The sequence below is a fragment of the Sphingobium xanthum genome (assembly GCF_019737615.1).
GTDB lineage: Bacteria > Pseudomonadota > Alphaproteobacteria > Sphingomonadales > Sphingomonadaceae > Sphingobium > Sphingobium xanthum.
The window spans coordinates 57,359-110,883 of the sequence record NZ_JAHKKS010000001.1 but is presented as its reverse complement, the minus strand read 5'-3'; the positions used below and the strand labels follow the sequence as shown (position 1 = coordinate 110,883).

The following is a 53,525-nucleotide window of genomic DNA, read 5'->3' as shown; positions in this document are numbered from 1 at the left end:
CGATGAGCGACACCGCGCCCGCCGCCGGCGCGATCAGGACGCGCCCGCCGCCGCCATAACGCTGAGCATTACTCACCAGATTGCCGATCAGCCGCTGCAGCGCGAGCCGGTCGCCCGCTACCCAGATTTCCGCCGGATCGCCCGCGATCGTCACCGGCGCCTCCGCCCGGTCCGCCCGCTGCACGACGTCGCGCGCAAGGGTGACCAGCGCGACCGGCTTACGGTCCAGCCCCTGCTGGCCCTTGGCGTAACCGAGAATGCTGGCGATCAGCGCGGAGAGCTCCTCCAGGTCCGCCTCGGCCTGCGCGCGCACGCTGGCGGGCAGCTTGGCGACGTGGAATTGCAGCCGCGCGAGCGGCGTCGCCATGTCGTGCGAGATGGCGGCGAGCATCATCGTGCGGTTCTCGACCATCGCGGCGAAGCGGTCGCGCATCGCGGCGATCGTGCCGGCCAGATGCGCGATCTCCGGCGGGCCGCTGACGGTGATCGCCCCCGCCGGCCCTTCCAGATAGGCCTGGTCGGCTTCCTGCGCGAGGCGGCGGATCGGCCGGGTGATTCCCATGGTGATGCGCGCCGCGATGAAGCCCAGCAGCAAGGTGAGGCCGAGCGTCACGGCGATGGTCGTCCAATGCCACTGCGTCAGCAGCGGCTGCGGTGCGCTGCGCACGATCCGCCAGCCGCCGGCCCCGTCCGCCAGGCCGAGCGAGAAGCCCCCGGCCAGCGCATCGGGGATGCGGCCGAAGAGCGGCTGCGCGGTCGTCAGCCGCACCTGCCCGGGCGCGACCGCCAGCAATTGCGCGAGCCGGGCCTCGCCGTCCGGCCGTCGCCGCTCGCCCGATCGCGCGGCGAAGGTCGCGGCCGCCTCGACCGTCAGCCGCTCGCCCGGCGGGCGCCGCTCCGGCGCGTGCCCCTGGAGAACGGGCACGAGTTGCGTGAACTGCACCGGCGGCTCGCGCGGCGGCGGCCCGGCAAAGGTCACCGCGAAGTTGGCCGCCGTCAGCAGGATCAGCGCCGCGAAGATCAAGACCCCGATCTGCCGCGCGATGCTCCAGCCTCTTGCCCCCCGCGCGCCGGTCATGGTCGCTTCGTGAACAGATAGCCCTCGCCGCGCACGGTGCGGATGAGGTCGCCGCCGCCATGCTGGTCGAGCTTGGTGCGCAGCCGCGAGATGCCGACGTCGACCGCGCGGTCATAAAATTCCGCGTCCTGCCCGTGCACTTCGCTCATCAGGGTTTCGCGGCTCGTCACCCGGCCCGCCCGCCGCACCAGCGCGAGCAGCAGGCGGAATTCGTTGGTGGTGAGGCTCAGCGCCTCCCCGCCCGGCGCGCGCACCGTCAGCCCGCCCGTATCCACTTCCCAGCCATCGAAGCGCAACACGGCATCGCCGCCCGCCGGCGCCGCACCGGCCGGCCCGCTCCGCCGCAGCACCGCGCGCACGCGGGCCAGAAGCTCGCGCGGATTGACCGGCTTGGCGAGATAATCGTCCGCGCCCAGCTCCAGCCCGACGATCCGGTCGACATCGCTTGCCATGGCGGATAGCATCAGGATCGCCGGCGCATCACCCTTCTGCGCGAGCCGCTTCAAGACGCTGATCCCGTCCTCGACCGGCATCATGACGTCGAGGATCAGCGCATCGACCCGCTCGCGCTCCAGCAGCCGGGTCAGCTCCGCTCCGCTGGCGACGGCAGTGACGCGCAGGTCGTGCGCTTCCAGATATTCGCGGATGAGCGCGCGCAGCTTGGCATCGTCGTCGAGCACGACGACATGCCGGCGCACGCCCCCATCCCCGACGACGCCGGAACCGTCGCCAACCACGCCCGTCACCGCGTCCTCGCCATCGCTTTCATCGGAGCATAGTGGGCCGCTCATCGCTCAGGTTGCAATGCCTATCGTGCTGGTCGCCGTATAGCCGTTGGTCGTGTCGCCGCTCATGGTGAGCGTCATCACGGTCATCTGCGCCGTGCTGTTGTCGCCGAAGACATTGTCGTTGGCGATCGTGGTGCGGCTGTAGTTGGTCAGGCTCGTCGCATAGCCCGAGGTCGCATAGACCTGCGCGCATTGCGTCGCCGGCATCGCGAATTGCGAGATCAGCACCGCGAACCGCCCGCCCGTCGCATTGGTGAGCGAGGAGAACACCTCGAAGTGGATGTGCGGATAGCGCCCCGAATAGCAGCCGGGGAAGATCGTGCGGAACGTCACCTGGCCATTGGCGTCGGAGATCTGCACACCGCGCAGATAGCTCTCGTTCGGCAGGTCGTAGAGCGAATATTTGCCGTCCCGGTCGCAATGCCAGATGTAGACCGCATAGCCCGCCAGCGCCGCGCAGCTGTTGTTCGCGTCGACCAGGGTGATGGTGATGTCGACCACGATGCCCGCCGCCGTCGCGGTCGAGGAGCCGGCGAAGCTGGAGCGGATGTCCGATCGCACGACGCCGGTATAGGTCAGCGCATTGGAGGTGACGCCCGGCGCGGTGTTGGTCCCGTCCGCCGGATAGGGGCCGTTGGTCTCGGTCGCCGGCACGGTGCAGGTGCCGGATGAGGGCGTCGGCGTCGGCGTCGCGGTCGAGCTTGGCGTGGGCGTCGGCGTCGCGGTGCTTGTCGGCGTCGGGGTCGGCGTGGCGATCGTGGCCGTGCCGGTCGATCCGCTCTCGCCGCCGCAGCCGACGAGCAGCGCCGCACTGCCCGCGCCGCCAAGCCAGGAAAGCGCCCGCCGCCGGCCGACGGCCAGCTTCTCGATGGCGATCAGATCATGTTCGAGGCCGCGGTCATGCTCATGATCGTCATGAGCGTCCGGAGTGAGAATGGGCTGTGTCATGAGGGGAAGCTCCTTGTGGGGAGCTTCGGGATAAGCGGGCGATGATGCGCGGGAATTGCGGAATGTTACGGTTTGTTGCGGGGGTGGAGATCAACCCTGCGCAAAAGATGGCTAGAACGTCCAATCCTCGTCTTCGATAAGCGTGAGCAGATTGATGATACGTAAGCCTTCTTGCTGACAGACATATGGGATTTTTGGCGGCTTGAGGGATCCTCCCGCTTCCTCAGACACAATGGTGAGCCGAGGAGAGGCGGCGAGCGCCTGGGCTATTACGAACGGATCACCACCCGATTTTCCTGTCTTGGTATCGACGAGCCGGGGATAGGTCGCCATGAGGCGCACGACCTCCGCCTGCACTTCATCGTCTATCTCGCGAAACAAAGCTTCCTTACGATCCTTCGCCCAAGCGTGAACGTCATCGTCCTTTTTCTTCAGCTCGTGAAACACCTCGATCGAGGCGAGCATGCGCCCCTCATCGATAAGTGCATCGAACGCAGTCCAGACTGATGCGAAGCGATGAGGTGGATAGGCGCGGCGCCATGCATGAATGAGCGAGCTGGTGTCGAAGCTGTAGAACGGACCAGCTTGAGGCATCAGGCTAAGCCTAAGTTTTGTTCAATACCGGCAATATGCTTAGCTTTAACCCCCAGATAACCGGAAACCTCCGAGAGACTGATACGAGCAGAATGATATTGCTCAAGTACCTTTCTTACGAAAGGTTGTCCGAAATTGGCGATTGTTTCGCGAGGCATGTTACGCGCTATCGTCTTATCGGCATTCTTCTCCTTGTCGCGCAGCTTCTGCGCTCGATATTCATTCAAATATTGAGCATGCTTGCGCTTGTAGAACGCTTCCGTTGCACGATTGAACGTGAAGAGACGACGAGCAACCGCATCACGCGACGCCCCGAACGTCACGGACAGAGCGCGAATATCCTCATCACTCCACTCATGCTGTCCAGCACCACGCGCGGCGACGATTGGCTCCGCCAGAAACAGGTCACGCGGCATGAGGGCGGCCGCTGCGACTTGGTTGCAGAATATCTCGACCCTCTGATCACTGGGCGGGCGAGGAGCATCAGGATCGCCATCCGACACACCACTTTGGTGGAGCATCAGGTGGGCCAACTCGTGCAGTAAACTAAACGTGCGGCGGGGATAGGCGTCCTTACTGTTCACCACGATGAACGGCAGCACCTCCGCCCAGTAGGCGAAACCGGACGCCTCGCTTTCTTCAAGACGCGAAGCTTGAAACACCAGCACGCCTAGATCTTCGATCCTTGAACGCCACGCGCGAAATGCAGTGAGGTGATCCCTAAACCCGCTCTGGAGCTTATAGTCGATGCCGAGCGCCTCGCGCATCGCAGCACCGGCCACCTCCGCTTTAGTGTTGGGTGTCGTCTTTAGGGCAAACGCTTGCGGCTCTTCGCCATCCTCATCGAACAGCTCAAGTGCAAGCGTGCGCCGCTGATGGGCAGCTCGTATTTCAAGCGTTAGACCGGGCGAAAAACGACGGGCGCCATGCTCAGGCAGGCGACGGAAATCGTGCATAGGCTGAAATGCTAGAGGGGGCTCGGGCAAATAGAGGACTGCAAGCGGCCTTTTGTAAAGTTCAGCAATCTTTCGAAGTTGCGGGATCGAAGGTGCTTCCTCATCGCCGTCGGTTTCCCATGCCATGAGTCGATCCGGATCGAGGTTAAGCTTGGCAGCTGCTTCCTCGATGTCGTAGCCGGCTGACTTCCTCGCCCAAACGAGGAGCGCTGGGTTGACCGTTGCTTTGAGCCGCTTGGTTGTCATGCTGGTGAAGCGTTGACGCCAAACGCGCGATCGAGGGTAGATATTGCTATGCCGGTTGCTTGGTTCTCAACAAGGCGCACGTCTTCCAGTCGCGCTAGCGCACCGCGTTGCACGCCAAAGATTTGCTCTTTGAAGATATGGCGCTTTCCCAATTTCACACTTGATTCTGACACAACCCTTTTGCGACACGCAAGTAATTGTTCGCTGTCCTACATCCCCCAATCCATCATATCTGGCGAGTCCCCCTTTTTCACGGAGGACGTCCCATGACCAAACACACCCCCATCACCCCCGCGCACCCCGCTCCCGATCCGTACGCCACCCTCCCCGACGAAGCCCTCGTCCCCGTCGCCGAGCGGCATGACGGCTGGACGCCGGCCCGCCAGCGCGAGTTTCTGGAGATCCTCGCCGATACCGGCAATGTGACCCATGCGGCCGTCGCCGTCGGGATGACGGCCCAGTCCGCCTGGCGCCTGCGCCGCCGCGCGGATGCGCGCGCCTTCGATGCCGCGTGGGAGGCCGCGCTGGAGCGCGCCATGCAGCAGCTTCTGCCCACCGCGATCGATCGCGCGCTGAACGGCACCATCCGCGAGCGCTGGTATGGCGGGGAGGTCGTCGCGACCGAGCGGGTCTATCACGATCATCTGCTCAAATATCTGCTGGAGCGCGGCGAGCGCATGCTGGGCGCGTCCCGCGCACGGCAGGCGCTGCGCGAGGCGTGGGACAGGAATATGGACGCGCTGGAGAGCGGCGAGACCGCGCCCGCCGAGCCCAGCCCGCGCCCTGCCGGCTATCTGGAGCGCCCCGAGTTCGAGTGGGATCTTTACGAGGACGAATGGGTGACGGACGCGCCCCTGCCCGAGGGCGCCGATGAAGAGGAGTTCGCGCTCGATCCGGATGAGGCCTTCCCGGAAATGGCCGGCTGGCGCTATGCCTCGGAAGAGGAAGCCGAGACGTTCGCGCGCTGGTGTACCCGGCAGGATGACGATCAGGAGGAAGCCCGCCGCCGCTTCTTCGCCGCCGCCCGCGCGCCCACCCCGCCCGGCGGCCTCGGCCGCCTCGGCGCACTGGCGAGCGACCTGTGCCGGCAGTGATGGGAGCTCGGGCGATGCGCGGGACATGCGCCGGGCGATCCGCAGGGAGATTCAGGCGGACCCCATAACCTTCATAACCTTCGCAAGATTGTTGCGCGGCGATGATGCGACTGAGAGCTTATCATGATCCAGCAGCACCAGTGCTCCTGCGGAGCCGAAGGCGGGCGGAGCCCAACCAGGAGCCCATGGCCCAACAAACGTGCCTTGCCGCCCTGGGCAGGAGCACAAGGGAAAGGGCTCAGCGCCCTTGGTTGCGCCAGCGGTTGACCGTGCGTTCGAGGATCTCCTCCTCGCCGCCGGACTGCCGCCACAAGGCCGAGAACACGGGGTCCGCCGAAGCCGGGCGCCGCTCCGCCTCGAGATCGTCGAACGCCACACGGATCGGCACGGAGACGCCTTCGCCGCAGACCACGCATTCGCGGTTGCGCAGGGCCGGGATCGCATCGAGGAAGCCGCGCGAGCCTTCGGGCATGGCCGCCTTCACGAAATGCTGGTCGCGCTCGTTGTTGAGGCGCATGGCGATGATCGTGCCGCACTGGGAGAGCACGCCTTCGGCAAGGTCGCTCGGGCGCTGGGTGATGAGGCCCAGCGAGACGCCGTATTTACGGCCTTCCTTGGCGATGCGCTCCAGGATCTTGCGGACGCTCTGGCCCTCGCCCGCGTTGCTCGCGGGGATGTATCGATGGGCTTCCTCGCAGACGAGCAGGATCGGCTTCTGCTCCTCGTCGCGCGCCCAGATGGCGAAGTCGAAGATGAGGCGCGAGAGCACCGAGACGACGACATGCGTGATCTCGCTCGGCATGGCGGACGTGTCGATGATCGAGATCGGCTTGCCCTGCGCGGGCAGGCGGAAGATCTTGCTGAGGAAAGCCTGCATCGAATCCGCCACGAGCATGCCCGAGAACATGAAGCTGAAGCGCGGATCGGCCTTGATCTCGTCGAGCCGGGTGCGCAGGCGCAGATAGGGCAGCGTATTGGTGCTCTTGTCGAGCTTGCCCATCTCGTTCTGCAGGATCGTCGTGAGGTCGCTGAGCAGATATGGGATCGGCGAGTCCACCGTCAGGCGGCCAATGCCTTCCGCGGCGCGGTTGCGGGCGCGGGCGGCGAGCAGGCATTTGGCGAGGATGTCGCAGTCCATGGCGCGCTCCGGCCCCTTGGACGTGACGATGACTTCGCAATGCTCCTCGAAGTTCATGAGCCAATATGGCAGCTCGAGATTGGCGGCATTGTACACCGCGCCATTGGTCGCGAAGGCCGCGCCATATTCGCCGTGCGGGTCGATCATGACCACATGCCCCTGCGGCGCCATGTCGCAGATGCGGTGGAGGATGAGCGCGGCGCTGGTCGACTTGCCGGTGCCGGTGGAGCCGAGCAGCGCGAAATGCTTGCCGAGCAACGCATCGACCAGCAGCGAGGCGCGGGTCGTGGCGGTCGGGTACACGGTGCCGATCTCGATGCGCGCCTGATCGTGCGCGGAGTAGATCTCGATCATGTCGGCGTTGGAGACCGGGAAGATGTGCGTACCCGGCAGCGGGAAGCGCGTGACGCCGCGGCGGAAGCGGAAGATGCGGCCGGTGAGCTGCTCCTGGTCGCCTTCACCGATGAAGTCGATCTCGGCGACGACATGGGTGCCCTTGGGCGCCAGCGCGAGGGTGCGGACGGTCGCGACGAGCCAGGCCTGGCCCATGCGCATCTTCACCTGGCTGCCGACCTGCCCGGCCATCGCCACGCTGGGGTCGGCATGGCCGGCGAGCGATTCCATCGCGGCGATGTCGAGCATGATCGTCGCCGATCCGCCCGAAATGCCCGAGACGACGCCGATGACGAGGTCGGACAGGCGGCGGCGAGGCGTGGCGGGGTCGGCTGCGGCCGGGTCGCCATGCGGAAGCTTGCCTGTCATGAAGTTCACGCGCGTCTGCTCCCACGGTCCCGGACAGCTCAAGGCGCTATCAGCAAGGCGTAAACAAAACCCTTCGGAGATGTAAAATCTCCCGGAAAACTGCGGTAAACGATGCGTTAGGCGACGGCGATCCGCCCCGCCACGAAGCCCGCGAACAACCCCATCGAGAGGGCGAGCGCGATCGCGACGAGGCCATAGGCAACGTCATGGTCCTGTGCGAACTGGCCGATCAGCCGCTCGAAGCCGGTCTTGCGCACCTCGATCTCGCGCGTGGCGGCGGCGAGCACCCGGCCGTTCTGCACGAGGAAGGTTTCGGCGGTATAGGTGCCGGTGACGACGCGGGCGGAGAGCGGGAGGCGGGCGCGGTAGAGCACGCCGTCGGTGATCTCGACCGCGCCCGGCTCCTCCAGATAGAGGCCGTTGCGCCCCTTGAGGTCGCCGAGGCCGCGGGCGAACCGGTCGATCTCGGTCGTGTCGCTGACCGAGGAAGGCGAGAGCTGGAGCTTGGAGAGGCCGAGCTCGTAGATCGCCGCGGTCCGCTCGTCGACGAGCTTGTCGATCGGCCTGGACGAGGCGACCGCGTAGAAGGAGGGCGCGGAGCGGAAGTCGAGGCTGTCGGCATTGACCCAGATGCCCGCGATCTTCTGCTTCTCGCGCATGGTGATCGCCTGGCTCGGCCCCTTGAGCACGACGATGATGTCGGCCGGCTCGTCGGGCAGGCGGCCGCCGGGATAGAGGATCGCGCCGAAGAGAAGCAGCTCGGCGCCGGTGAAGCTGAAGCGGATCTCGACCGTCCGCTGCGACACGTCGGGCACCAGCACGGGCGCCGCGCGCTGGCTCTGCGCCAGTGCCGCCGGGCCGGTCAGGAAGAGGAGCAGGAGGAGGGCGAGGAGCCGCGTCACTGGAGCGTCACCGTATAGATCTCGTCCGGCCGCCAGCCGAGCCCGAGCGCCATGCGGATCGCGACGATGAGCACGATGAAGGCGAGCGCCACGCGCAGATATTCGGGCCGCACCTTCATCGAGATGCGCCCGCCAATTTGCGCGCCGGTGACGCTGCCGATGAGCAGCAGGAAGGCGAGGACGAGATCGACGGCGTGGGTGGTGGTCGCATGGACCATCGTCGTCACCATCGTCACGAACAGGATCTGGAACAGCGAGGTACCGATGACCAGCTGCGTCGACATGCCGAGGATGTAGAGCATGGCCGGCACCAGGATGAACCCGCCGCCGATCCCCATGAGCATGGTGATGATGCCGGAGAAGATGCCGAGCAGCAGCGGCGCGAAAGGCGAGATGTAGAGGCCGGAGGCATAGAAGCGCCAGCGCAGGGGCAGCGCGGCCACCAGCGGATGATGCCGCCGCTTGCGCGCTTCGGGTCGCTCGCCGCGCCGGGCCATGACGAGCGTGTGGATCGCCTCGCGCGCCATCAGGATGCCGATGGAGCCGAGCATGACGACGTAGAGGATACCGATGACCGTATCGATCTGCCCGAGCCGCTCCAGCAGGCGGAAGATGAAAGCGCCGATGATCGCGCCGATCGTCCCGCCCAGCACCATGACGCCGCCCATCGGCAGGTCGATGGTCTTGCGCCCGAGATGGCCGACCACGCTGGAAACGCTCGCGCCCATGACCTGCGTCGCCGCCGACGCCGCCGCAACCGTGGGAGGGATGCCATAGAAGATCAGCAAAGGCGTCGTCAGGAAGCCGCCACCCACGCCGAACATGCCGGAAAGCAGGCCCACCAGTCCGCCGAGCCCGATGATCACGAGCGCGTTCACCGACAGGTTGGCGATCGGCAGATAGATGTCCATGCCGCCCTCGGTAGTCGCAAAGCGGCCGCGCCAAAAGAGGCGGGTCGGCCTTGCGGGCTAAAAATCCGTGACGAGCGTGACCGCCGGTCCGCTGGCCGGTCGCGCATCGCCGGCGATGCGCGTGCGCCACTCGGTCGAAAGGCGCAGCGCGGATTGCCCCATCGGCAGGCGCAGCCTGAGCTCCGGCCCGACATCGACGCGGCTTGCGCCCGGCTGGATACTGCCCGAGATGCTGCCGCCCAGCGTCACCCTGCCCTGCGGCGCCAGCCGATAGCCAAGGCTTGCCTTGCCGTCCGCGAACCCGTCCGACCCCGGCAGTCCGACGATGCCCGCCTGCGCATAGCCTTCCGCCTCCACGCGGTGCGCGACATCGCGCGGGCCTGTGCCGCCGGCGGCAAGCAGGGCGAACCCGTTGCGCCCGCCCGGGCCGATGCGCTGGCGTCGCTCGGCGAGCAGCGAGACCGGAAGCCCGGCCGGGCGCACCGCGAGGCCGAGCGCGCCTTCCTCGGACGAGGGCCCGGTGAGGGCGCGACTGGCCCGTCCATAGAGGCTGAGCTGGCCTGCCTTACCGCTGAGCAGCCGATAATCGATTCGCGCGCCACCTTGCGATCCGCCGAGCAAAGGTGCCTGGACGACGTTGCCGCCGGTTTCCGGCCGCCAGAGCAGCCACGCCGTGCCCGACCAGCGGCCCGTCACATCGGTCCGCGGCGCGATCGGCGCGGCAGTCATTCCCTCCGCGCGTCCTTCACTGCCGGCGACGATCTCATTCACCCGATCGATCAGACTGCCGCCCATCCGCGGCTGCACGAAGCTCAATATGGAACTGAGCATGAGCTCGGCGGTGCTGGTACTCCAGCCACCCGAGTTGGTCGGCAAGGGCGCCGGAACGGCCACGCGCTTCCCCATGGCGGCCATCGGCACAGTCGAAACGCCGATGCGCGGAACAGCCGGCAATATCGCAGGCCGCTCCGTCACGGCGCGCGCCGGCGCTCCGCCATGATCGCTGACCGACCGATAACCAACGAAGTTGTCGGATGCAGGCGCAATCGCGATGCCCCACATCACCGGGCCGACGGTGGACATGGCCCGAATGCCAACCCAGCCACCCAGCAGATAGCCGAGAAAACGAAGAGGACGCCCGGCGCTACTCACAATGTTCGGCCGCCGCCTTGTCGGGGAAGCGATGCGCCGTCTTGTCCCATGCCAGCTTCTGTCCGCGCAAATGGGCGAGGTAGAGGGTGAGGGCGCGGCGCGCCGCCAACATCGCTATGATGTTCGCGACAAACGTACGGGGTACGGACAGGAGCGCCTGTCGGACCCCATAGGCCCGCCAGACGAACAACATGCGCACCAGGAGCCGCCATGCCAGCAACCAGGCTGTGGCGTACAGGAGCAAGGTCAGTGCCGCGGGAGATGGCGAGGCTGTGCGCCCGAGCAGCAGATCCGCGATGACGAGGAACGCGGTCAGCAACAGCCCGCCATAAGCGGCAAGGAGGATCAGCGCGGCGATCAGGGCACGGCGATCGCGCAGCCGCATCCAGCTCTCCCGCCAGCGTCCCGTCCAGCCCATCCGATCCCACCCGGCCAGCGCGATCCCGATCGTCCAGCGCGCCTTCTGCCGGATCGCTGTGGAGAAGGTGTCCGGAAAATACTCCCGCGTGCCGATGATGCCGCCCTTCTCGTCGCGCATGCGCACGAGCACGCCGCGACCGCCGGCTTCGCCCAGCCGCAAGCCGAGTTCATAATCTTCCGTCAGGCTCGCGACGTCGAACGGCAGATCGTCGCGCTCCGCAGCAAGCCGGCCCAGCGCCTGCCGGTTGAACCCGCAGCCGACGCCGGCCGATGGCAGGGCAGCGCCCAATGCCTCGCGCACCGTCATCGACTTGCCATGCGCCTCGGCAAACTCATCGCAATAATGGCCCGCCACCAATCCCGAGCCAACCAGCGGCAGAACCGGCAACTGCACCAGCGCGAAGCGGGGCGCCAGCATGCCTATGAGACGCAGCGAATCCTTATGCACGACGTCCTCGGCATCATGCAGGACGACCACCAGAAACTCGCGTTCATAAGCCGCTTCCCAGCGACGCAGCGCACGCCAGAGCAGATTGAGGCAATCGGCCTTGGTCGTCGGCCCCGAACGATGATTGACCACCATGTTCACCCGACCGAAGCCCCGCTCGGCAACGAGCTCGACCAGCGCATCCACGGTGGCCGGATCGTTCGGATAGACGCCGACGAAGATCTGGACATCATCCTGCGCCCATTTGTCGAGACAACCGTGCAGCATCGGGCCAAGCACGGACGCTTCGTCCCAGGCCGGCACGAACACGGCGATCGGCCCGGCCGCGCCCGGCGGCGGAAGGTCCCGCGAGGTCATGCGTGGAATGCGGGAATAGATGGTGAGCGAGCGCCAGAGGCGGCGCAGGCCGTAGACAAGATCGACGAACAGATCGTCAATCCCGCCGATCAGCAGGCCGATCGCGGCGAACAAGAGCAGTTCGTTGCGCAGCAGCTCAAGTGCCGCCAGTCCCGGATCCATTTCCCCCCTGGCCCGGCGCCCCTGTCCTTCGCCCGAGCATGCCCATATCCACCGATCCCCCGCCGATTTGCAAGGCATGAATGTGGTCGATGTGACGGATCGCTGGCGGAGCCACCCATTGCTGCGGATCATAAATCTCACCGACCGGTTGGATTTGACGCCCCTGCCCCCCTTCTTTAGCGAGACATCTGCCATGGCACATTCCGCACAACTACCGCCCTCGACCTTGCGCGCCTTCCTCGCCAGCGAGGCAGGCAGCGGCGCGCTCCTGATCGCCGCTTCGGCCCTGGCGATCCTGCTGGCCAATGTCTCCCCGGTCTTGGCGGACAGCTATCACCATCTCCTCCACGCGCCGCTCGGCCACACGCTCTCGGCCAAGCTCGGCGAGATGACGCCGCATCTGTGGGTCAATGACGGCCTGATGGCGATCTTCTTCCTCGTCGTCGGGCTGGAGATCAAGCGCGAGTGGCTGGACGGCCGACTGTCGAGCTGGGAGCGCCGGCGCCTCCCCGTTCTCGCCGCCGCTGCCGGCATGATCGTGCCGGCGATCGCCTATCTGCTGGTAATTGGCGACCACGCGGAACTGAGGGCCGGCTGGGCCATCCCCGCCGCGACCGACATCGCGTTCGCGATCGGCGTGCTGGCGCTGCTCGGCTCCCGCGCGCCGCTCTCGCTCAAATTGCTGCTGACCACCATCGCTATCGTCGACGACATGGGCGCCGTCGCGATCATCGCCGTCGCCTATACCGCCGCGATCAGCGGCACAGCGCTGCTCGCGGCCGCGCTGGCCTACGGCGCGATGCTCGCGCTCGGACGGCTCGGCGTGAAGGCGCTGTGGCCGTTTCTCCTGCTCGCGCTGTTGCTGTGGTACTGCGTGCTGCTTTCCGGCATCCACGCGACGATCGCGGGCGTGCTCGCGGCCACTGCCATCCCGATCCGGCTGACGCCCGGCGCCCCGGATGCGCCGGACAGTCCCTTGCACCGCCTCGAAAATCTGCTGCATCCATGGAGCGCCTATCTGATCGTGCCGATATTCGGTTTCGCCAATGCCGGCGTGACCATCCAGGGCGATCTCCTCGCCCAGCTTGCCGCGCCGCTTCCCCTGGCGGTGATGCTGGGGCTCTTCGCCGGCAAGCAGGTCGGCATCTTCGGCGCCGTCTGGATGAGTGTGAAGCTTGGCCTCGCCAGTCTCCCGCGCGGCGCGACATGGCTGCAGGTCTATGGCCTTGCCCTGCTCTGCGGCATCGGTTTCACGATGAGCCTTTTCATCGGTGCGCTCGCCTTCCCCGGATCACCGGCGCTGGCCGAGGAAGCAAAGGCCGGCATATTGGCGGGCTCCGTCCTCTCGGCCATTGCCGGTTTTCTCGTTCTTCGTTTCGCCCCACCGCATGCTGACCATGACGCCATCGAGGCAGCGCAGGATCGCGAGATCACCAAAGACGGCGACGTGGCTGCGTGACGCGCGGACGGCGCATGACGGTCGGCCTGCTCGGCGGCTCGTTCAATCCCGCTCATGGCGGACATCGGTCGATCTCGCTGTTCGCAAGGGAAGCGCTGGATCTGGACGAAATCTGGTGGCTCGTCTCGCCGGGCAATCCGCTGAAGCCGAGGGCGGGCATGGCGCCGCTCGCTGCCCGCGCCGCCAGCGCACAGAAGGCAGCGAGGAAGGCGCCGATCCGGGTCACGGCCATCGAGCGGGATCTGCGCACGCGCTTCACGGTGGACACGCTGCGCAAGCTCCGTCTGCGCTATCCGCGCATCCGCTTCATCTGGCTCATGGGTGGGGACAATCTGGCCCAATTCCATCAATGGAAAGCCTGGCGCGCCATAGCGCGCACGAACGCCATTGCCGTCATCGCCCGTCCGGGCTATAATCGCGATGCTTTCGGCTCACCTGCCATGGCCTGGTTGCGGCGTTTCGTCCGACCCGCAAGCCAGAGGAAAAGTTGGACGAAGTGGAGATTGCCGGCGCTCGTGCATTTGCGCTTCCGCCCTGATCCCCGATCGGCCACCCTGCTTCGGCAGAAGGCCCCCCTTTGGCACCGAAGCTATGCTTTCGCCATGCCGCGCGACGGCGTGACCGGTCGCCGCATCCCACAGGAGTGACATTGCCAGACCCGTTACCGACCAGGATCGCCAGCCCCGCCAATGACGCTGGGTTTCCCGCCTCCGGCCTCGACGCTTCCGCCGATCGCTTGCTTGAGATCGTGCTTCAGTCGCTGGATGACGATCAGGCGCAGGATGTGATCAGCATCCCCCTCGCAGGCAAAAGCAGCATTGCCGACCATATCGTGATCGCCTCCGGGCGCTCGTCGCGTCAGGTCGCCGCTATTGCGCAGAAGCTTGCCGAGCGCGTCAAGGGAGCCATGGGCCGCAACGTCCGCATCGAAGGCCTGCCAGTCGCCGACTGGGTGCTGATCGACGCTGGCGATGTTGTCGTGCATATCTTCCGCCCGGAAGTGCGCAGCTTCTACAATCTTGAGCGCATGTGGGGCTTCACCGACGCGCCGCTCGCTGCCGGCGAGGCTTGAGAGCCAGACACAGCGCATTTGGGGGCTGAATGCTGCTGCACATCGTCGCGCGCGGGCGCATCGGCCGCACGCCGGAGGCCGATCTGGTCGAGCGCTACATGAAGCGCGTCACCTGGCCGACCCGCATCACCGAGTTGCCCGACAGGGGCGGCAAGGAGCCGCCGCCCGCCTCCTCTCCATCCGTCACCGTCATGCTGGACGAGACCGGCACGCAGGTCGGCTCGGTCGCCTTTGCCGAGCGGCTCGGCCGCTGGCGGGACGAGGGCATGCGCGAATGTCGCTTCCTCATCGGCGCGGCCGACGGCTTCTCCCAGGCCGAGCGCGATGCCGCCAGCCTGCGCATCGCTTTCGGCGCCATGACCTGGCCGCACATGATGGCGCGCGCCATGCTCGCAGAGCAGCTCTGGCGCGCGACGAGCATCCTTGCCAATCATCCCTATCATCGCGAGGGATAGCGGGATGACATCGCGCGAAGGAAAATGGATACTGCGGTCTTCGCGATGATCTCCCGCCTTCTCGCCCTTTTCGCCTGCGCTCTTCCCGTCGCCCTGCTGGCGCAGAGCGCCGGCTCGCCCGTCCCTGGCACCAGCCTTGCCGAGCAGCGCACTGCGCTCGTGCGCGCCAAGGCGCAGGCCGAGGAAGCGCGCAAACGCAGCGAAGCACTCGAGGCCCGTTCGCGCGACGCCGCCAACGCGGCCGACCAGACGCGCGACCGGATCGCCGCGCTCGCTGCGCGCATCCAGCAGAGCGAAGCCGATCTACGCGCCGGGGAAGCGCGCATCGCGATCATCGCCGGGCTCCAGCGCGAGCAGGCACGGCGTCTCGCCTTGCGCCAGAAGCCGATGGTCCGGCTCACGGCCGCGCTCCAGCAGATTGCCCGCCGTTCGCCCGTGCTGACTCTGGTCGCGCCGGGCAGCGTGAGCGACGCGGTGCATCGCCGGATCGTGCTGGCGCGGATCATGCCGGTCGTCATGGAGCGCACGCGGGGTCTCCGCGCCGAGATCGCCCGCAGCCGGGAACTGCGTCAAAGCGCCGATGAAGCGCTGGCTGCCATGGCGCGGACGCGGGACGGACTCACGCTCCAGCGCCAGACCCTTGCCAATCTCGAGCAACGCCAGCGCGTCGCCTCGCGGGAATATCGGGCCAGCGCCAGCCTGGAAACCGAGCGCGCTCTCGCCATGGGCGAGGAAGCGCGCGACATCGGCGACCTCATGGAGAAGATAGAGGATGCTTCGGTCATCCGGGATGCGCTGATGCAATTGCCCGGCCCCGATCCGCGCCCGGCCCAGCCCGGCGACGCACCCTTGCCGACAGATCGTGCAACCATGGCTGCAACCGCCCAGGCACCAGCCTATCGGTTGCCTGTGGTTGGCGAGGTCGTCACGGGCTTCGGCGAGGTCAGCGAAAGCGGGGTGCGGGCGCGCGGCCTCACCATTGCCGCTGCACCCTCGGCAACGGTCGTCGCGCCCGCCAATGGCCGCGTCGCCTTTGCCGGGCCGTTCAGAGGCTATGGTCGCATCGTGATCATCGAGCATGGCGGCGGCTGGACGACGCTCATCGCCAATCTGGACAGGCTCACCGCGCAGATCGGCGATCAGGTGCGTCAGGGCGATCCGCTGGGTGGCGCCGGGCCGAACAAACCCCGCATCGTTGTCGAGCTGCGCCGTCAGGAGCGGCCCATCGACATCGCCTCGCTGCTGCGCTGAACGGACGAGACGATCCAGATCAAGGACGAGCCGTTCAGCCAAGCGTAACCCTTGTGCGCGCAATCTGCGGCCGCGCTAGGCAGACCCTGCAATCGCGCTTATAGTTCGGTTCAACCACTCGCTTCGAAAGCCACGCCATGCCAAGTGCCCGCAGCACGTTTCTGGTCCGCTCCGCCGCTATCCTCGGCGCCATTGCGCTGATCCCGGCCTCGACGTCGGCCGTTACGGAAAGCGAGAGCGAGACCTACAAGCAGCTCGATCTCTTCATGGACGTCTTCCAGCGCGTGCGCGCCAGCTATGTCGAGAAAGTGGACGATGCGACGCTGATCAAGGGCGCGATCGAAGGCATGCTGTCGAGTCTCGATCCGCATAGCTCCTATCTGGACGCACGCGACTTCACCAATCTGCGCACGCAGACCGAAGGCAGCTATGGCGGACTCGGGCTGTCGGTCACGCTGGACGAAGGCGTGGTCAAGGTCATCGCGCCGACCGACGACACGCCTGCCGCCAAGGCCGGCATCAAGGCCGGCGACTATATCACGCACATTGACGGCAAGCTGATCTACGGCAGCTCGCTCGACGAGGCCGTCGACAAGATGCGCGGCGCGCCCGGCTCGCCGGTCAAGCTCACCATTGCCCGCGCCGGTCGCGACGAGCCGATCGAGTTGACGCTGACCCGCGCGATCATCGACATCAAGCCGGTCAAATGGTCGGTGAAGGAGAATATCGGCGTCATCAAGATCGTCAGCTTCTCGGCCGATACCGGTGCCGACGTGCAGAGCGCGATCCGCAGCATCGACAAGTCGCTGGGCCGCAAGCCCATCGGTTATGTGCTCGACATGCGCTCCAACCCCGGCGGCCTGCTCGACGAGGCGGTGACCGTCTCCGACGCCTTCCTCGACAGGGGCGAAATCGTTTCGCAGCGTGGCCGTCTGCGCGGCGACAACCGGCCTTATTATGCCCGGCCGGGCGACGATGCGCAGGGTCTGCCCATCGTTGTGTTGATCGATGCCGGCTCGGCTTCGGCTTCCGAGATCGTGGCCGGCGCGCTGCAGGATCATCATCGCGCCCTCGTCATGGGCGAGCGCAGCTTCGGCAAGGGCAGCGTGCAGACCCTGCTCCCGCTCTCGCCGGAAACGGCCCTCCGGCTCACCACGGCGCGCTATTACACGCCGTCGGGCAAGTCGGTGCAGGAAGGCGGCATCGAGCCGGATGTCCTGGTGCCGCAGCTGTCCGATCCCGATTATGCAAAGCGCCCGCGCTATCGCGAAAGCGACCTGCGCAAGCACCTCATCAACGAGGCGAAGCTGGACCGCGCCGAGCTGGAAGCGGACGCCAATACCGATCCGCGCTTCACCGCGACGGCCGAGGACCTCAAGAAGCAGGGCATCGAGGACTTCCAGCTCGATTATGCGCTGAAGACAATCGGCCGCCTGGCGCCGCCGGTGCAGGTCGCCGCGGTCAAGGACAAGAAGGCGCCCAAGCAGAAATAATCATGATGCGCGAGACGATCCTCTCCCGCGCCCGGCTGGTTGCCATCCTTCTGCCTGTCGCCCTGCTGGGCGGCGCGATCGGATCGCAATATCTGGGCGGCCTTATCCCCTGCGAGATGTGCATGTGGCAGCGCTGGCCGCATCTCGGTGCGATCTTCGCGGCGCTCGCGGCCATCGCCCTGCGCGGCAATCCGCCAATGAGCGCGGTCTTCACGCTGCTGGCCGCTTTGGGCATCGCCACGAGCGGCGTGATCGGCGCTTTCCATGCCGGCGTCGAATATGGCTGGTGGGAAGGGATCACGACCTGCGCGACGACCGCCACGCCGGCACCCGGCCAGTCGATGCTCGACACGATCATGAACGCCAAGCTGGTGCGCTGCGATGTCGCACCCTGGGACCTGTTCGGCATTTCGCTGGCCGGGTTCAACGCGATCCTCTCGGTCGGCGGCGCGCTGCTGATCTTCGCTCTCGTGCGCACATGGAGCAAGGCGGCATGACCGGTCCCGCACCCCGCCCCGGGCAGCGCCGGACCGGCGCGGACGCCATGCTGCGCGTCGATCAGGCTGGCGAATATGGCGCGATCCGCATCTATGCAGGGCAGCTTGCCGTGCTGGGCGACCGCCATCCGATGAGCCGCGAGATTGCGCGCATGGCCGCGCAGGAAGAGCGTCATCGCAAGCATTTCGACGCGATGATGGCGCAGCGCGGGGTCCGCCCGACGATGCTCCAGCCCTTCTGGCATGTCGCCGGTTTCGCGCTCGGCGCCGCGACGGCATTGCTGGGGCCGCAGGCCGCGATGGCCTGCACGGCGGCCATCGAGACCGAGATCGACGACCATTATGGGCGCCAGCTCGACGATCTCGGCGGCCAGGACCCGGAACTGTCCGGGGCGATCGCGGATTTCCGTGCCGAGGAAGTCGAACATCGCGAGACTGCTATCGCACATGGCGCCGAATCGGCGCCCGCCTACCCGCTCCTGTCCGGTCTGATCCGGCTCGGTTGTCGCGCTGCCATCACCTTGTCCCAGCGTCTTTGAAGAGGAATAGTCTCCCATGCGCGCCCTGCTTTCTACCCTCGCCCTCGGCTCCGTCCTCGCCGCGACGCCCCTCTTCGCGCAGACCGCGCCGGCGATCGGCCCGGCCGATACCGAGAAGGTGAAGCAGGTGTTCGTCTATGGCGACGATCCCTGTCCGCAGGGCACGGGCGACGAGATCGTCGTGTGCGCGCGCATGCCGGACAATGAGCGCTACCGCATTCCCAAGGACCTGCGTACCGACCCCAATGACCCGCGGGTCCAGAGCTGGGCGAACCGCGCCCGTACGCTGGAAGTCGCGGGTGCATCGGGCATCAACAGCTGCTCGCCGACGGGCGGCGGCGGGTTCACGGGCTGCTTCCAGCAGCTTGCCAATGCCGCGCGCGAGGAACGCCGGACCATGCTCGGCAGCGCGAGCTGGGCCGATGCGATCGAGAAGGCGCGCGACGAGCGGCTCGGCAATCTGGATGCGGAGTCCGAGGCGATCGAGCAGCGGGTCAAGGAAGAGGAAGCCGAAGCGGCTCGCCAGAAGGCGGCGGCTGACGCGGCCAAACAGGGACCGGCGGATCCGCAGTGAGTTGCCTCTCATGAGCCGCCCGCCATTTCCGCCTTTCACCGACGAGACCGCAGCGCAGAAGGCGCGCATGGCGGAGGATGGCTGGAACGGGCGCGATCCCGCGAAGGTCGCACTGGCCTATACACCGGACAGCCGGTGGCGGAACCGGGCGGAGTTCATCAGCGGACGGGCCGAGATCGAGGCGTTTCTGACGCGCAAATGGGCGCGGGAGCTGGACTATCGGCTCATCAAGGAAGTCTGGGCGCACCAGGGCAACCGGATCGCGGTGCGCTTTGCCTATGAGTATCGCGACGACAGCGGGAGCTGGTTCCGGGCTTATGGCAACGAGAACTGGCAATTCGACGCCGAGGGACTGATGGCCGTGCGGATCGCCTCGATCAACGAGCATCCGATCGCCGAGGCCGACCGCAAGTTCCGCTGGCCGCTCGGCCGCCGCCCGGACTATCATCCGGGCCTCAGCGACCTCGGCCTATAGGAAATATTGCAGCTTCACGCCGGTCGCGCTCGGGCCGGCGGGGACGTGGATGCGCACCGCGTCGAACCGCGGCGGGCCGAACATGATGCGCGGATTACGCGAGAAGCCGACGCCCTCGCGCGGGATGCCGAGCATCGTATCGACCTTGTTGTTGCCATTCTCGTCATGCAGCACGAGCACGGCATAATCGCCCGGCGGCACGCCACCGAACGCCAGATGCGCATCCTTGCCCGCCGCCACGCTGAGCCTGAGCGCGGCGGGGTCCTTCTCGCATTTGGGATAATAGGCCGGATTGCGGGTCAGGCAGCCGCGCAAATAGCCCTTGGCCGACCGCAACCCTTCGAACCGGACATCGAGTATGCCGAGCTCCGCCGAGGGGACGCTGGCGCGCGCCAGCGAACCCGCTTGCAGGAGCAGGAGGCAAGACAGCCCCGTCACGGCCGCGCCGCGTTTAACCCGGCCATCGCGAAGCGTCATCCCTGTCCCCTTACCGGCGCGAACCCCTCGGCCAATCCCCTGTCGGTGCCGCAGACCTTATCCCAGAAGCGGAAATAGAGCCCGTAATTGCAGCGATACTGCTCATGATGCCGCTGGTGATGCGAGGCGGTGATCAGCCAGCGGCCAGCGGGCCCGCGCACCAGCGCGCGCGGGAACATTTCCCAGCCCATATGATTGGTGACGCCCATCACGGTCATAACGCTCAGCACAGCGCCGAGTGCCGCCACATGGATGGGAATGAGAAACACCAGCGCCGGGATGACGACCGCGCCGGTCAGCGCTTCCCATGGATGAAAGCTCATCGCGGCCCAGGCCGTCGGCGGGCGACTGGCATGATGCACGGCGTGCGCGACGCGGAACAGCGCCGGGCGGTGCATCAGCCGGTGCGTCCAGTAGAACCATGTGTCGTGCGCGAAGAGATAGAGCAGCACGGAGACCGGCAGATACCAGAGCGGCAGCGCGTAGACGTCCGTATAGATCAGGGTCCAGCCGCGGTTCTGCCAGCCCCAGGCGACGAGGCCCGCCGGAATGCCGAAGATAAGTGCGCTGGCGAACGACCAGCGAATCTCGGCGCGCATCTGCCGGTCGAGTCCCGCGTACAAACCGGGCCGCGTCAGCCGCGTGGCGAGCGCGAAACCGCCGCTGGAGAGCAGATAACGCACCGCGATGATGCCCGTCATCGCGAGCATCGAGGCCAGAATGAGCGGAAAGGCCTGCATGGGCGACGCTATAGGCCAGAGGGAAGAGGAGGAAAATGGCCCATTTCCGCCCCCGTGCGCGAGGCGGGTCGGATAACTTCTCCATCTTCGTGCATATGCGCAATGGTGAAATACATAAAAGTTCCGCTTTTCAGAGCCTTGCTAAACTCATGCCTAGCTTATCTCCACGCATGTAGGACAGCGGCTTCTTGCGGACGTCACGCGCCGGAACCTTACCGACGCATCAATCGTTGTGCCCACATGACAACATAGCTCGCGAGAGGCGCAGAAATGCGTGGTTCCGCGGCAAAAATAGTGCTCGCGCGGCACGCAAAGGGAGCGGACAAATGTCACTTCTAAACATCGTCATCGTCCTGATCGTGGTCGGCGTGCTGCTCTGGCTCGTGAACAACTACATCCCGATGGACGGCAAGATCAAAAGCATCCTCAACGCGATCGTCGTGATCGTTGTCGTGCTGTGGCTGCTGCAGGCATTCGGCTTGCTCGGGTCGCTCGGCGGCATCAGGGTCGGCTAGCCTGATCTGCCCTATTTCCCGCCGCGCAGGATCGCCTCCTGCGCGGCGGCGAGCGCCGTGCGCTTGGGCAGGCGCTTGAGGATGACGGGCTGCGGCCCGGTCCATTCGCTCTCCACTTTCAGATCCTCGCCCTGTTGGGACACTTTGAAGTCGATCGGCGCGGCATCCGGCTTGGCGCCGTTTTCCTGCGACCGGAAAGTGAGCGCGCCGGGTACGACCTGATAGCGTGCGCGATTGATGGCCGTGCATGGACCCTTGCAGAGCGTGATTTCCAGCATGTCACGCGGCGGGCCATAGATTTGCAGCTCCATGCCGCCGCTTGACTGGACGTTGCCGTAGACGCCGGGCTTGACGGGGAGGTTTGAGGCCGCCTCGGCGGAGGCGTTGTCCGGCGCGGATTCCTGCTGGCAGCCGGCGAAGAGTAAGCTCGCGCAGAAAAGCGCGACGGACGATCGACGCAATGATGCTGGCATGTGTTGTCCTCCCCTTTTGCCGGGAGGATAGCCAACAGCGACCTGGCGCGCCAGATAGCCACGCCATCAAATCGGCTCGATCGATCGCTGGCTTTCGCCGCTCGGGGCTGGGCGAGGCCATTGTCCTGTGGCACAGACGCGGCGGGAGGCGCCGCACTGGCGCAGAACGGTCGGGGGAAAATCATTCATGTCATTCAGGCTCGCACTGGCGCTGTTCGCCGCCAGCACAACCATGCCCGCCACGGCTGCCGATGGCAGTGACGCCCTGGCAAGGCTTCGCGTTAGCGTCGCCCAGAACGACATGGTCAAGGCGAGCGAAATCTTCGAAGAAACCTTGCTGGAGCGGCTGCCGGCATCGCAAACCAATCAACCCGACCCAATTCTCGACCGCATGCTGATCGAGATCGCTGCCCTGTGCGAAAATTTCTCCGCGCTATCGAGTGTCACGAAACGCGTCGTCAGCAACCCTATCGCGGGCGATGGCGCGCGCTACCGCCTGTTTGCGGCCAGAGCAGCCGAAAGCGAAAGCGACCTGACGGTTGCAGAAACGCTCTATCAAAATCTCGTCAACGACCCGACGCTGACGAGCGTAGAGCGCCAGACCGCCCAATTGGGACTTGTGCGGCAACAGGCGGCAATCGATCCGGCGAAGGCGCTCAACACCATCGCGGGCATCGATCGTTCATCGATGCCGAAAGACCTGCGCTGGGAGCTGGAACTGCTCGATGGCCGCGCGACGGCCATGGCGTCGGGCGATGCCGCGGCGACAACCAAGATGCAGCTGGCATGGGCACATGCCATCGATGCCGATCCCATCAAGGCAGGGCCGGCGCGGATTGCGAGCGACCTAGCCTTTGCCGCCGCGCGCAACGGCGACCGGCGCCAGTATCTCAACCTGCTCGCGCTCACCCGATTCAGCAGGAGAGGCGACAACAGCACGTCACCAGCCCCCAATCTGCCGCTCTGCAGCGAGCAGGGTCTGCGGCCCGACGATCTTGCGATCATCGAGACCGTGCAAGTGACAGGCGTCGGGAGACCGAGCATCGGTCTGGTGTGGGCGAACCGCCCCGGCGTCGGCGCGACATTCCTAGCCGCCGCAAGAAAGGCAAGCTTGCCGAGCTATGTCGACAGCCAAATCAGCCATTTCGCCATGCGCTGTCGGACCATGCCCGCGGCTGACTATGCCGTGCTCAACAGCATCGAAGACGAGATCAGCCATTGGATGACGGGCAAGGGCGCTTACCCTCTCTCCCGGCAAGCGAGCGAAGAAGGAAATGTCCTGACCTTGGTTGGCGAGCTCGCGCGCCGCGAGGTCGCCTATGGGCGCAGCTCGATCATGCTCCTTCCCGTGCTGATGGTCATTCAATCCGCGAATGACCCATTCTCCGGCGATACGGCGGCGGGGAAGCGGGCCGAAGAAATGGCGGCGCGGGTGCAGGAAATCCTCGTCGCCAATGATGCTCCGGCGTCGCTGATGCTGGTGTGGCGCCTGGGGACGATTTCCCTCGCCGTTCAGGCGAGGACGAAGACTGTCGAACAGGCACAAGCTGAAGCGCTGGACATTCTCTCGAAGGCGGCGAGCGACGCCGCTGCCCCTATCGATCTGATCTATTCGGCCGCGCTGTCGGCGGCCGAGGGTCCTGCGGTGCCGACCAACATGAAAGCGGCTTTGCTGGATGCGGCTCTGAAACTCATCCGGCGGCGCAATCCCGCCAGCGATCCCCGCGCGCGGGCACTCACGCTCCGTCTGGCTCGCCTGCGCTCCGAGGAAGGCGACAAGAGCACAGCGACAGCGCTTTATACAACGCTCAAGTTGCCGGCTGATCTCTGTGCTATCGCTGACCCTGCACCGCGCTTTATCTCGTCCGCGCTCACATCCGATGACTATCCGACCGACCTGCTGTTTTCGAGCATCGTCGGCACTGCCATTCTCGAATTCGGAATCGATGCAGAAGGCAAGGCGGTGGGGGGTCGCGTGGTCCTCGCCGACCCACCCTTTGCCTTCGACGCGATCACCATCGAAAAAGGTGCCACCATTCGTTACGATCCGAGCGCCGCGAAGAATTGCCGGGGGCAAATTCAGCGGGTCGTCTGGCGGCTGCCCTATTGACTGAGGAAATCCGGCGACCGCGCTGATGGCGCGGCTATCCAAGGTGCCCCACCTTCGCTAGGTGTGCCCGCGTGCCGTCGCAGCGTCCCATCGACCTCGTCATCGTCGGCGCCGGCTTGGCCGGCGGGCTGATCGTGCTTGCGCTGCGGGCGCGGCGGCCGGAGCTGCGTGTCGTGCTGGTCGAGGAAGCGGAGGCGGCGGGCGGCAATCATTTCTGGTCCTGCTTTCCTGGCGATGTCGCGGCGGAGGATCGCTGGCTGATCGAGCCGCTGATCGTGCATAGCTGGGGCGGGCATGAGGTGCGCTTTCCCGATCATGCACGAACCTTCGAGGCGGGCTATGCGAGCCTGACCGGCGAGCGGCTCGATGCCGTGCTGCGGCAGGCTGTGCCCGAGGACGACCTGATCTTCGGCCAGGGCGTCGGCCTGCTCTCGCCGACCAGCGCGACGCTCGCCGACGGGACTGTGCTGAGCGCGGGCGGCGTGATCGATGCGCGCGGGCCGGGCGACATGCGGGCGCTCGATCTCGGCTATCAGAAGTTCGTCGGGCAGGAGTGGCGCTGCAATGCTCCGCATGGCCTCTCCCGCCCGATCATCATGGATGCGACCGTCGACCAGAGCGAGGGCTATCGCTTCGTCTATGTGCTGCCGCTTTCGGCCACGGCCTTGTTCATCGAGGACACTTATTACGCGTCCGGTCCCGAGCTGGATGTGCCGGAGCTTCGCGCGCGGATCGCGGCCTATGCGCGGACGCAGGGCTGGGAGGGCGCAGCGGAAGGCCATGCCGAGACCGGCGTGCTGCCGGTGTGCATGGACGGCGACGTGGATGCGCTGTGGCGCGCCGAGGCGCCGGGCGTCGCTAAGGTCGGGCTGCGTGGCGGCTTCTTCCATGCGCTCACCGGCTATTCGCTGCCCGATGCCGTGCGCATCGCGATCGCGGTGGCGAAGATGGACGATCTCTCCGGCACCGCCCTGCGCGAGGCGATCCAGCGGCTGGCGCGCGCGCACTGGCGGGGGCAGGCCTATTATCGGATGCTTTCCACCCTGCTCTTCCGCGCGGCCGAGCCGGCCGAGCGCTGGCGGGTGCTGGCGCGCTTCTATCGCCTTGACCCTGCTCTCATCGGCCGCTTTTATGCTGGCCAATCGACCTTCACCGACAAAGTGCGTATCCTGACCGGCAAGCCACCCGTGCCGATCGGCCGTGCCATTCTAGCCCTTGGAGCTACCCGCTGACATGAAGAAAGCCGTCGTCATTGGCGCGGGATTTGGCGGACTCGCGCTCGGATTACGCCTGCAATCGGCAGGTATCGCAACGACAATCGTGGAAGCGCGCGACCGGCCGGGCGGGCGGGCCTATGTCTGGAAGAAGGACGGCTATACCTTCGACGCCGGGCCGACCGTCATCACCGATCCCGATTGCCTCGCCCAGCTCTGGCGCCTCTCGGGCCATGACATGGCGCAGGACGTCACCCTGCTGCCGGTCAATCCCTTCTACCGGCTCAACTGGCCGGACGGGACGAACTTCGACTACACCAACGACGACCGGCTGCTGCATGCCGAGATCGCCAAGCTCGATCCGGCCGATGTCGCGGGCTACCAGAAATTCCTGGCCTATAGCGGCGACGTCTATCGCACCGGCTATGAAGAACTTGGCCATGTCGCTTTCCTCGACTTCAAGTCGATGCTCAAGGCCGCGCCGGACCTCGCCCAATATCAGGCCTGGCGCTCGGTCTATTCGATCGTCTCGAGCTTCGTGCGCAACGAGAAGCTGCGGCAAGCGCTGAGCTTCCATACGCTGCTGGTCGGCGGCAATCCCTTCTCGACCAGCGCGCTCTATGCGCTGATCCACAAGCTGGAGAAGCAGGGCGGCGTGTGGTTCGCCAAGGGCGGGACCAATGCATTGGTCTCCGGCATGGTCACGCATTTCGAGCGGCTGGGCGGCACCCTGCATCTGGGCGATCCGGTGAAGGCGATCGAGACGGTCGGCAACCGGGTGACGGGCGTGGCGACGCGGGCCGGCATCCGGTTCGAGGCCGATGCGGTCGCCAGCAATGCTGACCTGATGCACAGCTATCGCGATCTGCTCGAAGGGCATGCACGCGGACCGCGCATGGCGCACAAGCTGGCGAAGAAGCGCTGGAGCCCCAGCCTTTTCCTTGTCCATTTCGGGATCGAGGGGACATGGCCGGGCATTCCCCATCACATGATCCTGTTCGGCCCGCGCTACAAGGAACTGCTCACCGACATCTACGAGCATGGCGTGCTGGCCGAGGACTTCTCGCTCTATCTGCATCACCCGACCGTGACCGACCCGGACATGGCGCCGCCCGGCCACTCGACCTTCTATGCGCTCGCCCCGGTCCCGCACATGGGCAAGTTGCCGGTCGACTGGGATCAGGTCGGCAAGATCATGGAGAACCGTATCCTCGACGAGATCGAGCGGCGGCTGATCCCCGACATACGATCGCGCATCAAGGTGAAGTTCTCCTATGCGCCGCCGGATTTCGAGGCCGATCTCAACGCGCATATGGGCAGCGCCTTCAGCCTGGAGCCGCTGCTGACGCAAAGCGCCTGGTTCCGCGCGCATAATCGCGACGACGTCCTCTCCAATCTCTATTTTACCGGCGCGGGCACGCATCCGGGCGCGGGCATTCCCGGCGTCGTCGGATCGGCGCGCGCGACCGCCAGTTTGATGCTGGAGGATCTGGCATGACGACATTCAAGCGCCTCGCCGTCTATTGCGGCTCGGCCACCCCCGCCGATCCGATCTACATGGAAACCGCCCGGCTGGTCGGCACGGAGCTGGCGACGCGCGGCATCACGGTCGTCTATGGCGGCGGCAAGGTCGGCCTTATGGGCATGATCGCGGACAGCGCGCTGGCGGCGGGCGGTGAAGTCATCGGCATCATTCCCGAGGCGCTGGTCGATGCCGAGGTGGCGCATCGCGGGCTCACGGAGCTGCACGTCGTACCGGATATGCACAGCCGCAAGGCGCTGTTCACGACCTTGTCCGACGGGTTCGTGACCCTGCCCGGCGGCGTCGGCACGATGGACGAATTATGGGAAGCGGTGAGCTGGGCGCAGCTCGGCTATCACCAGAAGCCGGTGGGGCTGCTGAATGCGGGTGGCTTCTACGATCAGCTGATCGGCTTCAATCGGCATATGATCGAGGTCGGTTTCATCCGGCCGGCGCATGCGGGCATCCTCGTGGCGCGCGATACGCTGGACGGGCTGCTCGATGCGATGGCCGCCTATGAGCCGCACGAGACGATCTTCGCGATGAAGGTGGGCCGGCTTTGACGCCACTCCACCTCGTCACCCTGAACTTGTTTCAGGGTCCATTTTGCCGCCGCGACCTGATTGGTCAGAGGGGAATGGATGCTGAAACGAGTTCAGCATGACGGTGTTGGCCAGGATGGCGCCGTGAGAGAGGCCCTCGTCCTCCACGCCCGCGACAGCATATCGCGCGGCTCCAAGAGCTTCCGCACGGCTTCGCGCCTGTTCGACCGGGAGACGCGCGAGCGGGCGTGGCTGCTCTATGGCTGGTGCCGCGCCGCAGACGACATTGCCGATGGGCAGGATCATGGCGGCGTCATGCAAGCGACGGACGATCCGCAGGCGCGGCTGGCGGACATCCGGACCCGCACGGCGCGGGGGCTGAGCGGCGCGGCGGGGCTCGACGATCCGGCCTTTGCGGGGCTGGGCGTGGTCGCGGCGGAATGCGCGATCCCGCAGCGCTACATGGACGATCTGATCGAGGGTTTCGCGCTCGATGCGGCGGGCTGGCGGCCGCAGAACGAAAATGATCTGCTACGCTATTGCTATCATGTCGCGGGCGCGGTCGGCTGCATGATGGCGATCGTGATGGGTGTCGCGCCGGACGACGAGGAAACGCTGACGCGGGCTTGCGACCTCGGCCTTGCCTTCCAGCTCGCCAATATCGCGCGGGACATAGCGGAAGATGCCTCGGCAGGGCGCTGCTATCTGCCGGCCGACTGGCTTGCACAGGCACAGGTGGATGCGGCCGACCCGCTGGCGCCGTCGAGCCGCGCGGCACTGGCGGGCCTCGCCCGGCGCGTGGCGGAACTGGCCGGGCGCTATGAGCAGAGCGCACGGCGCGGGACGCCCGCCCTCGCCTTTCGTTCAGCCTGGGCCGTGCTTTCGGCGGCCGGCATCTACGGCGAGATTGCGCGGCATGTCGCGGCCGACCCGGCGGCGTCGCTGGAGCAGCGCGTGTTCACCTCCAAGGGGGAGAAGCTGGGCTGGATGCTGCGCGCGGCCGGGCAATCGGCGCGGCGGGACGCGCTCTATCCGCCCGTGCCGCGCGATCCGGCGCTCTGGCAAAGACCGGCGTAAGAGTCCGCCCCTGCGAACGCAGGAGCCCAGGACGGTGCAGCATGAAATGCCCTGGGCTCCGCGCGTCGCAGGAGCGGTGGCGGGGGGCCATGAAGGCCTTACCCGCCGACATCGTCAGAAGCGGAAACCGACGCCGACCACGACATTGTCGCGATTGACGCCGCCGGTGATCGTCGCATTGCCGTTCTTGATGGCGTAGTCTGAATAATCCGTGTGGACATATTCAAGCTTCGCATAGAGGTTCGACATGACGTCCAGCTGAACGCCGGCGCCGAGATGATAGCCATCCGTCTCGTCCGAGAGGCCGAAGCTGTTGGCCGGGGTCACATGGTCGATATAGTCGAGCTTCACCTGGCCGTTGGAATAGCCGCCCTTGGCATAGAGCAGGACGCGCGGCGTGACCTTCGCGCCGATGCGGGCGCCGAGACTGATGTTGCGGCCGGCCTTCGCGCAGGTCTCGACCTCGGTGAAGACCTCGGCGCATTCCTTGGTCGAGGCGCCTTCGATGCCCGCATAGGCGCCAAGCGTGAAGCCGCCGAGATCATGATCGTAGCCGATCTCGCCGCCATAGACGATGCCGTCGTCCTTCTCGCGCGTGGTGGCGCCGCTGACGCCGACATCCGTGCGCTGATGGGTCGAGATATGATCCCAACCGGCATGAATATCTGCGCGAAAGCCGTTCTGGGCCTGGGCTGCGCTCGAGAACGTCAGGATGGTGGCAGCGAGCAGGGCTGCCTGGGTGGTCTTCGTCACGCTTTACTCCGTCACATTTTTGGTGCGTGCCCTAACCCACCGATCCTGTGACGGAGCCCTTTCCGAAAAGCCGTGATCTGCTTAGCCCCTCCCCTGAAAGAGAGGGATCATCAGGTCGGTCATGCCCCCGGCATGACCTAAACAGCACGGGGTGCTGTTTACCTGATGATGGGTGGGTGTCGCGAAGCGATCTGCAACGTCCAGCCCCACCCCAACCCCTCGCCTGAAGGGGCGGGGCTATTTTGTGGTTATTCGCCCGATGCGACGCAGCGCCAGGCGGTGACGGCATTGGCGTCGCCCGCGCCTTCCTTACGCGCGACCTGCGGCCAGACGCAGACTGGGCGTGTCATGCCGCCTTCGGTGCGCGTCGCGACCAGCGTGGCCGGCGCCTGTCCCTTGTCGACCCATGTATCGAGCGCGGCGAGCCAGTCGACCGCGTCGGCGCCCGGACCGCCACGACAATGCTCGACACCGGACAGCATGTAGGTGCGCAGGCTCGCGGCGGCGGCCTTCGCATCGGACTTGGCGACTCCCTTGGCATAATCGAGCGTGCCGACCGGGCTTGGGCCAGGATCGGACTCGCCATGCCAGAGGATGAGCTTGCCGCCGCGCGCGAAGAAAGCGGCGAGATCGGGGTTCGTCGCTTCATAGGCCTTGGCGAAGGCGCTGGACCGCGCTTCCGGCACGTCCTTCTGCGCATCGAGCTTGCCGAAATCGACGGCGCGGTCACCGAAGAGCCGCTTGGAGAGGCCGATCATGCCGCCGCCATTGGCCTGCGTGTTGCCGGTGCCGGCCGTGTTGATGAAGCGGCTCCAGCCGAGTTCGCCGCCCTTCATGAGCGGGAATTGCGCCCAGCTGCCGTCGCGCGTGCGGATGCCGGCATACATGGTCTTCACCGCCGCGACCTGCGCGGCGGAGAGGCAAGTATCGCCCGACTGGCCGGGCTTGCACTGGAGCACCGACGGGTTCCACGCGCAGGCGCGCGGCTGCGCGATCACGCCGTCCGTCGCGCCATCCTTCGCATCGCAGGCCTTGAGCACATTGTCGTTGACCAGCTTCAGCAGCGCCGGCGTGAAGGCGCCTTTCGCGAAGCCGTTGTTGCGCAGGATCGCGCTCGACTGGACTTGCAGCGAATAGACCGGCGCGCCCGCGATGATGCCGTCATAATCCTGGGGGAAACGCTGCGCCTCCATCAGCGCCATGCGGCCGCCGGTCGAGCAGCCCTGGAAATAGGCGCGGTCCTGCGCGCGGCCATAATGGTTGCGGATCAGCGCCTTGCCGGCGACAGTCATGCTGTTGATCGCACGATAGGCGAAATCGGTGACGGCCTCGTCGCCGCCCACCCAGCTATTGTCCCACGGCTCGGTGGAGGGATGGCCGCCATCGGTCTGCGCCGTCGCATAACCGCGCTTGAGGCCGTCCGTGGCGGCGAGCAGCGTCACATTGCCCGCCCAGCCGCCGCCACCGATGCCGAGCAGCTTGCCGTTCCAGTTGGCGGGCAGGCGATAGACGACGCCGATCGACGAGCCGGAGACAGGCGAGAGCGTGCCGCTGACTTCGCAATAGGCCGGGAGACCGGCGGCCGCATCCGCCTCGACCCAGCGGGCGCTGGCATTTGCCGCGCCGAAGGCCGCAGCGTCACCAGCCGAGGCGCAGCGCGCCACATCCGCGGGCTGGGCGGCGACCGGGGCCGCTGCAATGCCCGCAACAAATACCGACGCCAGCAATGCCGCGATCCGCGCCTTGTGCATATCTCTCTCCCGACTCTGATCCTTGATCTTGTCCCGTTGCTTAGCCTGCTAAGGGGGGTAGCGGGAAGAGCGGCTATTGCGGGCCGAGCAGCTTCAGCGCGCGGGCGCGAACGCGCGGCAAGGCGGCTTCGTGAACCGCCGGAACCCCGCAGAGCAGGCCGATCACCGACGGATCGGGCTTATTGTAGACGATCGGATCGCCGAGCGCGTCGGTGATCGTGGCACCGGCTTCCTGCGTGATGATATCGGCTGCGGCGAGATCCCATTCGCCGCTGAGGCGGAGGCCCGCGACCAGATCAGCCTCGTTCGCCGCGATCATCGCCATGCGCAGCGCAATGCCGTTGGGTTTGGGCACGACGGTGTAGTCCATGTCGATGCCGCGCAAATTGTCGAGCGGGACGCGCGCGCCGGACAGCGTGGCCTGCGCCCCGACCGCCAGCCGCACGCCGTTGCGATAGGCGCCGCCGCCCCGCACTGCCCACCAGCGCTCGTCGCGCGCCGGGGCGATCAGCACGCCCGCCTGCACGGCGCCATCCTCGACCAGTGCCACGGACACCGCCCAGCCCGTCCGCCCGCGCACGAAATCGCGCGTGCCGTCGATCGGATCGACCACCCAGGCGAAGCGCGCGTCACTGCGCCCCGGCGTCTCGGCGCTTTCCTCGGAGAGCCAGGCGGCCTCGGGCAGCAGCGCGCCCAGGCGCTCGCGCAGCATCGCGTCGCACGCAAGGTCCGCCTCGCTCACCGGCTGGCCGGGTGTCTTGTCCCAGTGGCTGTCGCTCAGGCGGCCTTCCGCCCATTGCTCCATCGCGCGGGCGCCGGCCGCATCGGCGGCGACCAGTATCTCATCGAGCAGGCGATCACTCGCCGGCAAGAGTCATCCCGTCGATGCGCAGAGTCGGCACGTTGATCGTATAGCGGAACTGGAGATCGTCCGCTGCGATCAGATTGGCGAACATGTCCTTCAGATTGCCGGCGATCGTCACTTCGGCAACCGCGTGCGAGACCGAGCCGTTCTCGATGAGAAAGCCGGACGCGCCGCGGCTATAGTCACCCGTCACCGGATTGACGCCGTGGCCGATCAGCTCGGTCACATAGAGGCCGCGCTTGACGTCGCTCATCAGCTCGCGCGGCGTTGCCGTGCCGCCTTCGAGATGGACATTGGTGGCGCCGACGCTCGGCGCGCCGCCGCCGCGCGTGGCATGGCCGGTCGGCGCGAGGCCGAGCTGGCGGGCCGAAGCGCTGTCCATCAGCCAGTCGACCAGCACGCCATCATCGATGAGGCGCATCATCGCGGTCGGCAGGCCCTCGCCATCGAACGGGCGCGAGCGAAGGCCGCGCGGACGGAGCGGATCGTCGACGACATGCAGGCCGGCGGGCAGCACGCGCTCGCCCTTCCTGTCGAGCAGGAAGCTCGCCTTGCGCGTGACCGAGGGGCCGGCCATGGCACCGAGCAGATGGCCGATGAAGCTGTTGCCGACGCGCGGATCGAAGATGATCGGCATCGGCCCGCTGGGAATGCGGCTCGGGTTCAACCGCGCGACGGCGCGCGATCCGGCGCGGGCACCGACCGAGTCCGGCGCTTCGAGATCATGCAGATGGCGCGTGCTGTGCGTGGCATAGTCGCGCTGCATTCCCGCGCCCTCGCCCGCGACGACGCTGGCCCAGAGCGAATGGCTGGTGCCGGCATAGCCGCCGGTGAAGCCGTGGCTCGTCGCCAGCGCGACCTGCGCGCGGCCGAAGCTGGCGCCGCCGCCTTCGCTGTTCGTCACGCCGGTGACAGCGCGCGCGGAGTCCTCGGCTTCCAGCGCACGGGCGCGCAGAGACGCCGGATCGGGCTCGGCCGCATCCTCGATGTCGAGGTTCGGCGCCTTCTTGCGCATGAGGCGGTCTTCCGGCGCGAGACCGGCATAGGCATCTTCCGGCGCTTCCTTCGCCATGGCGATGACGCGCTCGACCAGGGTCTCCAGCGTGCGCGGTGCGAGATCGGACGAGGACACCGTCGCGGAGCGCTGGCCGACGAAGACGCGCAGGCCGACATGCTCGGACTCCGAGCGCTCCACATCCTCCAGCTCGCCGAGGCGGACCGTCACGCCCGACGAGGCATCGCAGCCATAGACCGCATCGGCCGCATCGGCACCTGCCTTGCGCGCGGCGGCGGCGAGGGACTGAGCGCGATCGAGAGCTTCGTTGAGGCTGAGCATAAGGCGGCAATCCGGGGAGTCGTGCGAGAAGGCCGCGATGTAGCGATGGCGAGGCGCGGGCGCAATGCGCAGGCCGCCGAAGCGATCAGACAGGCGGTGCGACAGCCAGATGCGGCAACGCCCACCCGAAATGGTAAGCGAGCAGACGCAGCGTGAAGCAGGCGACCCCGGCGGCAACGGCCGTCATGCGCGCAGGCCAGCCCGCCAATCGGCCCATCACGACGATCAGCGCCGCGAGGCAGGCGGCGCTCGCATAGACATCCGTATGCAGAACGCGCGGCACACGATTGATGATGATGTCGCGGATCATACCGCCGCCGACGCCGCTCACCGTGCCGAGGAAGACGGCGGGCAGGGCATGAATACCGCGATCCAGCGCCTTCTCCGTGCCCGCGATCGCCGAAAGCGCGAGGCCGGCAGCGTCAAGCGCGACGACGAGCGACGCCGGCACATGCAGGAACAGCGCATGACCGGTCCACACCAGCAGGGCGGCCGCGATCACGATGACGGCATAGTGCCAGTCCCGCACGGCCGCAGGCGGCAGCGCATTGGTCAGAACATCGCGGATGAGGCCGCCGCCGAGCGCCGAAACGAAGCAGACGACGAGAACGCCGACCGGATCGAGCCCCACGGCGATGCCGACCAGCCCGCCCTCGAGCGCGAACAGCAAGGTTGCGGAGAGATCGGCGACGCGCGTGATGCGCGCGGTGATGGGTGTTGCCGCTGCGCCCTGATCATCTCGTTCGCCAACCGTCATGAGATTGTCTCCGGGCGCGCCGTCGCGGGGCGGAGTCTGCCCCTCGATACGCCGCTCCGCAAGGGGCTGAACTTCTTGTCGCAAGCTGCGTTTCGTTCCCGCGAACCAGTTCACGGGAGGCCTCGGCCATGAACAAGCTCTTCACGAAGATCGCCGGCAAGATCGCCGCGCTCGCCGGCAAGCCGATTACTTTCATCTTGGCGCTGGCCTGCGTGGCCGTCTGGGCAGTGACCGGACCGATGTTCGGCTTCTCGGAAGTCTGGCAGCTCGTCATCAATACGGGCACGACGATCATCACCTTCCTGATGGTCTTCCTCGTCCAGAACACGCAGAACCGCGATGCCTCCGCCATGCAGGCCAAGATGGACGAGCTGTTGCGCGCCGTGGCGCGGGCGCGGGAAGAGTTTATCGGCATCGAGCATCTGACCGATGTGGAGATCGAGAAGATCCGCGCCAGGCTGGAGAAGGAGGGCGGGCGCGGCAGCGGCAAGGCGCCCTCGCACGAGGCGGTCGGCCGGCTGCTCTCGCGGCGCTAGGGATGGCTGACGACCCGCTCATCGACCGCCTGCCGCAGGATGTGGAGCAAGCGGTGACGGCTCTGCTGCAGCACGCTTGCACGCGCAGCCTTGCGCTCGCGACGGCGGAAAGCTGCACTGGCGGCCTGCTCGCGTCGCTGCTGACCGACGTGGAAGGGTGCAGCCACGCCTTCGAGCGCGGATTCGTGGCCTATAGCGAGGAAGCGAAGAGCGGAATGCTGGGGATCGACCGTCACCTGATCGACGCGGAGGGTGCCGTCAGCAAAACCGTTGCGCTGGCCATGGCGAATGGCGCGCTCACCCATAGCCGGGCCGATGTCGCGATGGCCATCACCGGATTCGCGGGACCGGCCGGGCCTGACGACGAACCCGGCCTCGTCCATTTCGCCTGCGCGCGGCGAGGCAGGGCGGCTGCGCATCGTGAGGCGCATTTCGGGAAGATCGGGCGTGGCGCCGTCCGCGTGGCAGCCGTCCGCGTGGCCCTCGCCATGATGGGCGAAGCGCTCGACTGACACCGGCTGAACCACTCATCTCATGAGAATCGTTCGCAGGGAACCGTTGGACCGTCCGACCGCTTCTATGATCAACCCCAACACCGGAGCACCAGCCCATGGCCACCGAAACCTACACCGATGCGATTGCGCTGCTGAAGGCCGACCACCGCAGGGTCGAGGGCCTGTTCGAGCAGTTCGAGAAGGCGACTTCCGCGAGCAGGAAGCAAAGCCTCGCGCATGAAATCTGCACCGAGCTCAAGATCCACACGATGATCGAGGAAGAGATCTTCTACCCCGCCTTCAAGGGCAAGATCGAGCAGGACACGCTGGACGAGGCCTATGTCGAGCACGACGGCGCCAAGGTGCTGATCAACGACATCGAGGCCGGATCGCCTGCGGACGACTATTACGACGCCAAGGTCCATGTCCTCTCCGAGGAGATCAAGCATCATGTGAAGGAGGAGGAAGCCCCCTCCGAAGGCATGTTCGCCCAATGCCGCAAGACCGATGTCGACCTCGTCGCGCTGCGCGACCTCATGCTCGCGCGCAAGGAAGAGCTGATGGCACTGGCCAAGAGCGAAGGCCTGCCGGTCGCCAAGCCGACGGCGGTGCATCTCGTCGCGGCCTGACCCTTTTCGCCGGCCCGTCTAGGACCGGCAACACGGGGCGCTTCCATCGCGGAGGCGCCCCTTGCTTTTGTTCGCGACGCGGGACGTCGGTAGCACAAGTCAACTTGCCATCGCTGCGCGAAATGCTTCACAAAGCATTCGGCCTTCAGCGCCGGAGAGAGGAAGCAGCATGGCATTTGCGGGAGAGGTTGCGCTCGTCACGGGCGCCGGCAAAGGCTTTGGCCGCGCGATCGCGCTGGCGCTGGCGACGGAGGGATCGGCCGTCGCGCTGGTCGCCCGCACGCTGGCCGATGTCGAGGCGGTTGCTGACGAGATCCGCGCGGCGGGTGGCACCGCGCTGCCGATCGCGGCGGACGTGACGCAGGAGGCCGATGTCGAGCGTTCGATCCGCGAGACGCAGGGCGCGCTTGGCCCCATCACCCAGTTCGTCAACAATGCCGGCGTCGGCTGGCCCTATGGCCCGGTCGGCGGGATGGACGTGGCGCGCTGGTGGGAAGCACAGCATCTGCACCAGCTCGCGCCGATGCTCTATCTCTCGCGGCTGCTGCCGGCGATGAGCGCGGCGGGCAAGGGGCGCGCGGTGATCGTCTCGGCCAAGGCCAGTCATCTCTCCGTGCAGAGCATGTCCGCCTATATCACCGGCAAGACCGCGCAGGTGCGCATCGTCAATGTCGCGGCGCTGGAGATCGCGCCCGCCGGCCTCGCCATCTTCGCGATCGATCCCGGCTTCGTCGTCACCAGCCTCGCCCGCGAGACGCTGACCTCGCCGGAGGCGCAGGCGCATCTGCCCGACATGGTGCGGCGTCTGGGCGAGGTGGCGGAGAATGACTTTTCGCCGCAGCTCGCGGCCTGCGGGCAGCGCGTCGTCGATCTGATGAGCGGGCGCTACGATGCGCTCAATGGCTGCTATTTCGAGATGCAGGATGATCTCGACGCGGCCCTCACCGCGCTGAAGGAGCCGGTGGCATGAGCGACGATCTCGCGCAGGAAGTCGCGGCGCTGCGCCACGAGCTCGGCATGCTGCAGGACGTGGCCGCCATCCGCACGCTGCAGCACACCTATGGCTATCTCATGGAGAAGGGCCTCTATCAGGAGATCGTCGATCTCTATGCCGAGGACGGGGAGATGACCTTCTTCGGCGGCGTCTATCGCGGCAAGGAAAGCATCAAGCGCGTCTATCTGAACCGCATCCGCACCCGCTTCACCAAAGGGCGCAACGGGCCGGTGCGGGGCCTGCTCTGCGACGTCATGCAGATGCAGGACGTCGTCACCGTGGCGCCGGACCGCAAGACCGCGAAGGGCCGCTTCCGCGCGCTGCTGATGGGCGGCACGCATGCGCAGGTCGAGGATGCACCCAAGCTGCCCTATCAACAATGGTGGGAAGCCGGCGTCTACGAGAACGACTATGTGCGCGAGGACGGCGTCTGGAAGTACAAGCGGCTCGGCTATGAGCTGACCTGGATGGCGGAGTTCGACAAGGGCTGGGCCCATGCGCCGGACATGGGCGGCTATCGGGTGGAGAAGCTCTATCCCGAGGATCCGAATGGCCCGGATACGATCGCGCAGACGCGCTACCCGCCCTGGCCCGAGACCTGGCTGCTGCCGTTCCATTATGCGCATCCGGTGACGGGTGAGGAGATCGTGCCGGAGGGGGAATGAACTGCTCCCTCTCCCCAAGGGGAGAGGGAACTTGAAAGGAATCATCATGCGCACCGAACAGGAACTCGCGAACATACGCCTCGTCGAGCGGGTCTATGAGGAAGTGCTGGGGCCGATCGACAGCGGGGCTGTCGATGGCCTGTTCGACCCCGGCTATATCCAGCACAATCCGAGCATCGAAACGGGCGCCGCCTCGCTCAAGGCCATGCTCGACCGCGCGAAGGCGAAATATCCGGACGCCGTCCACATCGTGAAGCGCATCCTGGCGGACGGCGACCTCGTCGCGGCGCATGTCCATATCATCTTCGAGCCGGGCACGGCCGGCGTCGCGGCGGTGGACATCTTCCGCATCGAGAATGGCCGCATCGCCGAGCATTGGGATGTCAATCAGCCGGTGAGCACGGTGCCGAACAACAGCAACACGATGTTTTGACCTCACTTAGCCCCTCCCTTTCAAAGGAGGGGTTTGGGGGTGGGTGACACGCGAAGCGTGTTCCTGAAATTTAAGTTTTCGCAGATGTCGCTGCGCATCGCCCCACCCCTTCCCCCTCCCCTTCATGGGAGGGGCTTGTCGAGTTGTCCCCAAACCCGCATCCCACCGTTGATCGCGCCGAAATCAAGCCCATATCGCATCTTCCCCACAGAAATTTAGCTGTGGATGATGCCGCATGCCCGCTAGACTTTGTGGTAAATCGGCGTAGCATGCCCCTTCATCTTGCAACGTTCGCGCATTGTTCCCGGAGTGTCGACCCCATGCCTCTTCTCCAAGCCTCCAAGGTCTACAAGCCCTTCGAATATCCCTGGGCCTATGACTTCTGGAAGCGCCAGCAGCAGCTCCACTGGCTGCCCGAGGAAGTGCCTCTGGGCGAGGATTGCCGCGACTGGGCGCAGAAGCTCTCGGATCATGAGCGCAACCTGCTGACGCAGATCTTCCGCTTCTTCACGCAGGCGGACGTGGAAGTGCAGGATTGCTATCACGAGAAATATGGCCGCGTGTTCAAGCCGACCGAGATCAAGATGATGCTCACCGCCTTCTCCAACATGGAGACGGTGCATATCGCGGCCTACTCGCACCTGCTCGACACGATCGGCATGCCCGAGAGCGAATATAGCGCCTTCATGCAGTACAAGGAGATGAAGGACAAACACGACTATCTCCAGCAGTTCGGCGTGGACAGCGACGAGGACATCGCGCGCACGCTCGCCATGTTCGGCGGCTTCACGGAAGGGCTCCAGCTCTTCGCATCGTTCGCGATGCTGATGAACTTCCCGCGCTTCAACAAGATGAAGGGCATGGGCCAGATCGTCACCTGGTCCGTTCGCGACGAAAGCCTGCATTGCGAAGGCATCGTCAAGCTGTTCCATGCCTTCTGCGCCGAGCGCAATTGCCTGACGCCCGCCGTCAAGGACGACATCATGGACATGTGCCAGAAGACGGTGCGCATCGAGGATGCGTTCATCGATCTCGTCTTCGAGATGGGGCCGGTGCCCGGCATGACGCCCAAGGACATCAAGCGCTATGTGCGCTACATCGCGGACTGGCGCCTCGGCCAGCTCGGCCTCAAGCCCATCTACATGATCGAGGATCACCCGCTCCCCTGGCTCACCCCGCTGCTCAACGGCGTAGAGCATGCCAACTTCTTCGAGACCCGCGCGACCGAATATTCCAAGGGCGCGACCCGCGGCCAGTGGAACGAGGTCTGGGACAGCTTCGACCGCCGCAAGAAACTGCGCGCGAACGACGGCATGGGCGAGGAGCCCAAGGACGGCGGCGACGACGGGGATATGTTCTCGAAGGCGGGGATCGCGGCGGAGTAAATGACAACTCATTTCAAGAATGACTGCCCGCATTGTCGAACCAGAGGGGCAGGATTTGTTGTTGTTTACCAGTGGCCTTTTAGAAATCACTCGTCTTTTGCAAATTTTTTGGCCATTTGCGGCGTTTGCAATAACGGTGTAGTTGTATTATCAAATTCTATTGCACCAAATCACCCATCTCTTCTTCAAGGAATGAACAACTATCCTGGAACAATTTGCACGATAGTGAAGATGTGGCCGGATTATAGCCCCGAAGCACCAGCAGGCGTTCCTGAGAATGTAACAGGCTTTTATTTGCAAGGTCTGGAGAATTTACACCACCAGAGATGGGATGCTGCGGGTGCAATGTTTCGAAAAACACTCGACACCGCGACAAAAACTATTGCACCCGACCTCAAATCAATCTCGCTTTTTGCAAGAATTAATAAATTGGTAGAACAGGGACTGCTGACGCCAGCGATGGGTGATTGGTCTCACGAAATTCGATTAGATGGTAACGATGCAGTTCACGATGAAGAACCCGAAACCGAAAGCGACGCAAAAAAGAGCCAGAAGTTCACTGAAGCGTTCCTAAACTACACTTTCACGCTACCTGCCATGGTCGCTGATAGTAGAGCGGACCGTCAGCAGTAAAATTTCTCTTTTAGAGATTTAATCTGCATCTGATTCAATCTTGGGAACGGACACTAGGTTTCGCTCCTTATCTATTGAACGAAAAAAACGCTCGCCCCCCCCTAATTCTCCCCCGGCTCCAATCCCCTCATCAGCGCATCATGATGCGGCCCAAGCGGGCTTGGCGGGGCGTTGTGGTTTTCGGAATCGACCGGATCGGGGTGGGCGACGTCGCTGAGGGGCACGCCGTCCACTTCGTGCGTCGGAACCAGAGTCTTGTCGTCGTCCGATGCGGTCTTGCCCCGATCGACGAGCTGGTGCCAGGCGTCGTTGCCCGCCGCGTCGCGATAGCCCTTGGCCAGCGCCTGCTTCTCGTCCCTCTCCTGCTCCGTCACGGCGCGTCTCCTCGATACGTTTCTTTCACAACGTAGGGGCGCCCGCGTGGTTGCCGCGCACGTCTGGGGCGCCTCGACAAGGCCGACTATACGCCGGTTTTTCACCTGTCCCAAACATGAACCGCACGTAGCCATGGGTTCATGCAACCGGGTGTAGACTCCGCTCGTTCCCCTCTCGCAGCAGAGAGAACAATATGGAGTGAGACAGATGTACAAGGCTCTCAAGAACAGCATCACCGCTCTGGCGCTGGGCGCGACGGTGATCGGCGGCCTCGCCGCGACGCCGGCTCTTGCCGACCCGGGTCATAACAATGGCCGCGGCCGTGGGCATGACAAGCACTGGAAGCATGATCGCCATGACGACCGCCGCAGCGATTATCGCCGTGGCCGCGATCACCGCCCGGACCGTGTGGTCGTGGTGCGCGAGCGTCCGCGCGTGGTCTATGCCTATGACTATAACCGGCCGGACCCGCGCTATCGGGGCTATTATGCCGATCGCTATTATCGTGGCGGCTATGATCCGATCCGCGTGAACCGCCAGACCCGCATCTATCGCGGCTATGACGACCGCTATTATTGCCGCCGTTCGGACGGCACGACCGGCCTCATCATCGGTGCGGCGCTGGGCGGGCTGATCGGCAACGAGCTGGACCGTGGCCGCTCGTCCATCCTGGGCGCGGTGCTGGGTGCGGCCGGTGGCGGCCTGATCGGTCGCGAGCTGGATCGCGGCGAGGTGGTCTGCCGCTAAGCCGGCCGACATTCAGCGCTGACGTGCCTGCAAATGGCGGCTTTGGGAGCTTCCGGTGCTCACGTACATAAGTACGCTGCGCTCCGGGTCACCCAAAGCCACCACGTTGGCCTCCGGCCGTCTCCGACTCCGGCACGTCATCATCTGAATGTCGATCCGCCTTGCACGATGCGTCGCACGCTGGCGGGACTCCAAGCTACAAACAAAAATAGCGGCGCGGCGCCCTTTCGGAGGGCACCGCGCCGCTTCAATTCAAAGCGGGTGTGCAGCGGCCCACGCCAACCAAGAAGACGATCGGGCCGCGACACCCGGACTGAATGCCCGCCGCGCCGATCCGTTCCCGCAAAATGCGACGAAGTGTTTCTATTTGATCGCGTCTTCGCCGGCCTGACCGACCGATTCGATGTCGCGGCCCAGCCCCTTGACCGTGGCGCAGCCCGAGAGAATGAGCGCGGCGCCCAGCAGCGCGGCGACGAAAAACTTACCGGTCATTGGCGATCCCTTGTGCATTGGCCTTTTGTGCATTGTCGCACGGATTTTCCACAATATCGGCGCGCATGCAATCGGGGCGAAAGCGGCCGGGCGTGGAACCGCAATGCTTCGCGCGCGTATAGCCTGCAATCGTCCCGATCTCGCCCAAGGAGGACATCATGGACAGCGTCACCATCGACGACCGGAAGAAGGAGCTGCGCACGCTGCTCGACCTCATCCAGACCAGCCCCTCGCGGGACTGGACCGATGAGCGCGCGCGCGTCGTCGTCCTGCAGCGGATGATCGCCGCGGACGAAGCGCACAAGACGCACGCCTGAATGAGGAAGGCCGCTCAGGCGGGCGCCCCGGCGTGGGATCGGCCGCTCAGGCGGCCGAGCGATTGAGCTGACGCTTTTCGGCTTCCGCGATCACGGCGCGCTGAAGCGGCGTGAGGTTGTCGCCTTGCAGCCGGTTGATGATGGCGATGAGCTCGACATCGAGCATGTTCGCGGCCATCGCCGCGCATTCTTCGTATAACTGAGATCGGTGAGGCATGATTGACCGCCTTTCGGCGCAGGGCGGGCCAGCAGCAAGGTCACGGGTTGCGACAATGTTTTATAGCAGGATCGCGGCAATGACTCGCCCTGTGGCTTCGATAGCACGATCCGACCGGGACACCCCAGACAATTCGGGTTTCGTGCGGTGAGCGGAGCCTGCGAAGGGTTGCGCTCCGCGACTCGCGGGAGGATAAGCGCGTCATCAGGGGCTGATGACGGCGCGCCGCGCCAGGGAAAGACGTTGGGAGAATGATGATGGCCTTGCGCAAGACCACGGCTTCAGGCCGGGCGGCGCGCGCCCTGCCGCTGCTGGTGCCGGCGCTTCTGCTGGCGGGCTGCGGGACGAAGACGCCGCCGCCGATCGCCAATATTCCGGCGCCGCTGCCGGAGAACATCCCGCATATCGAGCCGCCGCCACCGCCGCCGCCGGTGATGATCGGCCAGCACAAGGGCGAGGATCTCTGGCATTTGCGCTCGGGGCTGAACGTCGCCGTGCTGCTCTGCCAGGGCGCGGACAATGCCGCGATGGTCGCGAGCTACAATCGCGTGCTCACCACGCACAAGCCGCTACTGGCCGAAGCCGCGCAGATCGAGGTCAATCTCTACAAGGCGAAGGGCGGCAAGAAGTGGCAGGACGCCTATGACGACCATATGACCAAGGTCTACAATGCCTATTCGGGCACGCTGACCCGTGAGGCTTATTGCAGCCGCTCGAAGGCGATCCTGACCGAGGCGGAGACGGCGCCGACAATCGCGTTCAACGACCGGGCGACGGTGATGCTCTGGGAGCTCAACAAGGCGGCCGGCCTTCCCGATCCCGACGGCAAGCTGGCGCGGGCCGCGATGGCAGCGTCCACTATGCCCGTCACGGCGACCGGCACCGCGGCGATCCAGCCTACCGCTTACGGACCGGCAAATACGGGAACGCGCTGAGCCTGCAAAAACCCTCCCCTGCAAGGGGAGGATTTTCTCTGAACCCGAGTTCGCGGGGCTAACCGCCTAGTGACGCGAAGGCTCGCCCGTGTCGGATACGGAGCCATCCTCGTCGTCCATATTGTCCTCGCCGTCGAAAGCGCCCATGTCGATCCGGCCGCTACGGTCCATGTCTTTGATATGATCGACCAGGTCCTGCGTATCGTCTGGAATGAGCTGCGTCGGATCAGGTCGCCCGCCGCGCTCCGTCTCGACGTCCGCGCGATAGGGATTGCGCAGCGCATCGGCGGCGACGTCCTGGGCCTGACTGCCCTCGTCATTCTGCTCGGCATTGTCCTCCCGCGTGTTCGGATCCGGGTCGGGATCGTCCACATCGGGCCGCTGGCGTGGGTTGTCCGTCATCATTGCCTCCTCAATCATTGATCGCGTCTTCGCCGGCCTGTCCGACCGACTGGATATCGCGGCCGGCACCCTTCACCGTGGCGCAGGCGGACAGCATGAGCGAAGCGCCGAGAAACAGCGCGATCAGGGCTTTGCTAGTCATCGTCCGGTTTCCTTGTCCGTTGTGGCTTCCGTTTGTGGCTCACGATCAGAACGCTCGCGCCGCGCTTCGGTTGCCGCGCCGGTGCGCTCAGAGACCGGCCTGCCAGTCCCGCACGGTGTCGATCGGCCAGGCCAGCATTAACACATTGAGCGTCAGATTGTCGCGGATCAGCGCCAGGGTCATTAGCTCCATCGCGAGCGCGAGGCCGAGCGTCCAACGCCAGGGAAGCCGCGCCGCGATGAGGAAGCCGAGCGCCATCATCGCGACATCGGACAGGCTGTTGAGGATGGAATCGCCAGTATAGCCGATGGCGATCGTTGCGGCCCGGTAGCGGTCGATGATGATCGGCGAGTTTTCGAGGATCTCCCAGCCGCATTCGATCACGACCGCGATCGCCAGCCGCCAGAGCAAAGGCACGTTGCGCGCGGCGAGCCAGAGCAGGCCGAAGAAGATCATGCCGTGAATGATGTGGCTGAAGCTGTACCAGTCGGAGAGTTGCTGGCTGTTGTCCGCCGTGTTGACGCCGCCCGCCCAGAGCCGGACCCGCCCGCAGGTGCAGAAGAAGACGCGGCCGAGGCCGTGCAGGATCGCGGCCGTCGCGGCGAGGATCAGCGCGATGACGGCGATCACCGTGATGCGCTGCCTGTTGCTCGTCCGTGCGCCTCTCATGCCCCCGCTCCCTCGCCTGCCGTTCCCCATGCCCTTGCTAGCCCGATTGACGCGCGCCGCAAGTCACGGCAGGAGCAGTCATGGCCGAAACGACCACGATCCCCCTCGAAGATGCGCTCGAACAGCCCGCCGCGTTCAAGCGCCGGGGCCTGCTCTTCGTGCTCTCCTCGCCTTCGGGCGCCGGCAAGTCGACCATTTCGCGCAAGCTGCTCGCCGCCGAGGACGGGCTGACCATGTCGGTCTCCGCGACGACGCGCCCGCGCCGTCCGGGCGAGGTTGACGGGATCGACTATCATTTCGTCGATCTGCCGACCTTCCGTCAGATGGTTGCCGACAACCAGTTCCTCGAATGGGCGCATGTGTTCGACAATCGCTACGGCACGCCGCGCGCGCCGGTCGAGGACATGCTGAATGCCGGGCATGACGTGCTCTTCGACATCGACTGGCAGGGCGCGCAGCAGCTGCATCAGATTGCCGGCGGCGATGTCGTGCGCGTGTTCATCCTGCCGCCCTCGATGATCGAGCTGGAAGCGCGCCTGCGCGGCCGCCGCACCGACAGCGACGACGTCATCGACCGCCGCATGTCCCGCGCCCACAGCGAAATCGCGCACTGGGACGGCTATGATTACGTGCTTGTTAACGACGATGCTGACGCCTGCTTCGCAAAAGTCCAGACCATCTTGCGCGCCGAGCGGCTGAAGCGCAGCCGGCAGACCGGGCTGATTGGTTTTATCCGGAAGCTGGATACCGGCGAGGTTTAGGGCCTCTCGCCCCTCCTCTTTAGAGGAGGGGAGAAAGATCAGGGCCAGTAGGTCTTGCTCGCGATTGCCGCGCCCTCGGCCAGTGCGGCGAGCTTGGCCCAGACCACCTCGCGATCGACCACGTCCGATCCGACATGGACCGAGAAGCCGCAATCGACGCCGGCCATGACATTGTCACGCCCGACGCGGTTGGCATAATGGCCGATGCGCTGCGCAACCAGTTCGGGATGCTCGATATAAGGCGACTGGCACTCGATCACGCCGGGGATCAGCACCTTCCCCTCCGGCAGCGGGAGCGTCTCGAACAGCACATATTCATGCGCGTGGCGGGGATTGGCCGCCTCGAACTGGATGGCATGCGGCCGCGCGCGCCAGACCAGATCGATGATGTCCTTGATCGGCACGTCATGATTGTGCGGGCCGGGATAATTGCCCCAGCATAAATGCATGCGCAGTTGCTGTTCCGGTATGTTCGCCGTCGCGCGGTTGAGCGCCTCGATGTTGAGCATCAGCCGGTCGCGGAACTGGCTCAGCGTCAGTTCGCGAAACTGGGTGTGCCGCCCCATGGCAAGGTCCGGGCAATCGATCTGCAGGACGATGCCCGCCGCCGCGATCGCCTCATATTCGTGACGCAGACCCTCGGCGAGCGCGAAGACATAATCCTCCTCGCGCGCATAATAGTCATTGCGGAAAAAGAGCGCCGTCACGCCCGGCGAGGCCGCGCTCATGAACGCCTGCCGCCCCGGATGCGCCGCCAGCGCCGCGTTGAGCGTCACCGCGTCGCGCGTGACAGCGTCCATGTCCTTGACCGAAATCGGCCCGGTGCAGGCCGGGGCGCGGCGATGCTTGCGGCCCTCATCCGCCGCCATGCGGGTCTTGGCGCCGGGATAGTCCTCCAGATCCTGGAAGACATAGCTCGTGCTTTCGCCGCCGAAACCGTTGAGCCGGTCCTTGATATAGGTCGCATAGCTCGGTTTCGACTGCTCGCCATCATTGACGATATCGATCCCGGCCGCGGCCTGTCGCGCGACGACATCGGCCACAGCCTGATCGATCCGTTCGTCGATCGCGGCCTGATCGACCGCTTCCCCGTCCTCCTGCGCGAACATGAGCGCCTTGAGGGCGTCGGTGCGGGGCAGACTTCCGACATGGGTGGTGAGGAAGCGACCCGCTGTCATGAAAGCTCTTGCCTGACGATTTTCGCACCCGCGACCATCGCCTCCATCTTGGCATAGGCGATGTCGCGCGGCAGATATTTGAAGCCGCAATCGGGCGCGATGACCAGCTTGTCTGCCGGCACATAAGGCAAAGCGCGGCGGATGCGCGCGGCGACCGTCTCGGGCGTCTCGATCTCGCGGACGGACAAGTCCAGCACGCCGAGGATCACCGTCTTGCCGGGCAGCTTGGCGAGGACCGAACAATCCAACTCCGACTGGGCCGTCTCGACCGAAATCTCATCCAGCGCCGTGTCGGCCAGCTCGGGGAGGAAGTTATATCCTTCCGGGCGTTCGTGGATCAGCGCGGCATAGCCGAAGCAGATATGCAGCGCGGTGCGTCCGCCGACGCCGTCCAGCGCGGTCTTCAGCGCGGCGAGGCCATATTCGCGCGCCTTGGCCGGGCGCGCCTGCATATAAGGCTCGTCGATCTGGACGATGTCGGCGCCCGCCGCGAACAGATCCTTGATCTCGGCATTGACGGCGACGGCATAGTCGTGCGCCATCTCTGCCTCGTCGGCGTAGAAGTCGTTCTGTGCCTGCTGGCTCATCGTGAACGGGCCGGGCACGGTGATCTTGATCATCCGATCCGTATTGGCGCGCAGAAACTCGACGTCGCGGGTCTCGACCGCATGCTTGCGGCGGATCTTGCCCGCCACGCGCGGCACCGGATTGGGCTCGCCCGAGCGATCCAGCGCGACGCCGGGATTGTCGAGATCGACGCCTTCCAGCGCCGTCGCGAACCGGTTGGAGTAGCTCTCGCGGCGCATCTCGCCGTCGGTGATGATGTCGAGGCCGGCCCGCTCCTGATCGCGGATCGCCAGCACCGTCGCGTCATCGAAGGCCTGTTCGCGGAATTCGGGATCGACACGCCACAGTTCCGTCGCGCGGACGCGGGGCGGAAAGCGTCCGGCAAGCTTCACCTTGTCGATCAGCCAATCGGGCTGGGAATAGGACCCCACGAGCGTTGTCGGAAGCAGCACCACGTCACTCTCCTCTCACTATCAGCATGTCGATGCGGGTGGAGGAAAGCCGCCAGCTCGCCGGGTGTCGGGCGTCGGATCGCGCCCGATTTCCCCTGCAAATGTCAGCCTGATCTCCCCAGCAGCCTACCGTCTGGCGTTCTGCCATGACAAATAGCGTTCGACAAGAACGAAACGGCGTATCGCGTTTCGCTCAGTGGTTGGCTTCGGCCCGGAAGGGGTTGTTGTTGTGATGCTGCCCGCCCAGCCAGCGCTTGAGCTCGGCATGCGCATCCGCGCGCCGCCGCGCATCCAGTGCCGGATCGAGCGCCTTGGGATCGTCGCAGGTGAACTCGACGGTCATGCCGTTCGGGTCCTTCACATAGACCGAGCGGCAATAGCCATGCTCCAGCGTGTAGGTCTCCGGGGGCTGAATGCCGGCGGCCTCGATGCGGCGCTCGAGCTCGGCCTGGTCCTCGGCATCGACATGCACGGCGATGTGGTGAAAGGGGCTATCCGGCATGGACGGTCCGAACAGGGCCTGATCCTCGTCATCGGCGAACTGGAAGAAGGCGAGCGCGCTGCCGTCTTTCATCTCGAAGAAGCAGTGACAATAAGTGCGCTCCTTGCCGAACAGCTCGTCCTTCTCGCAATAGGTTGCAGCGAGCTGGAAGCCGAGCAGGTCCTCGTAGAAGGCGCGCGTCTTTTCGAGATCCTTGGTCACATAGGCAGTATGGTGCAGGCGGTTGGCCAGGATTTTCGCCATCTTCTCTCTCCTCACGAATCAGGCGGGCATCTTATAACCCTTAGCCTGCTAGCTTAGCCGCAATTTCCGCGACATGGCGACCCTGAAAGCGCGCGCCGGCCAGTTCATTGTTGCTGGGCTGGCGGCTGCCGTCCGAATTAGCCAATGTCGAGGCGCCATAAGGCGTGCCGCCGCTGATTTCCGACATCTCGCTGTTGCCCGCGAAGGTATAGGGCAGGCCCACAATGACCATGCCGTGATGCAGCAGCGTCAGGTGAAACGAGGTGATCGTCGTCTCCTGCCCGCCATGCTGGGTCGCGGTCGAGGTGAATACGCTGCCGACCTTCCCCACCAGTGCGTTCTGCGCCCACAGCGGCCCGGTCTGGTCGAGGAAGTTGCGCATCTGCGCGGTCATGTTGCCGAAGCGTGTCGGCGTGCCGAAGATGATCGCATCATAGTCTGGCAGCTCCTCCACCGTGGCAATCGGTGCATCCTGATCGCGCTTGAAGCCGGATTTCTCGGCAATCTCGTCCGGCACAAGCTCGGGCACGCGCTTGGTTTCGACTTGCGTCCCCTCGATGCTCGCCGCGCCTTCCGCGACGGCCTTCGCCATCGCCTCCGTGTGACCATAACTCGAATAATAGAGCACCAGAATCTTGGTCATCATGCCTCTCCTGTCGGAAGGGAATCAAACGGATGAGGCGGTGATTCGTATCCGCGCGGCACGCCGAAGCGGGGCGAATGGCAGTCGTCTAAACCTTCGCCATCTGCGCGCGATAAAAGTCGCCATAGGGGCGCACCGCCTTCCAGATGAGGAAAAGTGCGATCGGCCCGGCCACGGCGGCGGTGGTCACCATGGCATAGCGAAGATCGGCCTCGGACCGGAAGAGATAGTCCGTCATCAACGCGACGACGGTCGGTCCCAGGCCCTGCCCCAGCACGCTCAACGTGAACATGTAGAGCGCGTTCACCTGCCCGCGCAGTTCGTTGGGCGTCACGACCTGCATCGCTGCGAGCTGGCAGGGCGAAGCGGCGATGGTCAGCGTGAGATTGGACAGGCTGCAAGCCAGCGCCAGCTCGAACGTGGGCATAAGCGGACCGGCAATGCTGAGCGGAATGCTGATGAACGCAGCCCACAGCACGACCCGCATATTGGCGTCGTAGCGCTTGCGCTTCATCATGCTCTCGGCAAGCCAGGCCCCAAGCATCAGGCCGATCGGCGTCAGGATGAGGCTGGCCAAGCCCTGGATCGGCGCGAAATCCGCCGGTCCCCATCCATAAGTGCGCTCATAGAAGACCGGGCGCCACGAGCCCACCCCGACGTCTTCTATATTCGAGACTGCGGCCGCGAGCAGGATCGGGATCAGCACCGCGCCGGACCTGCTTTTGAACAGAAAGGCGAAGCACTCGCTGAGCGGTACCGATCCCTGTATCCGCCGGCCGTGCCGGGCGGGTTCCTTGACCGTCAGCGCGAAGACGAAGGCGAAGAGGATGCCGGGCGCGCCGAAGATGATGAAGATCATGTGCCAGCCGCGCAGTTCGCCGAGCACCGGCGCCTGGATCGACCCGAGTGTGGCGAAGAGGCCGATCAGCAGGCCGCCGACGATCAGCGCCAGCGCCTCGCCGACGCGAATGCTGAAACTGTAGAAGGCGAAACCACGCGCCAGCTTTCGGGGAGGAAACAGGTCCGAGATGATCGAGACCGCGCATGGCCCCTTGACCGACTCTCCCGCGCCGACCAGCGACCGCGCGGCGAAAAGCTGCCAGAAATTGCCCGTGACCGCGCACAGCGTCGTGCCGAGACTCCACACGCCGAGCGCGGCGGGCAGAATGAGCTTGCGCCGGCCGACATCCGACAGGCGCGCGATCGGCAGGCCGCAAAGAAAATAGGCGCCAGAAAAGGCAACGCCCATCAGCAGGCTCATCTGCGTATCGCTGAACTGCAGGTCCGCCTTGATCTGGCTTACCAGCAGATAGAAGATCGCGCGATCCATCTGGCCGAAGATCATGACCAGCCCGATCATGCACATGGTGAACCAGGCGACGCGCGGTGGCGCCCAGTCCGGCTCGGCAGCGACGGTGGAGACCGGTGGGTGCGGCAGGCTGTCATCGATCGCGGTCGAAGCGGGCGTGGTCATGCAGCTGCGCCCGCCTCACGCATCGACCATCGCCTCGAACTGGGCGGGATCGAACCGGTCCCTGAAGCGCGGATCGAGTACGACGGGCGGCGGCGGATAGGCCATGACGGTCGTGCGGCGCATGTCGCGGCGATGATTGAGGTCATCATAGTCTCCGCCCCGGTGCATCGTGGAGAAATTGTCCCAGATGACGAGATCGCCGGGCTTCCAGTAGTGGTTGAAGGTGAATTGCGGCTGGGTCGCGAACGCCAGCAATTCCCGGAGCAGCGCGCGCCCCTCTTCCTTCTCCATGCCGGTGATGCGCAGCGCGTGACTGGCGATGTAGAGGCTCTTGCGACCCGAACCGGGATGGATGTGGACGAGCTTGTGGCGGGCAATCATGCCTGCCTCGACTTCTTCCTCGGTGATCGGGAAGCCGGCGAGCATGCGCGAGTAATTATAGCTATGCTCAGCTTCCAGATGCTCAATCCGGTCCTTCATGGACTGGGGCAGCGCGTCATAGGCGCCGCGCATGTCGGCAAAGCCGGTCTCGCCGCCCTCCGCCGGCACTTCATGCGCGAGCAGCAGCGAGTAGGTCGTGCGCTCTTTCGTGAAGCTCGAATCCGTGTGCCACAGCCGGTCGCCCTTGCGCCGCTTGCGGGCCATCTCGTCCATGCTGATCGAGCCGTCCGGACTCAGATTGCCCGCCTCGAACAGGTGCGGATAGGCGAAGCGCGAGGGGCGAGTCGCCTGCCCGCCGATCGTCCAGAGATTGCCGAACATGCGGCTGAACCAGATGTGGGTCTGATCGGTGAGGCCGGTGTGCGGATAGACGCAGACGCCATATTCCGCGATCGCCGAGACGATATCGGCTTCCTGATCCGGCGTCAGCGGCCGGGTGAGGTCGATGCCGGTGATCTCCGCGCCGAAGCCGGGCGTGATCTTCCTGATCTGCAGCGAGGACATGTCCTTCTCCTGTGAATCATATTTTGCCCGCAATATTTCACGGTTATGGCCGGACCGATAGTGCATGCCGATGAAAGGCAGCGACTTATTGGGGAGGACCGATGCTTCTGGAAACGATCGCGACGGGCGAAACTCCGCTGGACATGGCCGATCTCGCCGGAAAGACGGCGGTCATCATCGGGGCGGCGTCAGGCATCGGCCTTGCGCTCGGGCGCCGGCTGAAGGCGGAGGGCGTGCAGCTCGTCCTTGCCGATCTCGATGCCGACGCGCTCGATCGGGCGGTCGCGGAACTGGGCGGCCTTGCCGTCGTGACCGACAGCCGCGATCCTGCCAGCGTGCAGGCTCTGGCCGATCAAGCCGTCGCGCGATTCGGGCAGGTCCATCTGCTCTGCTCCAATGCCGGCGTCGCGCGAATGGCCGGAATCGAGCGGCTGAGCATCCAGGACTGGCGCTGGCTGTTCGACGTCAATCTGTTCGGCGCGGTGAATGTCGTTCACGCCTTCCTGCCCGTGCTCAAGGCCAATCCGGACGGCGCGCATATCCTGTTCACCGCCTCGCTCTCCAGCTTCTATGCGACCCGCGCGCAGGCCGCCTATGCCGCAACCAAATATGCGCTGGCCGCCTTTGGCGAAACGCTGGCGCTGGAGCTTCAGGCCGAGCGGGCAAAGGTCGGCGTCACGCTGCTATGCCCCGGGCCGGTGCGGACCAATATCGGCACGGGCTATGCGAAACGGGAAGAGCAATATCGCGTGCCGACCGCCGCCGATGCCGGGGCGGACGTCCACGAGCAGGCTTTCCGCGACGAGACATTCGAGGTCGACTGGAGCACGGCGGACTATGTCGCCGATGCGGCGCTCGCCGGCATGCGACGCGGCGAGCTGTGGGTGGTGACCCATCCCGACCTTCTGTCCTCGACCCTCTCGCGCCACCGTGCGATCGAGGCGGCGGCCGAGCGGGAGCCGGGTCGGCAGGATTTGAAGACGGCCTAGCGGCTCGCCAGCGGCAGCGCCTGATCCGTCCGCTCCGGCGCGGGCGCAACGGGCCGCGGCGCCACGGCCTCGCCGATCAGCAGCAACGTGGGGTCGTCCTGTCCGATCGTCCGCACGAGGAAGGACAGCGCGTCCAGCCGACCGCGCAGCAGGCGTTCGCCGGGCAGCGAGACATTGACCGCGACCATCACCGGCGTCGCGGGATCGCATCCGCCGGCAACGAGACGCCGCGCGATCTCGGGCGCAGCGGCGCGGCCCATGTAGATAGCGAGCGTGCCTTGGTTGCGAGCCAGCGTTTCCCAGTCATGCTGAAGGGGCTCGTCACCGCGCGCATGAGCGGTCAGGAACGTGAGCTGACGCGCCGCGCCGCGCAGGGTGAGCGAGGCAAGGCCGCTCGCGGCCGCCGCACTCGCTGCCGTGATGCCGGGGCAGATGCGGACCGGCACGCCATGCTCGGCGCATGCCGCCAGTTCCTCGGCCGCGCGACCGAAGACGGATGGGTCGCCGCCCTTGAGGCGCAGCACCTTGCGGCCGGCCAGCGCCGCCGCGACGATCAACTCGTCGATCGTGCCCTGATCCTTGCTGTGGCGGCCCGAGCGCTTGCCGACGCTGACCATCCTCGCCTGCGGGGCGAGCGCGAGGATCTCGTGGCCGACCAGCGCGTCGTAAAAGACGATGTCCGCTTCCGCGAGCAAGCGCGCGGCCTTGCGCGTCAGCAGATCGGGATCGCCGGGGCCGGCGCCCACCAGCCACACGGTGCCGGGAAGAAAATCGTCAGCCATGCACGGCCTCCTTTGTCTGTGCTGCGAGCAGCTGGGCCAGCGCGGGGCGACAGGAGCCGCAATTGGTGCCCGCGCCCAGAGCCGCGCCGATCGCCGCGACATCGGTGAGTTGCTGGTCGCGGATGGCAGCCACGATGGTGCGCACGCCGACGTCGAAGCAGACACAGACGATGGCGCCTCGATCCGCCTGCGCGCCGGGCGCGCGGCCGGCGAGGACTTGGGGCCCCTGCGGCTGGCTCAGCTGCGCGATAAGCCAGTCGCGCGAGGGCAGCTCGCCCGTTCGGGTCAGGAACAGCGCCGCTACCAGCTTGCCGTCGCGCAGCACCGCGACGCGCCGCGTGCCACGGGCGGGATCGCACGCTTCCATGCGTTCGCCCCTCGGCAGAGCGGCATCGAGCGCAGCCACATCGCCCAACCCGGCTAGCTCGAACAAGGCACCGCCCGGCACGGCGACACGGGTCGCCCACAGGCACTTCGGCGCGGCAGCACCCTCGCCGTGGACGATGAGAAAGCCGGTCCAGTCGACCGCCACCGACTCGATCTTCGCCGGGGTCATCTTGAAACCTGGCTGCCCGCTATGCGGATCGACCAGCGGGCGAGGCAGCAAGCCAGTGCGTCCTCCGGTCGATTGCTGGTCCGTCCAGTGAATGGGCGTGAACAGATCACCACGCCGCTGTCCGGGATGATGCGCGACACGGAACAGGCTTTCACCCTGCGGTGTCGATACGCGGGCAATCGCGCGATCGGCGAGGCCAAGCGCGGCGGCATCGTCCGGGTGGATCTCGACGAGCGGCTCCTCGCGATGCCGGGCCAGCTTCGGGCTGAGGCCGGTGCGCGTCATCGTGTGCCACTGGTCGCGATAGCGGCCGGTGTTGAGCACCATCGGCCAGTCCTTGAGGCTCGCCTCGGCCTGGCGCTGCACGACGGGGATCATCCGCGCCTTGCCGTCCGGCGTCGAATAACGCCCGTCCGCGAAGGGCGTGCCACCCCACTGGAAAGGCTCCATCGCCTCATAATCGGC

At 65.6% G+C, this 53,525-nt stretch carries 63 protein-coding genes (2 of these 63 running past the window's edge); 30 read left to right on the top strand and 33 right to left on the bottom strand.

Annotated elements, in window-relative coordinates:
• From KM135_RS00565 to KM135_RS00545, 5 genes are all read right to left on the bottom strand, one after another.
• On the bottom strand, positions 1 to 1,078 hold the 5' portion of the coding sequence (locus tag KM135_RS00565) for a sensor histidine kinase (protein WP_221711958.1). It extends 236 nt beyond the left edge of the window; 1,078 of the gene's 1,314 nt are visible here — the first part of the coding sequence; it begins with the start codon at positions 1,076 to 1,078; the stop codon falls past the left edge of the window.
• Positions 1,075 to 1,869: a response regulator gene (locus tag KM135_RS00560; protein ID WP_221711957.1), complete on the bottom strand. Its 795-nt coding sequence runs from the start codon at positions 1,867 to 1,869 to the stop codon at positions 1,075 to 1,077. The genes KM135_RS00565 and KM135_RS00560 overlap by 4 nt, the downstream gene beginning before the upstream one ends.
• Before the next feature lie 3 nt (positions 1,870 to 1,872).
• Positions 1,873 to 2,814: a dioxygenase family protein gene (locus tag KM135_RS00555; RefSeq protein ID WP_221711956.1), complete on the bottom strand. Its 942-nt coding sequence runs from the start codon at positions 2,812 to 2,814 to the stop codon at positions 1,873 to 1,875.
• 111 nt (positions 2,815 to 2,925) lie between these two features.
• Positions 2,926 to 3,408, bottom strand: coding sequence for a DUF4411 family protein (locus tag KM135_RS00550; protein WP_221711955.1), 483 nt, complete (start codon positions 3,406 to 3,408; stop codon positions 2,926 to 2,928).
• Positions 3,408 to 4,610 carry an XRE family transcriptional regulator gene (locus KM135_RS00545; RefSeq protein WP_221711954.1) on the bottom strand — a complete coding sequence of 401 codons (1,203 nt, stop codon included), beginning with the start codon at positions 4,608 to 4,610 and terminating at the stop codon, positions 3,408 to 3,410. Before KM135_RS00545 ends, KM135_RS00550 begins: the two co-directional genes overlap by 1 nt.
• A gap of 266 nt (positions 4,611 to 4,876) precedes the next feature.
• Between KM135_RS00545 and KM135_RS00540 the strand changes: the two genes are divergently transcribed.
• Positions 4,877 to 5,704, top strand: a complete 828-nt coding sequence (locus KM135_RS00540; protein ID WP_221711953.1) for a hypothetical protein — start codon at positions 4,877 to 4,879, stop codon at positions 5,702 to 5,704.
• A gap of 238 nt (positions 5,705 to 5,942) precedes the next feature.
• Here KM135_RS00540 and KM135_RS00535 read toward each other — a convergent pair whose 3' ends face one another.
• From KM135_RS00535 to KM135_RS00515, 5 genes are all read right to left on the bottom strand, one after another.
• Complete coding sequence (locus KM135_RS00535) at positions 5,943 to 7,604, bottom strand: ATP-binding protein (RefSeq protein ID WP_221711952.1); 1,662 nt, start codon at positions 7,602 to 7,604, stop codon at positions 5,943 to 5,945.
• Between the two features lie 116 nt (positions 7,605 to 7,720).
• Entirely contained in the window at positions 7,721 to 8,482 is a 762-nt protein-coding gene (locus KM135_RS00530; RefSeq protein ID WP_221712494.1) for a TIGR02186 family protein, read from the bottom strand.
• A 20-nt stretch (positions 8,483 to 8,502) separates the two neighbouring features.
• On the bottom strand, positions 8,503 to 9,417 hold the full coding sequence (locus KM135_RS00525) for a sulfite exporter TauE/SafE family protein (protein WP_221711951.1): 915 nt from the start codon (positions 9,415 to 9,417) through the stop codon (positions 8,503 to 8,505).
• Positions 9,418 to 9,474: 57 nt separating this feature from the next.
• On the bottom strand, positions 9,475 to 10,500 hold the full coding sequence (locus KM135_RS00520) for a hypothetical protein (protein ID WP_246605640.1): 1,026 nt from the start codon (positions 10,498 to 10,500) through the stop codon (positions 9,475 to 9,477).
• Positions 10,501 to 10,561: 61 nt separating this feature from the next.
• Positions 10,562 to 11,956, bottom strand: a complete 1,395-nt coding sequence (locus KM135_RS00515) for a glycosyl transferase family protein (protein ID WP_221711950.1) — start codon at positions 11,954 to 11,956, stop codon at positions 10,562 to 10,564.
• A gap of 193 nt (positions 11,957 to 12,149) precedes the next feature.
• Here KM135_RS00515 and nhaA point away from each other — a divergent pair, with 193 nt between their 5' ends.
• From nhaA to KM135_RS00465, 10 genes are all read left to right on the top strand, one after another.
• The gene (gene nhaA, locus KM135_RS00510) at positions 12,150 to 13,415 is read left to right on the top strand and encodes a Na+/H+ antiporter NhaA (RefSeq protein WP_221711949.1); all 1,266 of its coding nucleotides are present in this window, start codon (positions 12,150 to 12,152) and stop codon (positions 13,413 to 13,415) included.
• 14 nt (positions 13,416 to 13,429) lie between these two features.
• Entirely contained in the window at positions 13,430 to 14,062 is a 633-nt protein-coding gene (locus KM135_RS00505) for a nicotinate-nucleotide adenylyltransferase (RefSeq protein WP_246605639.1), read from the top strand.
• A gap of 89 nt (positions 14,063 to 14,151) precedes the next feature.
• Positions 14,152 to 14,487: a ribosome silencing factor gene (gene rsfS, locus KM135_RS00500; protein WP_246605681.1), complete on the top strand. Its 336-nt coding sequence runs from the start codon at positions 14,152 to 14,154 to the stop codon at positions 14,485 to 14,487.
• Between the two features lie 29 nt (positions 14,488 to 14,516).
• Positions 14,517 to 14,942 (top strand): 23S rRNA (pseudouridine(1915)-N(3))-methyltransferase RlmH, encoded by a 426-nt coding sequence (locus KM135_RS00495; protein WP_221711946.1) that lies wholly within the window; start codon positions 14,517 to 14,519, stop codon positions 14,940 to 14,942.
• 45 nt (positions 14,943 to 14,987) lie between these two features.
• Entirely contained in the window at positions 14,988 to 16,193 is a 1,206-nt protein-coding gene (locus KM135_RS00490) for a murein hydrolase activator EnvC family protein (RefSeq protein WP_246605638.1), read from the top strand.
• Positions 16,194 to 16,330: 137 nt separating this feature from the next.
• Positions 16,331 to 17,686: a S41 family peptidase gene (locus KM135_RS00485; RefSeq protein WP_221711944.1), complete on the top strand. Its 1,356-nt coding sequence runs from the start codon at positions 16,331 to 16,333 to the stop codon at positions 17,684 to 17,686.
• Between the two features lie 2 nt (positions 17,687 to 17,688).
• Positions 17,689 to 18,183: a disulfide bond formation protein B gene (locus KM135_RS00480; RefSeq protein WP_221711943.1), complete on the top strand. Its 495-nt coding sequence runs from the start codon at positions 17,689 to 17,691 to the stop codon at positions 18,181 to 18,183.
• On the top strand, positions 18,180 to 18,722 hold the full coding sequence (locus KM135_RS00475; RefSeq protein ID WP_221711942.1) for a demethoxyubiquinone hydroxylase family protein: 543 nt from the start codon (positions 18,180 to 18,182) through the stop codon (positions 18,720 to 18,722). Before KM135_RS00480 ends, KM135_RS00475 begins: the two co-directional genes overlap by 4 nt.
• 16 nt (positions 18,723 to 18,738) lie before the next feature.
• On the top strand, positions 18,739 to 19,296 hold the full coding sequence (locus KM135_RS00470) for a hypothetical protein (protein WP_221711941.1): 558 nt from the start codon (positions 18,739 to 18,741) through the stop codon (positions 19,294 to 19,296).
• A 10-nt stretch (positions 19,297 to 19,306) separates the two neighbouring features.
• Positions 19,307 to 19,771, top strand: coding sequence for a nuclear transport factor 2 family protein (locus KM135_RS00465; RefSeq protein WP_221711940.1), 465 nt, complete (start codon positions 19,307 to 19,309; stop codon positions 19,769 to 19,771).
• Here the strand turns inward: KM135_RS00465 and KM135_RS00460 are convergent.
• Positions 19,766 to 20,248: a DUF2141 domain-containing protein gene (locus KM135_RS00460; RefSeq protein ID WP_221711939.1), complete on the bottom strand. Its 483-nt coding sequence runs from the start codon at positions 20,246 to 20,248 to the stop codon at positions 19,766 to 19,768. The genes KM135_RS00465 and KM135_RS00460 overlap by 6 nt on opposite strands.
• Positions 20,245 to 20,988 (bottom strand): sterol desaturase family protein, encoded by a 744-nt coding sequence (locus KM135_RS00455; protein ID WP_221711938.1) that lies wholly within the window; start codon positions 20,986 to 20,988, stop codon positions 20,245 to 20,247. Before KM135_RS00455 ends, KM135_RS00460 begins: the two co-directional genes overlap by 4 nt.
• 326 nt (positions 20,989 to 21,314) lie before the next feature.
• Here KM135_RS00455 and KM135_RS00450 point away from each other — a divergent pair, with 326 nt between their 5' ends.
• Positions 21,315 to 21,503, top strand: coding sequence for a Thivi_2564 family membrane protein (locus tag KM135_RS00450; RefSeq protein ID WP_221711937.1), 189 nt, complete (start codon positions 21,315 to 21,317; stop codon positions 21,501 to 21,503).
• Positions 21,504 to 21,514: 11 nt separating this feature from the next.
• Here the strand turns inward: KM135_RS00450 and KM135_RS00445 are convergent, their stop codons facing one another.
• Positions 21,515 to 21,976: a hypothetical protein gene (locus KM135_RS00445; protein ID WP_221711936.1), complete on the bottom strand. Its 462-nt coding sequence runs from the start codon at positions 21,974 to 21,976 to the stop codon at positions 21,515 to 21,517.
• A 187-nt stretch (positions 21,977 to 22,163) separates the two neighbouring features.
• Here KM135_RS00445 and KM135_RS00440 point away from each other — a divergent pair, with 187 nt between their 5' ends.
• The 5 genes from KM135_RS00440 to KM135_RS00420 all read left to right on the top strand — a co-directional run bounded on the left by KM135_RS00440 (position 22,164) and on the right by KM135_RS00420 (position 28,441).
• The gene (locus KM135_RS00440; RefSeq protein WP_221711935.1) at positions 22,164 to 24,086 is read left to right on the top strand and encodes a hypothetical protein; all 1,923 of its coding nucleotides are present in this window, start codon (positions 22,164 to 22,166) and stop codon (positions 24,084 to 24,086) included.
• 71 nt (positions 24,087 to 24,157) lie between these two features.
• Complete coding sequence (gene crtY, locus KM135_RS00435) at positions 24,158 to 25,318, top strand: lycopene beta-cyclase CrtY (protein ID WP_221711934.1); 1,161 nt, start codon at positions 24,158 to 24,160, stop codon at positions 25,316 to 25,318.
• Position 25,319: 1 nt separating this feature from the next.
• Positions 25,320 to 26,798, top strand: a complete 1,479-nt coding sequence (locus KM135_RS00430) for a phytoene desaturase (protein ID WP_221711933.1) — start codon at positions 25,320 to 25,322, stop codon at positions 26,796 to 26,798.
• Complete coding sequence (locus tag KM135_RS00425; RefSeq protein WP_221711932.1) at positions 26,795 to 27,385, top strand: LOG family protein; 591 nt, start codon at positions 26,795 to 26,797, stop codon at positions 27,383 to 27,385. The genes KM135_RS00430 and KM135_RS00425 overlap by 4 nt, the downstream gene beginning before the upstream one ends.
• Before the next feature lie 78 nt (positions 27,386 to 27,463).
• Positions 27,464 to 28,441 carry a phytoene/squalene synthase family protein gene (locus KM135_RS00420; protein WP_221711931.1) on the top strand — a complete coding sequence of 326 codons (978 nt, stop codon included), beginning with the start codon at positions 27,464 to 27,466 and terminating at the stop codon, positions 28,439 to 28,441.
• Between the two features lie 114 nt (positions 28,442 to 28,555).
• Here the strand turns inward: KM135_RS00420 and KM135_RS00415 are convergent, their stop codons facing one another.
• From KM135_RS00415 to KM135_RS00395, 5 genes are all read right to left on the bottom strand, one after another.
• Entirely contained in the window at positions 28,556 to 29,194 is a 639-nt protein-coding gene (locus KM135_RS00415) for an outer membrane protein (protein WP_221711930.1), read from the bottom strand.
• 248 nt (positions 29,195 to 29,442) lie between these two features.
• The gene (locus KM135_RS00410; RefSeq protein WP_221711929.1) at positions 29,443 to 30,945 is read right to left on the bottom strand and encodes a tannase/feruloyl esterase family alpha/beta hydrolase; all 1,503 of its coding nucleotides are present in this window, start codon (positions 30,943 to 30,945) and stop codon (positions 29,443 to 29,445) included.
• A 73-nt stretch (positions 30,946 to 31,018) separates the two neighbouring features.
• Positions 31,019 to 31,816 (bottom strand): inositol monophosphatase family protein, encoded by a 798-nt coding sequence (locus tag KM135_RS00405; RefSeq protein ID WP_221711928.1) that lies wholly within the window; start codon positions 31,814 to 31,816, stop codon positions 31,019 to 31,021.
• On the bottom strand, positions 31,803 to 33,146 hold the full coding sequence (locus KM135_RS00400; RefSeq protein ID WP_221711927.1) for a TldD/PmbA family protein: 1,344 nt from the start codon (positions 33,144 to 33,146) through the stop codon (positions 31,803 to 31,805). Before KM135_RS00400 ends, KM135_RS00405 begins: the two co-directional genes overlap by 14 nt.
• Before the next feature lie 85 nt (positions 33,147 to 33,231).
• Positions 33,232 to 33,903, bottom strand: coding sequence for a trimeric intracellular cation channel family protein (locus tag KM135_RS00395; RefSeq protein ID WP_221711926.1), 672 nt, complete (start codon positions 33,901 to 33,903; stop codon positions 33,232 to 33,234).
• Positions 33,904 to 34,031: 128 nt separating this feature from the next.
• Here KM135_RS00395 and KM135_RS00390 point away from each other — a divergent pair, with 128 nt between their 5' ends.
• The 8 genes from KM135_RS00390 to KM135_RS00355 all read left to right on the top strand — a co-directional run bounded on the left by KM135_RS00390 (position 34,032) and on the right by KM135_RS00355 (position 39,672).
• Entirely contained in the window at positions 34,032 to 34,439 is a 408-nt protein-coding gene (locus tag KM135_RS00390) for a low affinity iron permease family protein (RefSeq protein WP_221711925.1), read from the top strand.
• A 2-nt stretch (positions 34,440 to 34,441) separates the two neighbouring features.
• A complete protein-coding gene (locus KM135_RS00385) occupies positions 34,442 to 34,951 on the top strand; it encodes a CinA family protein (RefSeq protein ID WP_221711924.1) in 510 nt (169 codons plus the stop codon).
• 98 nt (positions 34,952 to 35,049) lie between these two features.
• Entirely contained in the window at positions 35,050 to 35,562 is a 513-nt protein-coding gene (locus KM135_RS00380; RefSeq protein WP_221711923.1) for a hemerythrin domain-containing protein, read from the top strand.
• 169 nt (positions 35,563 to 35,731) lie between these two features.
• Positions 35,732 to 36,532, top strand: coding sequence for an SDR family NAD(P)-dependent oxidoreductase (locus tag KM135_RS00375; RefSeq protein ID WP_221711922.1), 801 nt, complete (start codon positions 35,732 to 35,734; stop codon positions 36,530 to 36,532).
• On the top strand, positions 36,529 to 37,221 hold the full coding sequence (locus KM135_RS00370; protein WP_221711921.1) for a nuclear transport factor 2 family protein: 693 nt from the start codon (positions 36,529 to 36,531) through the stop codon (positions 37,219 to 37,221). Before KM135_RS00375 ends, KM135_RS00370 begins: the two co-directional genes overlap by 4 nt.
• 46 nt (positions 37,222 to 37,267) lie before the next feature.
• Complete coding sequence (locus KM135_RS00365; protein ID WP_221711920.1) at positions 37,268 to 37,654, top strand: nuclear transport factor 2 family protein; 387 nt, start codon at positions 37,268 to 37,270, stop codon at positions 37,652 to 37,654.
• Positions 37,655 to 37,974: 320 nt separating this feature from the next.
• Complete coding sequence (locus KM135_RS00360) at positions 37,975 to 39,039, top strand: ribonucleotide-diphosphate reductase subunit beta (RefSeq protein WP_221711919.1); 1,065 nt, start codon at positions 37,975 to 37,977, stop codon at positions 39,037 to 39,039.
• Entirely contained in the window at positions 39,040 to 39,672 is a 633-nt protein-coding gene (locus KM135_RS00355) for a DUF4145 domain-containing protein (protein WP_221711918.1), read from the top strand.
• A gap of 101 nt (positions 39,673 to 39,773) precedes the next feature.
• Here the strand turns inward: KM135_RS00355 and KM135_RS00350 are convergent, their stop codons facing one another.
• Positions 39,774 to 40,046 (bottom strand): hypothetical protein, encoded by a 273-nt coding sequence (locus tag KM135_RS00350; protein ID WP_221711917.1) that lies wholly within the window; start codon positions 40,044 to 40,046, stop codon positions 39,774 to 39,776.
• Between the two features lie 208 nt (positions 40,047 to 40,254).
• Here KM135_RS00350 and KM135_RS00345 point away from each other — a divergent pair, with 208 nt between their 5' ends.
• A complete protein-coding gene (locus KM135_RS00345; RefSeq protein WP_221711916.1) occupies positions 40,255 to 40,794 on the top strand; it encodes a glycine zipper 2TM domain-containing protein in 540 nt (179 codons plus the stop codon).
• Between the two features lie 363 nt (positions 40,795 to 41,157).
• Here the strand turns inward: KM135_RS00345 and KM135_RS00340 are convergent, their stop codons facing one another.
• A complete protein-coding gene (locus KM135_RS00340) occupies positions 41,158 to 41,286 on the bottom strand; it encodes an entericidin A/B family lipoprotein (protein ID WP_221711915.1) in 129 nt (42 codons plus the stop codon).
• Positions 41,276 to 41,446, bottom strand: a complete 171-nt coding sequence (locus KM135_RS00335) for a hypothetical protein (RefSeq protein ID WP_221711914.1) — start codon at positions 41,444 to 41,446, stop codon at positions 41,276 to 41,278. Before KM135_RS00335 ends, KM135_RS00340 begins: the two co-directional genes overlap by 11 nt.
• Here KM135_RS00335 and KM135_RS00330 point away from each other — a divergent pair.
• On the top strand, positions 41,445 to 41,603 hold the full coding sequence (locus KM135_RS00330; protein ID WP_221711913.1) for a hypothetical protein: 159 nt from the start codon (positions 41,445 to 41,447) through the stop codon (positions 41,601 to 41,603). The genes KM135_RS00335 and KM135_RS00330 overlap by 2 nt on opposite strands.
• Positions 41,604 to 41,649: 46 nt before the next feature.
• On the opposite strand, the gene KM135_RS19965 is transcribed toward KM135_RS00330, so the two are convergent.
• Positions 41,650 to 41,781: a hypothetical protein gene (locus tag KM135_RS19965; protein ID WP_281422103.1), complete on the bottom strand. Its 132-nt coding sequence runs from the start codon at positions 41,779 to 41,781 to the stop codon at positions 41,650 to 41,652.
• Positions 41,782 to 42,071: 290 nt separating this feature from the next.
• Here KM135_RS19965 and KM135_RS00325 point away from each other — a divergent pair, with 290 nt between their 5' ends.
• A complete protein-coding gene (locus tag KM135_RS00325) occupies positions 42,072 to 42,755 on the top strand; it encodes a hypothetical protein (RefSeq protein ID WP_221711912.1) in 684 nt (227 codons plus the stop codon).
• A gap of 66 nt (positions 42,756 to 42,821) precedes the next feature.
• Here the strand turns inward: KM135_RS00325 and KM135_RS00320 are convergent, their stop codons facing one another.
• The 3 genes from KM135_RS00320 to KM135_RS00310 form a co-directional block, all read right to left on the bottom strand.
• On the bottom strand, positions 42,822 to 43,160 hold the full coding sequence (locus tag KM135_RS00320) for a hypothetical protein (protein WP_246605637.1): 339 nt from the start codon (positions 43,158 to 43,160) through the stop codon (positions 42,822 to 42,824).
• Positions 43,161 to 43,167: 7 nt separating this feature from the next.
• A complete protein-coding gene (locus KM135_RS00315) occupies positions 43,168 to 43,299 on the bottom strand; it encodes an entericidin A/B family lipoprotein (protein WP_221711911.1) in 132 nt (43 codons plus the stop codon).
• Between the two features lie 87 nt (positions 43,300 to 43,386).
• Complete coding sequence (locus KM135_RS00310) at positions 43,387 to 43,968, bottom strand: DUF2585 domain-containing protein (RefSeq protein ID WP_221711910.1); 582 nt, start codon at positions 43,966 to 43,968, stop codon at positions 43,387 to 43,389.
• Positions 43,969 to 44,048: 80 nt separating this feature from the next.
• On the opposite strand from KM135_RS00310, the gene gmk reads away from it, so the two are divergent.
• Positions 44,049 to 44,729 (top strand): guanylate kinase, encoded by a 681-nt coding sequence (gmk, locus tag KM135_RS00305; RefSeq protein WP_221711909.1) that lies wholly within the window; start codon positions 44,049 to 44,051, stop codon positions 44,727 to 44,729.
• A gap of 38 nt (positions 44,730 to 44,767) precedes the next feature.
• Here gmk and KM135_RS00300 read toward each other — a convergent pair whose 3' ends face one another.
• The 6 genes from KM135_RS00300 to KM135_RS00275 all read right to left on the bottom strand — a co-directional run bounded on the left by KM135_RS00300 (position 44,768) and on the right by KM135_RS00275 (position 50,733).
• Positions 44,768 to 45,907: a cobalamin-independent methionine synthase II family protein gene (locus KM135_RS00300; protein ID WP_221711908.1), complete on the bottom strand. Its 1,140-nt coding sequence runs from the start codon at positions 45,905 to 45,907 to the stop codon at positions 44,768 to 44,770.
• Positions 45,904 to 46,929 (bottom strand): 5-methyltetrahydropteroyltriglutamate--homocysteine methyltransferase, encoded by a 1,026-nt coding sequence (locus KM135_RS00295; RefSeq protein ID WP_343228114.1) that lies wholly within the window; start codon positions 46,927 to 46,929, stop codon positions 45,904 to 45,906. The genes KM135_RS00300 and KM135_RS00295 overlap by 4 nt, the downstream gene beginning before the upstream one ends.
• A gap of 190 nt (positions 46,930 to 47,119) precedes the next feature.
• Entirely contained in the window at positions 47,120 to 47,671 is a 552-nt protein-coding gene (locus tag KM135_RS00290; RefSeq protein WP_221711907.1) for a VOC family protein, read from the bottom strand.
• A 40-nt stretch (positions 47,672 to 47,711) separates the two neighbouring features.
• Positions 47,712 to 48,314 carry an NAD(P)H:quinone oxidoreductase gene (gene wrbA / locus KM135_RS00285; RefSeq protein ID WP_221712490.1) on the bottom strand — a complete coding sequence of 201 codons (603 nt, stop codon included), beginning with the start codon at positions 48,312 to 48,314 and terminating at the stop codon, positions 47,712 to 47,714.
• A gap of 88 nt (positions 48,315 to 48,402) precedes the next feature.
• Positions 48,403 to 49,788 (bottom strand): MFS transporter, encoded by a 1,386-nt coding sequence (locus KM135_RS00280; protein WP_221711906.1) that lies wholly within the window; start codon positions 49,786 to 49,788, stop codon positions 48,403 to 48,405.
• A gap of 15 nt (positions 49,789 to 49,803) precedes the next feature.
• Positions 49,804 to 50,733 (bottom strand): TauD/TfdA dioxygenase family protein, encoded by a 930-nt coding sequence (locus KM135_RS00275; RefSeq protein WP_221711905.1) that lies wholly within the window; start codon positions 50,731 to 50,733, stop codon positions 49,804 to 49,806.
• A gap of 101 nt (positions 50,734 to 50,834) precedes the next feature.
• Between KM135_RS00275 and KM135_RS00270 the strand changes: the two genes are divergently transcribed.
• On the top strand, positions 50,835 to 51,722 hold the full coding sequence (locus tag KM135_RS00270; RefSeq protein ID WP_221711904.1) for an SDR family NAD(P)-dependent oxidoreductase: 888 nt from the start codon (positions 50,835 to 50,837) through the stop codon (positions 51,720 to 51,722).
• Here KM135_RS00270 and cobA read toward each other — a convergent pair.
• Together cobA and KM135_RS00260 are read right to left on the bottom strand one after the other, a co-directional pair.
• The gene (gene cobA, locus KM135_RS00265) at positions 51,719 to 52,504 is read right to left on the bottom strand and encodes a uroporphyrinogen-III C-methyltransferase (protein WP_221711903.1); all 786 of its coding nucleotides are present in this window, start codon (positions 52,502 to 52,504) and stop codon (positions 51,719 to 51,721) included. The genes KM135_RS00270 and cobA overlap by 4 nt on opposite strands.
• Positions 52,497 to 53,525: the 3' end of a nitrate reductase gene (locus tag KM135_RS00260; protein WP_221711902.1), read on the bottom strand. Its footprint extends 1,572 nt past the window's final position; the window shows 1,029 of its 2,601 coding nt (coding positions 1,573-2,601); its start codon lies beyond the right edge, outside the window; the stop codon is at positions 52,497 to 52,499. Before KM135_RS00260 ends, cobA begins: the two co-directional genes overlap by 8 nt.

Coding starts and splice junctions, on each gene's coding strand:
- KM135_RS00445 (WP_221711936.1), bottom strand. CDS start 21,976: ATGCCAGCATCATTGCGTCGATCGTCCGTCGCGCTTTTCTGCGCGAGC.
- KM135_RS00355 (WP_221711918.1), top strand. CDS start 39,040: ATGACAACTCATTTCAAGAATGACTGCCCGCATTGTCGAACCAGAGGG.
- KM135_RS00290 (WP_221711907.1), bottom strand. CDS start 47,671: ATGGCGAAAATCCTGGCCAACCGCCTGCACCATACTGCCTATGTGACC.
- KM135_RS00525 (WP_221711951.1), bottom strand. CDS start 9,417: ATGGACATCTATCTGCCGATCGCCAACCTGTCGGTGAACGCGCTCGTG.
- KM135_RS00555 (WP_221711956.1), bottom strand. CDS start 2,814: ATGACACAGCCCATTCTCACTCCGGACGCTCATGACGATCATGAGCAT.
- KM135_RS00280 (WP_221711906.1), bottom strand. CDS start 49,788: ATGACCACGCCCGCTTCGACCGCGATCGATGACAGCCTGCCGCACCCA.
- KM135_RS00330 (WP_221711913.1), top strand. CDS start 41,445: ATGGACAGCGTCACCATCGACGACCGGAAGAAGGAGCTGCGCACGCTG.
- KM135_RS00485 (WP_221711944.1), top strand. CDS start 16,331: ATGCCAAGTGCCCGCAGCACGTTTCTGGTCCGCTCCGCCGCTATCCTC.
- KM135_RS00365 (WP_221711920.1), top strand. CDS start 37,268: ATGCGCACCGAACAGGAACTCGCGAACATACGCCTCGTCGAGCGGGTC.
- KM135_RS00430 (WP_221711933.1), top strand. CDS start 25,320: ATGAAGAAAGCCGTCGTCATTGGCGCGGGATTTGGCGGACTCGCGCTC.
- KM135_RS00370 (WP_221711921.1), top strand. CDS start 36,529: ATGAGCGACGATCTCGCGCAGGAAGTCGCGGCGCTGCGCCACGAGCTC.
- KM135_RS00315 (WP_221711911.1), bottom strand. CDS start 43,299: ATGACTAGCAAAGCCCTGATCGCGCTGTTTCTCGGCGCTTCGCTCATG.
- KM135_RS00550 (WP_221711955.1), bottom strand. CDS start 3,408: ATGCCTCAAGCTGGTCCGTTCTACAGCTTCGACACCAGCTCGCTCATT.
- KM135_RS00310 (WP_221711910.1), bottom strand. CDS start 43,968: ATGAGAGGCGCACGGACGAGCAACAGGCAGCGCATCACGGTGATCGCC.
- KM135_RS00400 (WP_221711927.1), bottom strand. CDS start 33,146: ATGCTCAGCCTCAACGAAGCTCTCGATCGCGCTCAGTCCCTCGCCGCC.
- KM135_RS00480 (WP_221711943.1), top strand. CDS start 17,689: ATGATGCGCGAGACGATCCTCTCCCGCGCCCGGCTGGTTGCCATCCTT.
- KM135_RS00390 (WP_221711925.1), top strand. CDS start 34,032: ATGAACAAGCTCTTCACGAAGATCGCCGGCAAGATCGCCGCGCTCGCC.
- KM135_RS00395 (WP_221711926.1), bottom strand. CDS start 33,903: ATGACGGTTGGCGAACGAGATGATCAGGGCGCAGCGGCAACACCCATC.
- KM135_RS00345 (WP_221711916.1), top strand. CDS start 40,255: ATGTACAAGGCTCTCAAGAACAGCATCACCGCTCTGGCGCTGGGCGCG.
- KM135_RS00465 (WP_221711940.1), top strand. CDS start 19,307: ATGAGCCGCCCGCCATTTCCGCCTTTCACCGACGAGACCGCAGCGCAG.
- KM135_RS00385 (WP_221711924.1), top strand. CDS start 34,442: ATGGCTGACGACCCGCTCATCGACCGCCTGCCGCAGGATGTGGAGCAA.
- KM135_RS00495 (WP_221711946.1), top strand. CDS start 14,517: ATGCTGCTGCACATCGTCGCGCGCGGGCGCATCGGCCGCACGCCGGAG.
- KM135_RS00440 (WP_221711935.1), top strand. CDS start 22,164: ATGTCATTCAGGCTCGCACTGGCGCTGTTCGCCGCCAGCACAACCATG.
- wrbA (WP_221712490.1), bottom strand. CDS start 48,314: ATGACCAAGATTCTGGTGCTCTATTATTCGAGTTATGGTCACACGGAG.
- cobA (WP_221711903.1), bottom strand. CDS start 52,504: ATGGCTGACGATTTTCTTCCCGGCACCGTGTGGCTGGTGGGCGCCGGC.
- KM135_RS00455 (WP_221711938.1), bottom strand. CDS start 20,988: ATGCAGGCCTTTCCGCTCATTCTGGCCTCGATGCTCGCGATGACGGGC.
- KM135_RS00460 (WP_221711939.1), bottom strand. CDS start 20,248: ATGACGCTTCGCGATGGCCGGGTTAAACGCGGCGCGGCCGTGACGGGG.
- KM135_RS00420 (WP_221711931.1), top strand. CDS start 27,464: ATGCTGAAACGAGTTCAGCATGACGGTGTTGGCCAGGATGGCGCCGTG.
- KM135_RS00490 (WP_246605638.1), top strand. CDS start 14,988: ATGATCTCCCGCCTTCTCGCCCTTTTCGCCTGCGCTCTTCCCGTCGCC.
- KM135_RS00505 (WP_246605639.1), top strand. CDS start 13,430: ATGACGGTCGGCCTGCTCGGCGGCTCGTTCAATCCCGCTCATGGCGGA.
- KM135_RS00270 (WP_221711904.1), top strand. CDS start 50,835: ATGCTTCTGGAAACGATCGCGACGGGCGAAACTCCGCTGGACATGGCC.
- KM135_RS00335 (WP_221711914.1), bottom strand. CDS start 41,446: ATGATGTCCTCCTTGGGCGAGATCGGGACGATTGCAGGCTATACGCGC.
- KM135_RS00340 (WP_221711915.1), bottom strand. CDS start 41,286: ATGACCGGTAAGTTTTTCGTCGCCGCGCTGCTGGGCGCCGCGCTCATT.
- KM135_RS00320 (WP_246605637.1), bottom strand. CDS start 43,160: ATGATGACGGACAACCCACGCCAGCGGCCCGATGTGGACGATCCCGAC.
- KM135_RS00380 (WP_221711923.1), top strand. CDS start 35,050: ATGGCCACCGAAACCTACACCGATGCGATTGCGCTGCTGAAGGCCGAC.
- KM135_RS00450 (WP_221711937.1), top strand. CDS start 21,315: ATGTCACTTCTAAACATCGTCATCGTCCTGATCGTGGTCGGCGTGCTG.
- KM135_RS19965 (WP_281422103.1), bottom strand. CDS start 41,781: ATGGCCGCGAACATGCTCGATGTCGAGCTCATCGCCATCATCAACCGG.
- KM135_RS00325 (WP_221711912.1), top strand. CDS start 42,072: ATGATGATGGCCTTGCGCAAGACCACGGCTTCAGGCCGGGCGGCGCGC.
- KM135_RS00540 (WP_221711953.1), top strand. CDS start 4,877: ATGACCAAACACACCCCCATCACCCCCGCGCACCCCGCTCCCGATCCG.
- KM135_RS00425 (WP_221711932.1), top strand. CDS start 26,795: ATGACGACATTCAAGCGCCTCGCCGTCTATTGCGGCTCGGCCACCCCC.
- KM135_RS00360 (WP_221711919.1), top strand. CDS start 37,975: ATGCCTCTTCTCCAAGCCTCCAAGGTCTACAAGCCCTTCGAATATCCC.
- KM135_RS00535 (WP_221711952.1), bottom strand. CDS start 7,604: ATGACAGGCAAGCTTCCGCATGGCGACCCGGCCGCAGCCGACCCCGCC.
- KM135_RS00475 (WP_221711942.1), top strand. CDS start 18,180: ATGACCGGTCCCGCACCCCGCCCCGGGCAGCGCCGGACCGGCGCGGAC.
- KM135_RS00375 (WP_221711922.1), top strand. CDS start 35,732: ATGGCATTTGCGGGAGAGGTTGCGCTCGTCACGGGCGCCGGCAAAGGC.
- KM135_RS00545 (WP_221711954.1), bottom strand. CDS start 4,610: ATGACAACCAAGCGGCTCAAAGCAACGGTCAACCCAGCGCTCCTCGTT.
- gmk (WP_221711909.1), top strand. CDS start 44,049: ATGGCCGAAACGACCACGATCCCCCTCGAAGATGCGCTCGAACAGCCC.
- KM135_RS00470 (WP_221711941.1), top strand. CDS start 18,739: ATGCGCGCCCTGCTTTCTACCCTCGCCCTCGGCTCCGTCCTCGCCGCG.
- KM135_RS00520 (WP_246605640.1), bottom strand. CDS start 10,500: ATGTCCACCGTCGGCCCGGTGATGTGGGGCATCGCGATTGCGCCTGCA.
- nhaA (WP_221711949.1), top strand. CDS start 12,150: ATGGCACATTCCGCACAACTACCGCCCTCGACCTTGCGCGCCTTCCTC.
- KM135_RS00275 (WP_221711905.1), bottom strand. CDS start 50,733: ATGTCCTCGCTGCAGATCAGGAAGATCACGCCCGGCTTCGGCGCGGAG.
- KM135_RS00560 (WP_221711957.1), bottom strand. CDS start 1,869: ATGAGCGGCCCACTATGCTCCGATGAAAGCGATGGCGAGGACGCGGTG.
- KM135_RS00410 (WP_221711929.1), bottom strand. CDS start 30,945: ATGCACAAGGCGCGGATCGCGGCATTGCTGGCGTCGGTATTTGTTGCG.
- KM135_RS00515 (WP_221711950.1), bottom strand. CDS start 11,956: ATGGATCCGGGACTGGCGGCACTTGAGCTGCTGCGCAACGAACTGCTC.
- KM135_RS00300 (WP_221711908.1), bottom strand. CDS start 45,907: ATGACAGCGGGTCGCTTCCTCACCACCCATGTCGGAAGTCTGCCCCGC.